General features: G+C 34.6%; 34 protein-coding genes and 1 riboswitch (1 of these 35 only partly in view). Of the genes, 16 read left to right on the top strand and 18 right to left on the bottom strand.

Translation table 11 applies throughout. The features are described 5' to 3' along the window. Positions 1-240: 240 nt before the first annotated feature. The 4 genes from IC221_RS07300 to IC221_RS07285 form a co-directional block, all read right to left on the bottom strand. Entirely contained in the window at positions 241-1,551 is a 1,311-nt protein-coding gene (locus IC221_RS07300) for a fasciclin domain-containing protein (protein ID WP_188168322.1), read from the bottom strand. Positions 1,552-1,858: 307 nt separating this feature from the next. Next, positions 1,859-3,436 (bottom strand): L-aspartate oxidase, encoded by a 1,578-nt coding sequence (nadB, locus tag IC221_RS07295; protein ID WP_188168321.1) that lies wholly within the window; start codon positions 3,434-3,436, stop codon positions 1,859-1,861. Positions 3,437-3,523: 87 nt separating this feature from the next. Continuing rightward, a complete protein-coding gene (nadA, locus tag IC221_RS07290) occupies positions 3,524-4,462 on the bottom strand; it encodes a quinolinate synthase NadA (protein ID WP_223241322.1) in 939 nt (312 codons plus the stop codon). Between the two features lie 146 nt (positions 4,463-4,608). Continuing rightward, entirely contained in the window at positions 4,609-4,776 is a 168-nt protein-coding gene (locus tag IC221_RS07285) for a hypothetical protein (RefSeq protein ID WP_188168326.1), read from the bottom strand. Positions 4,777-5,165: 389 nt separating this feature from the next. Between IC221_RS07285 and IC221_RS07280 the strand changes: the two genes are divergently transcribed. Continuing rightward, positions 5,166-7,754: a DNA gyrase/topoisomerase IV subunit A gene (locus tag IC221_RS07280; protein WP_188168319.1), complete on the top strand. Its 2,589-nt coding sequence runs from the start codon at positions 5,166-5,168 to the stop codon at positions 7,752-7,754. Positions 7,755-7,868: 114 nt separating this feature from the next. Here IC221_RS07280 and rmuC read toward each other — a convergent pair whose 3' ends face one another. After that, positions 7,869-9,386 carry a DNA recombination protein RmuC gene (gene rmuC, locus IC221_RS07275; RefSeq protein WP_188168318.1) on the bottom strand — a complete coding sequence of 506 codons (1,518 nt, stop codon included), beginning with the start codon at positions 9,384-9,386 and terminating at the stop codon, positions 7,869-7,871. 262 nt (positions 9,387-9,648) lie between these two features. On the opposite strand from rmuC, the gene IC221_RS07270 reads away from it, so the two are divergent. From IC221_RS07270 to IC221_RS07230, 9 genes are all read left to right on the top strand, one after another. Beyond that, on the top strand, positions 9,649-10,683 hold the full coding sequence (locus tag IC221_RS07270) for a DUF481 domain-containing protein (RefSeq protein WP_188168317.1): 1,035 nt from the start codon (positions 9,649-9,651) through the stop codon (positions 10,681-10,683). A 357-nt stretch (positions 10,684-11,040) separates the two neighbouring features. Continuing rightward, positions 11,041-11,694, top strand: a complete 654-nt coding sequence (locus tag IC221_RS07265; protein WP_188168316.1) for a hypothetical protein — start codon at positions 11,041-11,043, stop codon at positions 11,692-11,694. Positions 11,695-11,848: 154 nt separating this feature from the next. Then, a complete protein-coding gene (locus IC221_RS07260; protein WP_188168315.1) occupies positions 11,849-12,244 on the top strand; it encodes an FtsL-like putative cell division protein in 396 nt (131 codons plus the stop codon). Between the two features lie 12 nt (positions 12,245-12,256). Continuing rightward, complete coding sequence (locus IC221_RS07255) at positions 12,257-14,356, top strand: penicillin-binding protein (protein WP_188168314.1); 2,100 nt, start codon at positions 12,257-12,259, stop codon at positions 14,354-14,356. 12 nt (positions 14,357-14,368) lie between these two features. Then, entirely contained in the window at positions 14,369-15,832 is a 1,464-nt protein-coding gene (locus tag IC221_RS07250; RefSeq protein WP_223241316.1) for a UDP-N-acetylmuramoyl-L-alanyl-D-glutamate--2,6-diaminopimelate ligase, read from the top strand. A gap of 23 nt (positions 15,833-15,855) precedes the next feature. Beyond that, complete coding sequence (gene mraY / locus IC221_RS07245; RefSeq protein WP_188168313.1) at positions 15,856-17,070, top strand: phospho-N-acetylmuramoyl-pentapeptide-transferase; 1,215 nt, start codon at positions 15,856-15,858, stop codon at positions 17,068-17,070. A gap of 5 nt (positions 17,071-17,075) precedes the next feature. Next, complete coding sequence (gene murD, locus IC221_RS07240) at positions 17,076-18,383, top strand: UDP-N-acetylmuramoyl-L-alanine--D-glutamate ligase (RefSeq protein WP_188168312.1); 1,308 nt, start codon at positions 17,076-17,078, stop codon at positions 18,381-18,383. A 12-nt stretch (positions 18,384-18,395) separates the two neighbouring features. Further along, complete coding sequence (locus IC221_RS07235) at positions 18,396-19,592, top strand: FtsW/RodA/SpoVE family cell cycle protein (RefSeq protein WP_188168311.1); 1,197 nt, start codon at positions 18,396-18,398, stop codon at positions 19,590-19,592. 428 nt (positions 19,593-20,020) lie between these two features. Next, positions 20,021-21,610, top strand: a complete 1,590-nt coding sequence (locus tag IC221_RS07230; protein ID WP_188168310.1) for a HAMP domain-containing sensor histidine kinase — start codon at positions 20,021-20,023, stop codon at positions 21,608-21,610. On the opposite strand, the gene IC221_RS07225 is transcribed toward IC221_RS07230, so the two are convergent. Then, positions 21,602-21,814 carry a hypothetical protein gene (locus IC221_RS07225; protein ID WP_188168309.1) on the bottom strand — a complete coding sequence of 71 codons (213 nt, stop codon included), beginning with the start codon at positions 21,812-21,814 and terminating at the stop codon, positions 21,602-21,604. The genes IC221_RS07230 and IC221_RS07225 overlap by 9 nt on opposite strands. A 56-nt stretch (positions 21,815-21,870) precedes the next feature. Next, positions 21,871-21,977, bottom strand: a riboswitch (SAM-I-IV-variant riboswitch). A gap of 146 nt (positions 21,978-22,123) precedes the next feature. Here IC221_RS07225 and IC221_RS07220 point away from each other — a divergent pair. Beyond that, on the top strand, positions 22,124-23,227 hold the full coding sequence (locus IC221_RS07220; protein ID WP_188168308.1) for a cytochrome-c peroxidase: 1,104 nt from the start codon (positions 22,124-22,126) through the stop codon (positions 23,225-23,227). A 441-nt stretch (positions 23,228-23,668) separates the two neighbouring features. Here the strand turns inward: IC221_RS07220 and IC221_RS07215 are convergent, their stop codons facing one another. Then, entirely contained in the window at positions 23,669-24,991 is a 1,323-nt protein-coding gene (locus IC221_RS07215; RefSeq protein ID WP_188168307.1) for an MATE family efflux transporter, read from the bottom strand. 230 nt (positions 24,992-25,221) lie between these two features. Here IC221_RS07215 and IC221_RS07210 point away from each other — a divergent pair, with 230 nt between their 5' ends. Both IC221_RS07210 and IC221_RS07205 read left to right on the top strand, forming a co-directional pair. After that, the gene (locus IC221_RS07210; RefSeq protein WP_188168306.1) at positions 25,222-25,803 is read left to right on the top strand and encodes an alkylphosphonate utilization protein; all 582 of its coding nucleotides are present in this window, start codon (positions 25,222-25,224) and stop codon (positions 25,801-25,803) included. A 274-nt stretch (positions 25,804-26,077) separates the two neighbouring features. Continuing rightward, positions 26,078-26,416, top strand: a complete 339-nt coding sequence (locus IC221_RS07205) for a hypothetical protein (RefSeq protein ID WP_188168305.1) — start codon at positions 26,078-26,080, stop codon at positions 26,414-26,416. A gap of 8 nt (positions 26,417-26,424) precedes the next feature. Here the strand turns inward: IC221_RS07205 and IC221_RS07200 are convergent, their stop codons facing one another. The 4 genes from IC221_RS07200 to IC221_RS07185 all read right to left on the bottom strand — a co-directional run bounded on the left by IC221_RS07200 (position 26,425) and on the right by IC221_RS07185 (position 30,678). Continuing rightward, a complete protein-coding gene (locus IC221_RS07200; RefSeq protein ID WP_188168304.1) occupies positions 26,425-27,282 on the bottom strand; it encodes a sterol desaturase family protein in 858 nt (285 codons plus the stop codon). A 194-nt stretch (positions 27,283-27,476) separates the two neighbouring features. Then, positions 27,477-28,022, bottom strand: coding sequence for a hypothetical protein (locus tag IC221_RS07195; RefSeq protein WP_188168303.1), 546 nt, complete (start codon positions 28,020-28,022; stop codon positions 27,477-27,479). Positions 28,023-28,024: 2 nt separating this feature from the next. Then, on the bottom strand, positions 28,025-28,882 hold the full coding sequence (locus IC221_RS07190) for a hypothetical protein (protein ID WP_188168302.1): 858 nt from the start codon (positions 28,880-28,882) through the stop codon (positions 28,025-28,027). Between the two features lie 800 nt (positions 28,883-29,682). After that, positions 29,683-30,678: a C40 family peptidase gene (locus tag IC221_RS07185; RefSeq protein WP_188168301.1), complete on the bottom strand. Its 996-nt coding sequence runs from the start codon at positions 30,676-30,678 to the stop codon at positions 29,683-29,685. 277 nt (positions 30,679-30,955) lie between these two features. Between IC221_RS07185 and IC221_RS07180 the strand changes: the two genes are divergently transcribed. Next, complete coding sequence (locus IC221_RS07180) at positions 30,956-33,484, top strand: LysM peptidoglycan-binding domain-containing protein (protein ID WP_188168300.1); 2,529 nt, start codon at positions 30,956-30,958, stop codon at positions 33,482-33,484. 94 nt (positions 33,485-33,578) lie between these two features. On the opposite strand, the gene IC221_RS07175 is transcribed toward IC221_RS07180, so the two are convergent. The 3 genes from IC221_RS07175 to IC221_RS29875 all read right to left on the bottom strand — a co-directional run bounded on the left by IC221_RS07175 (position 33,579) and on the right by IC221_RS29875 (position 36,229). Then, positions 33,579-33,830: an acyl-CoA-binding protein gene (locus IC221_RS07175; protein ID WP_044202716.1), complete on the bottom strand. Its 252-nt coding sequence runs from the start codon at positions 33,828-33,830 to the stop codon at positions 33,579-33,581. A gap of 126 nt (positions 33,831-33,956) precedes the next feature. Further along, on the bottom strand, positions 33,957-34,349 hold the full coding sequence (locus IC221_RS07170; protein ID WP_044202719.1) for a DUF2147 domain-containing protein: 393 nt from the start codon (positions 34,347-34,349) through the stop codon (positions 33,957-33,959). Positions 34,350-34,543: 194 nt separating this feature from the next. Beyond that, a complete protein-coding gene (locus IC221_RS29875; protein ID WP_188168299.1) occupies positions 34,544-36,229 on the bottom strand; it encodes a caspase family protein in 1,686 nt (561 codons plus the stop codon). 90 nt (positions 36,230-36,319) lie between these two features. Here IC221_RS29875 and IC221_RS07160 point away from each other — a divergent pair, with 90 nt between their 5' ends. Then, positions 36,320-37,048: a VC0807 family protein gene (locus IC221_RS07160; RefSeq protein ID WP_188168298.1), complete on the top strand. Its 729-nt coding sequence runs from the start codon at positions 36,320-36,322 to the stop codon at positions 37,046-37,048. A 2-nt stretch (positions 37,049-37,050) separates the two neighbouring features. After that, on the top strand, positions 37,051-38,010 hold the full coding sequence (locus IC221_RS07155; RefSeq protein WP_188168297.1) for an L-threonylcarbamoyladenylate synthase: 960 nt from the start codon (positions 37,051-37,053) through the stop codon (positions 38,008-38,010). Here IC221_RS07155 and IC221_RS07150 read toward each other — a convergent pair. The 4 genes from IC221_RS07150 to IC221_RS07135 all read right to left on the bottom strand — a co-directional run. Beyond that, positions 38,002-39,855: a HAMP domain-containing sensor histidine kinase gene (locus IC221_RS07150; protein WP_188168296.1), complete on the bottom strand. Its 1,854-nt coding sequence runs from the start codon at positions 39,853-39,855 to the stop codon at positions 38,002-38,004. The two genes, IC221_RS07155 and IC221_RS07150, sit on opposite strands and share 9 nt — an antisense overlap. Positions 39,856-40,001: 146 nt before the next feature. Beyond that, complete coding sequence (locus IC221_RS07145; RefSeq protein WP_188168295.1) at positions 40,002-42,227, bottom strand: PP2C family protein-serine/threonine phosphatase; 2,226 nt, start codon at positions 42,225-42,227, stop codon at positions 40,002-40,004. A 175-nt stretch (positions 42,228-42,402) separates the two neighbouring features. Next, positions 42,403-43,089, bottom strand: a complete 687-nt coding sequence (locus IC221_RS07140; protein ID WP_188168294.1) for a hypothetical protein — start codon at positions 43,087-43,089, stop codon at positions 42,403-42,405. A gap of 70 nt (positions 43,090-43,159) precedes the next feature. Next, positions 43,160-43,839, bottom strand: the 3' portion of a protein-coding gene (locus IC221_RS07135) for a DUF1501 domain-containing protein (protein WP_188168293.1). 511 nt of this gene lie beyond the right edge of the window; 680 of the gene's 1,191 nt are visible here — the last part of the coding sequence; its start codon lies off the right edge, out of view — the gene reads right to left on this strand; the stop codon is at positions 43,160-43,162.

The raw sequence follows: 43,839 nt of genomic DNA, 5'->3' as shown, positions 1-43,839 counted from the left end.
GTTGATAATTATAAATCTTTAAATATAAGATATATGACTTCATCAAGAAATTGGACTCAATCACACTACATAGCATTTATGAGTATGTTTTTGAGAAACCGATTAAAAGTTAACTTTAATTTTTAAATGACTTCATTTAATGAATACTATCAATATACACTTTTTCATAAAAAAATGAACCACACCAGAATTGATGTGGTCCATAAAAAATAACTAATACTCTATTCAATTTAAATTTACCTAATCTGTAATTACTTCATTAATAATATGGATTATGCCGTTTGAGGCACCAACATTAGGCTGTGCAACTGTAGCACCACCAATAGTGATTACGCCATCCACAACGCTTACCGTCAACATTGCTCCACCAAGTGTTTCTACCATATCACCATCATTTAGGTCTGTTGATAATACTTTATTTGGTACCACGTGATTTGCAAGGATAGCTTTCAACTGATCATTTGTCAATGAAATATCACCTAATTTTGCGAAAGCAGCATCAGTTGGTGCTAATACTGTGTATTCTGCTAACTCACCGTCAACAAAATCTACATTAAAGTCAGATAATAACTCAGTAGTAGTTAACGCTCCAATTAATTCAGTGAATTCACCCGCTGTAATTGCCACATCCACGATTGTAGATGGAGTCAATACTTTATCAATCACATGTACAACACCATTGATTGCTTCAATATTAGCGATTTGTACCATTGCATCACCAATTTTCACCATTTCACCGTCTAACATTACGTCAAGACTTGTGTTGATTAGTGTTTCAACTTTGCCGTTTTCTAAGACACTTGAAAGTACTTTAGATGATACTACGTGATGCTGTAGGATTCTTTGTAATTCTTCCTCTGTAAAATCATCAAGATTGATACCTGCTTCTGTAAAAGCAGCATCCGTTGGTGCAAATACTGTAAGAGAATTTGTAGCCGTAGCGAAAGGTGCCACTAGTTTAGCTTTGTCTAAAGCCGCCACTAAAGATGTGAAGTTATTGCTGATTGCTACTTGTGCAATAGTCAATGCTTGAGAAGGTACGATTACACTTTCAATACCATGGATTACACCGTTGTCTGCTTCAATATTCGGTGATCCTACTTTTGCACCACCAACCATTACATTATCACCTGAAATTTCAACTTCAAGTTTTGTTCCTGCTAATGTTGTTAACATGTCTCCATTATTTAAATCTGTAGACATTAGCTTTCCTTCGACAACGTGATGCTTAAGTAAAATATCAAGTGCTTCTGCTGATAAATCATCGAAAGAAGAAATTCCGTTGTTAGCTGCTAAAAGTTGTGTAAAGGCCGCGTTTGTTGGTGCAAATACTGTGTATTCTTTCGTTGCATCTGCAAATGTACCTACTAAGTTTGCTGAACCTAATGCGGTTACAAGCGTAGAGTAATCACTTGCAGAAGAAGCTACATCTGCAATAGTGTTTGTTGGAAGGTTTGTGATTGGCGGAGTGTCATCATCTTCGTTACATGACGTGATTGAAAATAGAATTGAGAAGACGAATAAAAGTTTTGCTAAATCTAAAGTTTTCATCTCATTTAAGATTTTATGGTTGAAAATTCAGACTTATAAATTTTGTGTAACTATTTTTTGTTTAAACAAATTTGAAAATTATTAAACAAAACATCTTGAAATGTAAATCCAATACCTTCACTTTCGGGGTTTTTGGCACCAAAATAAGGGTATATAAGACATTTACTAACATAGAAAAAAATTAAAAAAAATAGAATGACACGAAATGTTAAAACAAAGTTTCGTTAAACAAAGTTCCTTGATTTGTTAATTTTTTAGCTTAAAAACAAAAAATCCACTCAACTTAATTGCGAGTGGATTTTTTATTTTATTCATAATCTATAGAATAATGAAGACCTATATTCTCATGCCTTCCTTTTGCTCCTGTTATAATGAGGTAAGTAATGGTAATCATATTTCTCAACTCACAAAGCGGTTGGGAAATGACCGTCTTCTTATAAAGAGTCTCTGTTTCTTCATAAATAAGACCTGTTCTTTTAAAGGCACGTTTCAAACGTTCATCAGACCTTACAATACCTACGTAATTTGACATTACCCTTTGCAAATCACTTCTGGATTGAGAAATCAAAACCATTTCCTCTGGAACCGTAGTACCATCTTTGTTCCATTCAGGTATACCTTTTTTCCAGTCTGTCTTATCAATCAGCTGAATTGCGGTTTCAAAGGCTTCATGGGCATAAACAGCTGCTTCCAGTAAAGAATTTGAAGCTAGACGATTTGCACCATGTAAACCTGTACAAGTACATTCGCCACAAGCTAACAAGTTATTGATGCTTGTTTCTGCTTTAGTATTAACTACAATTCCTCCACATAAATAATGTGATGCAGGCGCCACCGGGATAAAATCTTTTGTGATATCAATCCCCATATCCAAACAAGTCTTATATATAGAAGGAAAATGTCCTTTAAGTTCTTCTTCATCAATTAAGGTAGCATCCAACCAAACGTGATCTTTACCTTCCTTTTTCATTTCTGAGTCAATCGCTCTAGCCACCACATCCCTTGGGGCTAGAGAACCGCGCTCATCATATTTTTTGACAAAATCTTTCCCTTTGCTATTTCTAAGTATAGCACCTGCTCCCCTCATTGCTTCCGTAATTAAGAAAGCATTTCCTTCATGACCTCTCTGGTATAAAGCTGTAGGATGGAACTGTACAAACTCCATATGATTCACTTCACCTTTAGCTCTGTAGGTCATCGCAATACCATCTCCTGTTGCAACACTTGGGTTGGTTGTAGTATTATATACTTGTCCAATGCCTCCGGTCGCTAAAAGTGTTACTTTAGAAAGAATCGTCTCAACTTCACCAGATGTTTTATTGAGAGCATAAATTCCATAGCATTGTGTATCCTTTCTATACCTTGTTACATCTTCACCGAGATGATGTTGAGTGATCAGATCCACTGCATAATATTCCTGCAAAATCTCTACGTTATCGTAGCTCTTTATTGCGTTCAACAATGCTCTTTGAATCTCCTGCCCTGTTACATCTTTGAAATGTAGAATACGGTGATCCGAATGACCTCCTTCTTTTGCTAGATTGTATTCACCATCTTCAGACTTATCAAATTGAGTACCCCAATTAATAAGTTCTCTGATTCTGTCAGGACCATTTTCAACTACCAACTTCACTACCTCTTCATTATTGATATGTGAACCGGCTACTAATGTATCTTTGATGTGTTTCTCGTAAGAATCGTCTGCATCAATTACAGCAGCGATTCCTCCTTGTGCATATCTGGTATTACTTTCAAAAGGATCATCTTTTGTGATTAAGCAAATCTTTGGGTAATGATTTTTGCTTTGAAAGTGCTCACACAACTTCAAAGCGTAACTGAGACCTGCTATACCAGAACCCACGATTAGAAAATCAACTTTCTTCATGGACTGTATTAAAAAAATTAAAGCTGTTTATTAAAGTAGAAGTAAAAACTTACTTCACTACTTATAACAAACAGCTTTAATCAAGGTTTATGATAACTCAAACATTCTCTCGATTGAGCCTATTGCTTTAAGACGAATATCTTCAGGAACATCCACTTCTGGATATTCATATTGTAAACAATTGTATACTTTTTCCAAAGTATTCATTTTCATGAAATGACACTCTGAACAAGCACATGTATTATCTTCTTTTGAAGGTGCTGGAATTAAATTTTTGTGAGGAACAACCTCTCTCATTTTATGTAAAATTCCTGCTTCTGTAGCCACAATATAAGCATCTGCTTCGTCATTTTGGACATATTTTAACAGTGCCGCTGTAGAACCAACAAATTGAGCTACTTTTAATAAAGGCATTTCTGACTCTGGGTGAGCAATGATTTTTGCATGTGGGTACTCCTTGTGTAAATCTAGGATTTTTTCCAATGCAAATGCCTCGTGTACCACGCATGCTCCGTCCCATAATAACATATCACGACCTGTTTCTTTCATGATATATTTACCAAGGTTACGGTCTGGTGCGAAGATAATTTTTTCGTCTTCTGGAAGACTATTGATAATTTTTAGTGCATTTGTAGAAGTAACTGTAATGTCAGTATAAGCTTTTACTTCTGCTGAGGAGTTGATGTAAGTAACAACGGTATGATCAGGGTGTTTCTTTACAAAATCACCAAATTCTTCTGCTGGTGCAGCTTCCGCTAATGAACAACCTGCTTTAAAGTCAGGTAAAATCACCTTCTTGTTTGGGTTGATGATTTTTGCTGTTTCAGCCATAAAATGAACGCCAGCAAATAAAATAATATCAGCGTCTGTATCCGCCGCTTTTTGTGCTAGTGCTAAACTGTCCCCAACAAAATCTGCCAAATCTTGAATCTCAGCATCTTGATAATAATGTGCCAAAAAAACAGCGTTTTTTTCTTCTTTCAAACGTGTAATTTCAGCCTTAAGATCGGTGGGGTTATTATCCATCACATCGATAAAACCCAACTGATCTGCTCTATCTTTAAGCTCTTGTGTAAGCATTTTCATTAAATCTACGGTATTTTTAACGGCGTAAAGTTAATGAAACTTTGGGAATAGAGAGATTTTAATTGTGTAAAAATTAAACTAAGGAACTAAATTTTTGGACATTTCTTACAATGCTTCCCTTTTCGTTTATACTTTTTACAGCAGTTTTTTTTCTTACAAGTAATCTCTGAACTCAATTCGTCTCCTTCTACTGAAAGCATATCAAGTAACTGCTTACTTGTTGTAGATAAAAAAATAGGATCTTGTTGAATCATAGTTTAATTTATTTAGATTAATTCTACTTAACGATCGCAATATAAATGATTAATTAGATTAAATCTAAATTAAAAAGGATTTTTTTGTGAATACTTATGATCTTTTAAAGGGGAAGTAGAAAGTTTTAGCATAGGCACAACACTTTAAAAAGGGGAATTGATCAAAGAAAAAACACACCTTGCATTAAAATGTATTATTAATAAACAAAATATTCCACTATATTAAACAAGGGTGCTTATTTTATAATTAATGTTATTTTTTTACGCATCAAGAAAATATAGTCGTCAATTTCACACCTTTCGATAAAATTCATTTGTATGATTCTGACATTTCTATATTTTTGTGACATTCGCAATTTTTTTGACGGCAATTTACTTTAAGAAGGAACGTGGAAAACGAGCAATCAACAAATAGTTCAGATAATAATGGCAATAAAGTAGTTCACATTGATGGTATGTACCAAAACTGGTTCTTGGATTATGCATCTTATGTAATTCTGGAAAGAGCGGTACCTAGTATCTATGACGGACTCAAACCTGTACAGAGAAGAATTCTTCATGCTATGAAGGAATTGGATGATGGCAGGTTCAATAAGGTGGCTAATATCATTGGTTCTACCATGCAGTATCACCCTCACGGTGATGCTTCTATAGGTGATGCCATTGTTCATTTAGGACAAAAAGAACTCCTTATCGAAACACAAGGTAACTGGGGTGATATTAGAACGGGTGACAGTGCAGCAGCACCAAGATACATTGAGGCTAGACTTTCTAAGTTTGCATTAGAAGTAGTTTTCAATCCTAAAACTACGGATTGGCAACTTTCTTATGATGGTAGAAAGAAAGAACCAATTAACCTTCCAGTAAAATTTCCTTTATTATTGGCTCAGGGTGTTGAAGGTATTGCCGTTGGTTTGGCAACGAAGATCATGCCTCATAATGTCAAAGAACTTATCAAAGGTTCTATTGATATCTTAAAAGGTAAAAAAGTCAACCTTGTTCCTGACTTCCCTACAGGTGGTCTTGCAGATTGCAGCAACTATAATAATGGTCTGAAAGGTGGTAAAGTTCGTTTGAGAGCAAGAATTGAATCACCGGATAGTAAGACGTTATTGATCAAAGAAATTCCATTTACTTGTACGACTTCAAGTTTGATTGATTCCATCATTAAAGCTAATGATCAAGGAAAGATCAAAATCAAGAAGGTAATCGACAACACTGCTCAGGAAGTGGAAATCGAAGTACAATTGGCAAATGGTCAGTCTCCAGACGTTACAATTGCCGCACTGTATGCCTTTACAGATTGTGAAGTTTCTATTTCTCCCAACTCATGTGTGATTGTGGATGAGACTCCTGTATTTATGGGAGTGGAAGAAATTCTTAAAAACGATACTGATCATACTGTAAACCTTCTTGAAGCAGAATTGAAGATCAAGAAAGGTGAATTACAGGAGAAAATTCTATTCAGTTCATTAGAGAAAATCTTTATTGAAAATAGAATCTATAGAGATATTGAAGAGTGTGAAACTTGGGAAGCAGTATTAGAAACAATTGATACAGGTTTGAATCCTTATAAACCGAGTTTCTACAGAGAAATCACTCAAGATGATATTATCCGATTGACTGAGATCAAAATTAAGAGAATTTCTAAGTTTGATACTTTCAAAGCGGATGAGTTATTAAAGAACTTACTGGAAGAGCTAAAAGAAGTAGAATACAACCTTGAACACATTATTGAGTTTGCGATTGATTACTTCAACAATCTTCTTAAAAAATACGGAAAGGATCACGAGCGTTGCACTGAGTTGACAACTTTCGATACAATCCAAGCTTCAAAAGTAGCGGCAAACAACGCCAAACTTTATGTCAATAAAAAAGAAGGTTTCATCGGCTATAACCTAAAACGTCAAGACGGCGTGGAAGAAGTGATGGACTGTTCGGATATTGACGATATCATTGTATTTAGAAATACGGGTGAATATGTGATCACGAAAATTGGTGAAAAGAAATTCGTAGGCAAAAACATTCTTCATGCGGAAGTCTATGTAAAAGGTGACGAAAGAAAGGTTTACAATGCCATTTACCTTGATGGTGCAAGTGGTATTACAAGAGTAAAACGTTTCCAAGTTCCTAGTTTTACAAGAGACAAAGAATACAATGTTACAAAAGGTACTCCTAAGTCAAAAGTAACTTACTTCACTTCTAATCCTAATGGAGAGGCTGAAATCGTAGGCGTTTCATTATCACCTAACTGCTCGGCAAAAGTGAAATCATTCGAATATGATTTTGCCGATTTAGAGATTAAAGGCAGAACTTCTCAGGGTAACATTTTGACGAAATACCCAGTAAGAAGGGTGACCTTAAAACGTGAAGGCGTTTCTACGCTTCCTGCAATTGATCTTTGGTACGATGATGCCGTAGGTGTCTTGAATAAGGATGAAAACGGTAAGTACTTAGGTAAATTCAAAGACGAAGACCGTATTATTGTTTTCTATGAAGACGGTGAATATGAGTTGACGAACTTTGAAGCGACGAATCGTTATGAAGCGAAAAAGGTGGTATTGATTGAGAAATTCCTTCCTTACAAAGCGATTTCAGCTGTTCATTACGACACCAACAACAGACAATATTATATCAAGCGTTTCCATATCGAAACGTCTACTATGAACAAACGCTTTAAGTTTATCAACGAGGCTAATGCTTCAAGATTACTTTTAGTCACTACTCAACTTTCTCCGGATGTGGAACTGAAATACACTAACGGTAGAAAACGCGAGAAGACAAAAGTCAACTTGAAAGAGTTTGTTGAAGTGAAAGGCTGGAAAGCACTAGGTAATAAACTTCCTTACGACAAAGTAACGGATGCCAAATTACTCTCAGCAGATGATCCGGTTGATACTTCTGATCAAAACAGTAAGCCTTCTGAAAAGAAAGATGATAACAACGACGAGGGAAGAGATTCTTTGAAGTTGTTCTAAACATAAAAAACGACTGAACAGGTATTTGTTCAGTCGTTTTTGTTTTGAAGAATATCTAATATCGTAATAAGCTTTAAGCGTTACATCTTATTGAAAATTAAGAAAGGAAGAGTATTAATTACCCAAACCCTCCGGCAGACTCTTCTTAGGATTCAAGTTCCCTTTTTTCTTCATATCATTCACTAAAGAAATGAAGTTTCCTTTTCCTTCCGAAAGTTGACCAACAGCTTTATCTACATCCCCTTTTGTAGCATTGATTTTCTTTTGAAGGTCCAGCATCGTTTCCACAAAACCTCTTGCTTTATCGTAGATCCTCGTGGCATGCTTGATGATATCTTCAATATTTTTCTGTTGATGTTCATTTCTCCAAAGTTCCTCTATTACCTTCAAAGTGGCCATTAAAGTCGTCGGGCCGACAATCACTACCTTCTTATGATAAGCATAATCCCAAAGTGCGTCATCTTCTTGCAACGCCACCAAAAACGCAGGTTCGATTGGGATAAACATCATGACATAATCCAAAGTTTGGATCCCTTCTAATTGCTGATAATTACGTCTGGCTAATTCATCAATATGGCTTTTTAAAGCACGAATATGCAGTTGAATTTCGTGTTGTTGCTCTATTTTATCTTCAGCATTGATAAAACGTTCATAAGCATTTAAAGATACTTTTGAATCGACAATGATCTGCTTTCCTTCAGGATAGTTAATAATCACATCAGGTTTTTGTAAATCTCCTTCTTCTGTTCTGTAAGTTGGCTGTACGAGGTACTCATGACCTTCTCTTAGACCCGACTTTCGAAGCACAGAATCCAAAATCATCTCTCCCCAGTCGCCTTGTGTTTTCGTATCACCTTTTAAAGCTTTGGTCAAATTTTGGGCATCCTGAGAAATCTGATGATTCAACTCTCTCAACATCTTTAGTTCTGTTCTTAAAGAAGATCGGTCATTTGATTCTTTACCATAACTATCTTCAATCTTCTTACGGAAGTTTTCAATTTGATCTTTGAAGGGATTAAGTACTAAATCAAGGTTGTTTCTATTCTGTTGAGTAAATTTATTCGTGTTTTCTTCAAAAATACGCTGGGCTAGGTTTTCAAACTCTTTCTTAAAGTGTTGATTTAATTGTTGTACTTCATGACTTTGCTGCCCTAGTTTCTCTTCTAAAAAAGTCAACTTCTCTTGCAATACAGCTACATCATTTTTAAGGGATGAATTCTCCTCACTTAGGGTCAAGTTGAGATTTTCCAATTCTAATTTTCCTTGTTGAACAACTTCTAATGTTCCTTTATTCTTCGCTTCTGTACTTACTATTAATTCATAATTAGTACGCAGGCTGTTCAATTGATTTTGAACCTCAATTAATTTATTGGATTTCTCTTCTACTCTCACCTTTGAGGTATTGATTTCCACATCAAGCTTATTATTGGTGTTCTTTAATTGTTCAATTTCCGACTTCAATTGTTCTTGATTCTGATTGAGTTTCAAGCGTTCTTTCACCTCTAATCTAAATCGAGCTTCTTCATTGGCATATTTCTGACGGTAATAGAAATAAACGAAACAGGCTCCAATGAAAAGGCCTAAAAAAAATACTATAATGAGTAAAATGATAACGGAAGTCTCTAACTGCATAATCTCTCGAACAATCGTTTTGATAAAGTTTACACGAAGTTAGTAGAAATAGAGTATTACAGAAAACCAATTAAGATCAAGGAAGAGAGAATTACAGGGAATCCACTTATTCTCAACCTTCAAATAGTTTACATTTCTATTTTATTTCAGAAAAAATGTTTTTAAATTTTAATCAAGTAATCAAACATTACAATTAAACAGTTTGATCAACCCATTGACATTAACTTTTACAACCCTATAATTTAACTACTCAATACTAAAAATGAGAAAATTCATACTATTATTATTCTGCTTTGTCCCTCTGTTTTCTTTTGCACAAATGGACTCATTGGTCATGATCAATGGAGATATTATTGTTGGTGAAATTAAAAGCATGGATAAAGGGGTCATTGAAATTGAAACCGATTATTCAGATTCTAACTTCAAAATAGAATGGGAAGGTATTCAAAGCATGGTTTGTAATACAGATTTTATGGTTACTCTTTCGAATGGAAAAAGGATCAGTGGTAAAATAGTATCGAATGACCCCGAATCTTTCAAAATTGTTTCCGATGAAGAAGGCACTCTAGATGTTGACCCAGATGATATTGTTTATCTAAAGTCAGTAGAAAAGACATTCTTAAGTAAACTATCGGCTAGCATTGATCTTGGATATAGCTATGCAAAAGCGAATAACCTTTCACAACTTAATGGATCGGCTTTTATAGGTTACAACACTAAAAGGTGGGCACTCTCGCTCAGTTTAAATAGTCTTCGATCAACGCAAGACAATGTTGACGCCATCGAAAGAAATGATGGTACACTCACTGGTAATTATTTTCTGCCTTATGGTTTTTATGGAACAGCGGACTTTAGATACCTTACCAATACAGAGCAATCCATTAAACTACGTACCACTACTTCACTGGGTATTGGTAAATACATTATCCATACCAATGCTGCATACTGGGGTTTTTCTACCGGAGCCTCGTTCCTAAATGAATCCTTTAGCCAAACCACTGATGATGCAGGAGATCCTTTCACCAAGCCTTCTAACAATAGTGCTGAATGGTACATTGGTACAGAAATCAACTTATTTGATACAGGAGACCTTTCATTTAACACCAATGCCAGAGGTTCTAGAACATTAAGTGGTGGTGATCGTTGGCGTGCTGATGTTGGGGCAAATGTAAAATATGACCTACCTTATGACTTCTATGTAAAAGCGGGGTACAATATGAACTACGATAGTCAGCCAGCAGAAGCAGGTAAAGAAGTCGATTACCAATATTCTTTCGGATTTGGGTGGGAATTGTAAGATTTTATAGAAAAGTATCGTTTTTCGTTTTTAAAAAAAGCTTGAGATGTATTATTTTGTGGGACAACTTACAAATGCAGAATGACTGAAAAGATTTTTTTAAATAAAGTTAGCAAACGAAGGAAAATACTTGTAGGCTTAGTTATTACACTTTTACTACTGAATCTTTTGCAACTATACTTAAGGTCTGATAATACTTCACATCTTCAAGATCGAGTTCAAAGTAAAAATGTGGAGCTCGTTTTGACCTACACAAAATTGGATTCTATTTCCACAGAATTGAATAAGCAGATTCAAATCCTTGATCTTATGAATGAGGATATAGATTCTCTTACTCGCATAAAAAATTCTCTAGAAATGGAGAAGAAAGAGCTTAGATCCATACAATTAATCGAAGAAAATCGATACAATCAGATTAAAAGTAAGGTGAGTGTTTATGAAGGAATTTTGAAAAGAAGAGACTTACAAATCACATCACTTAAGGATGTCAATGATTCTCTAACTTCAGAAAACCAATACCTCGTTCAACAAAAATCAACTTTAACCACTCAAATCGATTCCTTACAAGAGCATCAAGGTGAACTTGAAAGATTAATTGATGATGCAAAAGCTTTAAGGGCTTATAATATCACTATTTGGGGAGGCAGTAAAAAGAATAAACTAAAAGAAGGTGTTTCTTTCAAGAGAAAAAGTACTTCACAAGTTGCTATCCGTTTTAAACTTTCTCCTAATAATTTGATCCAAGAAGAAAATAAAGATATATTCCTTTGTTTGATTGATGCAGAAGGTGCAACAATATATAATCCCGATAACCAAATCAAATTCTTTAGATTGAAGGGATCTGATGAAAACAGGTTCTACACTACCAAAAAGACGTTATCTTATGAAAATGACTTACAAAATGTAGAGTTACTGTACCAATCAGAAAACCTTCTTAATAAAGGAGAATACAGTGTAAATTTATACTGTGATGGAGAGCTTTTAGGAAAATCTTCTTTCTCTATTTTATAGTCCTTTTTTATTTCAGAACACATTTGATGGTTATTTTTTATACAAAGCCCTTTTTTTAGTACTTTTTTCCTATTTTTCTCACAATCGTTATCTAAAACAACAGATTTTTAGCAAATTTGAAACTTTAGATACTACATACATTTTTTATTATTCCATGAGAGCAAATACTTATAAAGAAATTCCTGAGAATAAGCCCCAGCATGCTCCAAAAGTTTCCGATTCAAAATGGGTAAAAAAACTGTCTAAACTAAAATTCATTTCCAATTCAAGCGAAGATGAAAATAGTAGGTATATTCAGAAAATCCTCTTTGTAACGATCTTGGGAATACTTTATATCGCCAATGGATTTCAAGCTGAGAAATCACATATCAGAATCAACAAACTGGAAAAATCAGTCGAAAAACTGAGAGTGGAATATAGTACGCTTAAATATGATTTTATCAATGAAAGTAAGCGTTCAAAAATTGAAGAAAGAGTAGCTCCTTTGGGATTAGTTCCTTTAGAAACAGCTCCAATCGTTATTTCTGTATCTAATTTAGAAGATCACTAATTTTTTATATAAATGGGAATTCGAAATTCCATACTGTTACGTGTAAGGTTTGCATTTTTATTAATTGTAGTCATGGCTGCTGCAATTCTTGTGCGTATTTCAGATTTACAATTTGTTGAAAAAGACAAATGGGAAAAAGCTGGTAAGGCAAATAGAGTAAAAGTAAGAAGAGTCGATGCAACAAGAGGTAATATTCTTGCTGATGACGGGAGCTTAATGGCTACTTCAATTCCTTTTTATAAACTCGCATTTGACCCTTGCGTCTCTAATGATAGTATTTTTAATAATGGTATCGATTCTTTGAGCTATTTACTGTCTAGGTACTTTAAAGAAAAAAGTGCAACGGAATATGATAGCTTACTGAGAAAAGCTAGAAGAAAGAAAAGAAGATACCTTATTCTTAGTCATAAACTAGTCAAGCATCAAGATAAAAAACATATCGACAACTGGCCTATTTTCCGACAAGGAAGACATACGGGCGGTTTGATATTTACTAAATATGAAAAAAGATTCAGGCCTTTTGAAGAGCTAGGTAGAAGAACGATTGGCTTTATCAGTAAAGACGAAAAAGCACAGTTTACGGGTAGAGGCCTTGAGTTCAGTTTCAATAAAGATTTAGCAGGTACAGACGGAGAAGCTTTATTCCAAAGAGTATCCGGAAATCAATGGAAACCATTGGATGATGGTGCTCAAGTGAGAGCTGAAAATGGTTTGGATATTCAGACCACAATCAATATGGATATCGAAGAACACGCTCACAATGTGCTTGAAAAAGCATTGGTTGAAAATGAAGCTAACTTCGGTACTGTATTACTAATGGAAGTAAAAACAGGTGAAATTAAGGCGATTGTCAACTTAGGTAAAAACTCGAAAGGAGAATACGTTGAAGATTTCAACTATGCTATCCAAGGTGTAATGGAACCTGGTTCAACTTTCAAAAGTGCTTCAATGTTGGCATTATTAGAGGAGTTTGACCTCAACTTGGAAGACTCCGTGAATACTGGTGATGGTAAATACATGTTCTATGATGAATGTATAATGACCGACGCACACTACAACGGGTTCGGAATGCTCTCGGTTGAAGAAGTAATTGAAAAATCATCCAATATTGGTATCTCCAAATTGGTCTTCAAATATTTCAGAGAAGATCCCGACCGTTTTATGCACTATTTGGACCGTTTCAATCTTACTTCTACGATTGGTTTCCAAATGGAGGGTGAAGGAAAACCTAATATCAACCGTCCTGGTGATCCGAGTTGGTCCGGTTGTTCTCTTCCGTGGATTTCAATTGGCTATGAAGTTGAAACCTCCCCTCTTCAAATGCTTACATTCTACAATGCTATTGCCAATGATGGTAAAATGGTTGCACCAAGAATTGTAAAACGAGTATTGAGAGGAAATGACGTTGTAGCGGAGTATGGAGTAAGGACCATCAATAAAAAAATCAGCTCCGAACGCTCTCTTAAAGCAATGCAAGGAATGTTGAAAAAAGTAGTGGAAAGCGGTACGGCAAGAAAAATCAACACGACTGAATTTGATATTGCAGGTAAAACAGGTACGACTCAGAAAGTAAAACAAGGTGCTTATACCAAAAACTACTTTACATCGTTTGTAGGGTACTTCCCTGCTGATGCTCCAAGATATTCAATGATTGTTGCCATTGATGAACCTAAAGGTGCAAAAAGATATGGTGGTGATGTTTGTGCCCCTGTATTCTTAGATATCGCCGAAGTGGTTTATGCTAGAACAACAGAAAGAGATATTCATTTTGTAGATAATGAAAATGTAAAAGCTTTTCCATACATAAAAGCAGGAAATTATAACGATTTATTACTACTGTCGGATGCTTTTGATATTCAACAAGTTTCAGAAAATACTTCGCAGTGGGTAAAAACAAAAGTAATGGGTGATACTATTGCTTGGGTTAACGCTAGAGTCAATAAAGGAAGAATGCCTGATGTAAGAGGAATGACATTGAGAGATGCCATGTACCTTATTGAAACGGAGGGCGCAACTGTACATTCTACCGGAAACGGCCGAGTGGTCCAACAATCCATCACGCCTGGAGGAAGAATAAATAGTAGAACGAACGTCTATCTCAAACTACAATAAATCAAACTTAAATTGAAGAGAATTAAAAAAATATCGGAATTACTAAAAGGGATAGAATATGACCTTGTTCAAGGTGATTTAAACCAAGAGGTAACGGGTATTGAGCTAGATTCAAGAAAATTGCAAGATGGAAATCTATTTGTTGCCATTAAAGGTAATGCAATGGATGCACATCAATTTATCCCCAAAGCAATTGATCTTGGAGCTACTACAGTGTTAATTGAAGACGCACCTGAAGAACTGCAAGAAGGTGTCAACTACATCAAAGTAAATAGTACTGCACAAAGTGTCGGCTTACTGGCCGCCAATTATTACGATAATCCATCAGAGAAAATAAAAGTAGTAGCCATTACAGGCACCAACGGTAAAACAACGGTGGTTACTTTACTTCAGAACTTATTTATGAAGTTAGGTTACAATACCGGTGCACTGACTACTATCGAAAATAAAATCAATGAGGAGGTCATCCCCACAAAATTGACCACTCCCGATCCTGTCACATTACAGTACTTACTGCATGAAATGGTAAAGAAAAACTGTTCTTACTGTTTTATGGAGGCAAGTTCACATGCTATCGTACAAGGGAGATTGAATGGTATTGATCTTACAGGTGCCATCTTTAGTAACATCAGTCATGATCACTTAGATTATCATGGCACAATGAAAGAGTACATTAATGCAAAGAAAAGGTTGTTTGATACACTCCCTAAAAGTGCTTTTGCATTGGTAAATATTGATGATAAAAGAGGCAATGTAATGCTACAGAACTGTAGAGGAAAACACTACACTTACGCATTGCATACCATGGCCAACTTTAAAGGAAAATTGATCGACAATACATTTGAAGGTATTCAGATGGAGGTCAATGGGCTTGAAGCTTGGTTTCAATTGATTGGTTCTTTCAATGCTTACAATGTACTTTCTGCCTTTGCTACGGCTTCATGTTTGGGTGAGGATGAAATGACTACACTACAGGCATTGTCTGAATTACGACCAGCAAGAGGTCGTTTTGAACAAATTGTTTCTAAAAATAATATCAGAGGTATCATTGATTACGCTCATACGCCTGATGCCTTGGAAAACGTTTTGGAAACCATTCGTGATATCAGAGAAGAAGGGGAAAGAATCATAACTGTTGTGGGTTGTGGAGGAGACCGTGATGCAACAAAACGTCCAATCATGGCCAAGACGGCTGCAATGTTAAGTGATGTGGTAATTCTTACTTCTGACAATCCTAGAACTGAAGATCCAGAAGAAATTTTAGAACAAATGGAGGAAGGTATATCCCCAACTCAAGCCAAAAGAACATCTGTAATTATAGATCGAAAAGAAGCTATTGTAAAAGCCGTTGAAATGGCCGAACCAAGGGATATCATTTTGGTAGCCGGAAAAGGGCATGAAACTTATCAAGAAGTCAATGGTGTTAGACATCATTTTGACGACAAAGAGGAATTATTCCTTGCTTTAAAAAAATAATTAGTGCGATAAAAAAATAGAACATGTTATATCACTTATTCGAATTTCTACATGATAAATACGATATGATGGGCGCCGGTCTCTTCAGGTACATTACCTTCAGAGCAATGGTGGCGACAATCTTATCGATGGCATATATTGGTATTTTTGGTAAACCAATCATACAAAAATTACAAAAGTTACAGATGGGCGAGATTGTTCGTAATCTGGGCTTAGCAGGACAAATGGAAAAGCAAGGAACACCTACTATGGGTGGTATCATCATTATCGGTGCTGTTGTTTTCCCAGTATTATTAGTTGCTGATTTAACCAACGTTTATATCCAATTGCTTTTAATTACCATTCTATGGACGGGTGCGATTGGTTTCTTGGACGATTATTTAAAAAGGGTAAAGAAGAACAAAGACGGTTTAAGTGGTAAATTCAAAATCATTGGTCAGATCGGTTTAGGACTGATTGTCGGTGTCACTTTGGTCACTAACTCTGATGTAAAAGTTCGTCAGTTTTCCGAAAATATTGACAGATCAAAACCTGTTGTAAAATTAAAAGAAGGCGTGGACTTCCAAGATGTAAAATCGTTGGAGACTACGGTTCCTTTCTTAAAACACAATACATTAAATTATTCTCAATTACTACATAGCGAAACCATTTCACACATCGCTTATGTATTATTGGTCATTTTTATCATCACGGCAGTGTCTAATGGTGCCAACATTACAGATGGTCTTGATGGTTTAGCCGCAGGTACCTCTGCTATTATTGCCACGGCCCTCGCTATATTCGCCTACCTCTCCGGTAACATTATCTTCTCCGACTACTTGAATATTATGTATATTCCTAACTCCGGTGAGATTTCAATCTTTGCCACGGCTTTGGTAGGTGCTTGTGTTGGTTTCTTATGGTACAATGCCTTCCCTGCCCAAGTATTCATGGGTGATACAGGTAGTTTAGCATTAGGTGGTGTTATTGCCTCTTTGGCCATTGTATTAAGAAAAGAATTGATGATTCCATTACTATGTGGTGTATTCTTAATTGAAAATTTATCAGTGATCATTCAGGTATTTTACTTTAAATACACCAAAAAGAAATATGGAGAAGGACGCCGAATATTTTTAATGGCTCCTTTACATCATCACTATCAAAAGAAAGATATCCCTGAGCCAAAAATTGTCACACGTTTCTGGATCATTAGTATCTTATTGGCCATTACTACAATTCTTACGCTTAAAATCAGATAATTATCATGGATACTTTATTAGTATTAGGTGCTGGAGAAAGTGGAATTGGAGCGGCTCGTTTAGCTAAAGCAAAAGGATATGATGTTTTTGTATCTGATTATGGTAAAATTCCTCAAGAACAAAAGGATGTTCTCACTGCTGAAGAAATCCCTTTTGAAGAAGGAAGCCATGATTTAGCGCCAAAAGATGCTTCCATCGTTGTAAAATCGCCAGGTATTCCTGATACAGTACCCATCATTCAACAACTGAGAAAAAACGGAAGTAAGATTTATTCTGAAATCGAATTTGCGTCTTTGTATACTGATGCTAAAATAATTGCAATCACTGGTACAAACGGTAAGACAACGACCACTAAACTGATCCACCACTTACTGTCAAAATCAGGTATCAATGCAGGTTTAGCGGGTAACATTGGCATCAGCTTCGCAAAAGAGGTTTTAGAAAAAAAATACGATTGGTATGTGTTGGAAATAAGTAGTTTCCAACTTGATGATATTGAAACTTTCCATCCCACTATTTCTTTGATTTTGAATATTACGCCAGATCACTTGGATCGTTATGAGTACAGCATTGATAAATATGCAGACTCAAAATTCAGAATCATTGAAAACTTGACTGATGACGATGTTTTTATCTACGGAAAAGATGATAAAGTCACAAACGAAGTAGTCACTACTAAAAATATTGTTCCAAAAGCAGTTCCTTTTACCAACGAATTTTTGAAAGGTGACACATTGGAAATTCCATTTAATGGTCAAGTACTTACTTTTGATAATTTACCATTGAAGGGACCTCACAATGCTTGGAACATGAGTGCAGCCATCTTGAGTGCTTTGAATGCTGGAGTAACAGCAGAAGACATTCAAAAGGCATTACCTTCTTTTGTCGGAGAACCTCATCGTTTGCAAGAAGTGGCTGAGATTAATCAGGTCACTTATGTCAATGACTCAAAAGCAACCAATGTTGAAGCGGCTTTATTTGCTTTGCAAAGCTTCAAGCAACCTATCGTTTGGATTGCTGGAGGTACGGATAAAGGCAACGACTATGCTCCATTGGTTGACATTGTAAAAGAAAATGTAAAAGCATTGATTTGTTTGGGTGTTGATAATGAGAAGTTGAAAAACGATTTTTCTGCCATTATTCCAACAGAAGAAACACAAAGCATGAAAGAGGCTATACAACTAGCGAAAAAACATGCTTCTGATAAAGATATTGTACTTCTTTCACCGGCTTGTGCTAGTTTTGATTTGTTCAAAAACTACATGGCTAGAGGTGATGAATTTATCAAGGAAGTAAAAGAACTTGAATTATAAGAAAATTAGAAGATGGAAAAGATCTTAAAGAAACTTGAAGGAGATAGCATTATTTGGGCAGTGATGATTACATTATCCATGTTTTCAGTACTTGTGGTTTATAGTGCTACAGGATCACTTGCTTATATGCAGGCTGGAGGAGATAATGAACATTACCTGCTTCGTCATTCCACTTTGGTTTTTATTGGATTAATAGGTGCGTTTATTTGTCATAGAATTGATTATGTCTATTATTCAAGACTATCGAGGTATGCCCTATTACTTTCCATTCCGCTTCTGATTTTCACATGGTTATTTGGTTCGGAAATCAACAGTGCTTCAAGATGGATCAATATCCCTTTGATCAATTTCACGTTCCAGCCTTCCGATTTAGCCCGTTTGGCACTAATTACCAACATGGCTGCCATGCTTTGGAAAAGACAAAGAGATATCGGTGAATTCAACAAAGCCATTGTACCACTGCTGATTTGGACAGGTATTATTTGTGGTCTGATTGGGGTCTCAGATATATCAACCGCCTCACTCCTTTTCCTTACGATCATGCTTCAATTATTTATTGGTAGAGTACCGATCAAATACCTTTTGATGCTTTTAGTGATTGGAGCTATGGCAGGTTTGTTTGTCTATCAATTTGGTCAAAGAGGAGGAACTGCGGTCAGTCGTCTTTCGTCTTTTATGAGTGAATCAGAACTACCTTATCAGGCAGAACAATCATATATTGCCATTTCAACAGGAGGTTTCCTAGGGAAAGGAATTGGTGATAGTACACAAAGAAACTTTTTACCACACTCCTACTCTGATTTTGTTTTCGCAATCATTGTAGAAGAATACGGTATGTTTGGTGCTATTATCATTATCGGCTTGTATCTGACTTTGCTCTACCGGGGTATCACTATTGTCGCCAATAGTCAGAAGGCCTTTGGAGGATTATTAGCTGCGGGGCTTACCTTCAGTCTCATTCTTCAAGCTTTCGTACATATGGGAGTTGTAGTTGGTTTATTGCCCCTTACTGGTCTACCTCTTCCTTTGATTAGTATGGGTGGTACCTCGTTACTTTTCACGGGTATGACGGTTGGAATAATTCTCAGTGTAAGTAAATCAGCACAAGAAGACTCTGAAGAAGTTCGCTTCAAAAGAGCTGAAAGAGCAAGTGAACGTCAAGGTCAAAAAGGAACCAATAGACCTCGAAACGTGAGAATTAGAAATTAATTGACATTTGATTACCTAGCAATAATTCAAAGGGGAATTGAGAATATCCACTAAAATAGATTAGTGCGTTTTCAATTCTCTTTTTCTTTTTTGAGGTTTCATTCATTATTTATTCTATTTTCTTACTTCTGTAAGCAAACGTGTTGAAGGCATTATTTCTCTTTTTAAGAATATAAAAAAAATACTAACCCATAGTACTCAGCACACTCAAAGAAGGATAATCAATCAAAATAGGTCAATTCAGAATTGTATGAATTTTTTCAAATGGTAATCATTCACCTTTTCTAAACCTACTACTCTCCTTCAAATATTACATTCAAAAAAAGTTCAAGATAAAGCAAAAACAACTTCTTCTTAATTTTTGATGTTCTATAAGCATCAACAATAAATTCGTTAATGTAATGCCCCAATATTCCCATTTGGATAGTATGATACTTCGGCTTATAGCTGATATCAATAATCATTTATTATCCAATAAAAAACCATTAAAAATACTCCAAGAAAGTATAGAAAATTTAACTAAAGCGTCCAATTGTAAATATGGATTTATAGGCTTACTTGACCATCAAGATGGTATAAAAAACTATAAGTATTTGATGGAAAAAAAGGTAAGATTTGATAGTTTAAATATCTTTAATAAGGCCATATTAGAAAATACACTACCGTTTGAAGAAGTATCGAAAGCACATTATTTTTTAAAATATACAGAACACCTAGTACACCCTATTTTACATTACGATGATGACCGAATTATAAGAGGTCTCCCTTGGTCATCTTATTTGTTGATACCCATACACATTGATAAAGAGCTTATTGGAGTTATTGGACTTTGCGATAAAAAAGAGAAGTTTGATGACGATTTTGCATTACATTTACAGCCCCTTGTTGATACTTATAAATTACTAATCAGACAAATTGAAGATACAACCGCTTCACAAAACCTTAATGAAGTCAGTTTTCAAGAATCCTTTGATTTAATGGTGAATCTAGATGGACTATGGAATATTCAGAAAGGTAATGTAGCATGGGAAGACAAGCTTGGACGATCCAAAGCACATATTATGGATTATGTTTTTGGGAATGATTATGAATTGCTTGAAAAATTAATTTTGAAAGCTAAATCTACCATGACTACTCAATCCGAAAAAATTAGATTTAAAAGAGATAAACATCGGATTTTTACTTTAATGATTAAAGTAATTTACCAATCCTCTACCAAAAGTTTTAAAATTATAGGAAAAGATATCTCCGACCGCTTTCGACAAGAATCAATCTTGAAGAAGCAACAGGACCGTCTTAGGCATACTCAACTTCTGCTACAAAAATCCAATAATGAACTTGATGCGTTAATTTATCATATCTCTCATGATTTAAGGGCTCCCCTAGCCTCCGCTCTAGGGCTCGTTTTTGTCAGCCAACAGGAGCATCAAATTGAAGAAGTCAAAAGCCAATTAGAACTTCAGCAAAAAAGCTTAGAAAAAATGGACAACTTTATCAGTGAGATCTTGGAATTTGCTAGAATTGCAAGAACACCCAATGATAATGTAACCATTGAAATTGAACAATTAATAAGAGATACAATCCAATCTACCTCAGATGCACTAGATCAAAAACTTGAGGTTACAATCAGTTCTAATCAAAATTTCTCTTTCATTAGTGACATTAAAAAAGTCACTTCTATAGTTCAAAATATCATTCATAATGCTTTCCAATTCAGAAGTAGAAACCGCTTCAATGAGAAAAACCTCTTAAACATTTCTATTAATGTGGAAGAAAATGACACCTGTATCATCTTTGAAGACAACGGGATCGGCATTCCACAAGAATACATCCACAGAGTAACAGAAATGTTTTTTAGAGCTCACACTGAATATGTAGGTTCAGGAATTGGACTTTATATTGTAGATCAAACTATTAAAAGATTAAGAGGTCACTTATCCATTATTTCTAGAGTAGATCAAGGAACTACCTTCATTGTTTGGCTTCCTAATCACTACTTTAGAAAAGCACTAGCCTAATCTTTCTTCTATCTTTACTAATAAATGATGTCCATATAATTTAGGACTTGAATGATCATTAGTATTTCTTAATCCTAAAAGTCTTTCTGCTTGTAGCATTGTCAAATTTCTATATTTCACCTCTGAAGGATTAGTTACAAACTTGTCCTTCAAAATGTCATAACACTCTTTTAAATTTAAATCGAAAGGTGATTTTTCTAGCATTTTTTTAATGTTTATAATGTTGAACAGTACAAACATCAAGCATAATTTAAGAAGGGGGGATTCTGTTTTTTTGTCGTGAATCAGACCACATCTATTTTACCACCGTGGCTTTTACATGCTCGGTTGGTACCTTTTCTTACAAAAAGGTGTCTTGATGTTTATATATAGTTGCAAGTTTACAACAGAGAATACAGCTTTCCAATATCTTTTCAATAATTAACAAAGATGCAACAAGGTTGTGATAACGCCTTCTACAAACAATTTTATTATTCATAAAAAAATTGTATTTTCATAACAAACCAAAGTAACATGCAATCTAGAAAATTCATCTTTTTACCGTTGCTTTTATCCTTATTATCCAGTTGTGAGGAGTCAGAACCGATCAACAACCCACCTTATGTTTTAGATATCCCAGCACATTTTGGTAAACAATACGTTTTACCGGAAGATAACCCAATGACTGTCAAAGGTGTTGAGTTGGGGAGAATGCTTTTCTACGACCCTCAATTATCAAGGGATTACTCTACATCTTGTGGCACCTGTCATCAACAACAATTGGCCTTTACGGATGGTAAAGCGAAAGCTGAGGGCATTCATGGCAGAACAGGCGACTTCAGTAGTATGTCTACTGTCAACTTGATGTGGACCGGCAAATTCTTCTGGGATGGTCGTGCACCAAGTATAGAAAGTCAAGCACTAGATCCAATTGAGAATCCTTTGGAAATGGATATGACATTAGCAGAAGTAGTTGAAAGACTATCACAAGACGAGAAATATCCTCCGATGTTTAACCTTGCATTTGGAAGTTCTGAAATTACTGCAGAGAAAGTAGGTAAAGCAATCGCTCAGTTCGAAAGAACCTTGATTTCATCGAATTCAAAGTACGATCAAATCGTCAAAGGAACCTATACTCCTACTGAACAAGAGAAGTTAGGAATGGACCTCTTCCTTACTCATCCTATTGCCGGTGAAATCCGTGGGGGTAATTGCGGCGATTGCCATCTTGGGGTACTTACATCAGGTGACCCAGTCAGTTTCAGAGGATTTCATAATAATGGACTAGACGATGACACCAATCTGAAAGAGGGTTTGATGAGTGTAACCGAAAATGAATTTGACAAAGGAAAATTCAAAGCTCCGACATTAAGGAATATAGCCTTAACGGCACCTTACATGCATGATGGAAGATTCAATACCTTAGATGAAGTATTGGAACATTATGATGAACATGTTAAGAAAAGTAGAACGCTTGATCCTTTGATCCAAGAGGCTAGCAATGAACCTATTTTCCCAGGTGATCCTATAAAACTACACCTTACTCAAAAGGAAAAAGAAGCCATTATTGCTTTTCTTCATTTATTAACAGATGAAGAATTTATCAATAATCCGAATCATTCTAACCCTTTTGAATAAGTACAAATGAAACATACTGTAAACTAAGTTTTCCTTAGCTTACAATCGGTGTTTCTACAAGCTTTGATAAGAACTACTCTCATGTTTCCTTCTTCTTCATTTTTGTCTTAACACAAAAACGAAGCAAAAAAGTCAAGGCTTTGAATGCAAAAGCTAAATTTCATTCCTTTCGCCTAAATGATTTTAAACTCGCTGCGCTCAAACAGCAAAATCATTTTTAACGGCTTAATTCATGAAATTCTTAACGCTTTTCCCTTCAAGGCCGGGGTTAGAACTACTAAACTAAAAGAGTAGAAAACCCACTGGGGGGAATTTTGAGTATTAGCAGCATTTATGCTCTGTAAATCAGAAGAAATCCAATGATTTCTAAATACCATAAATAATCGAAAACTTAGTTCACAATGTATGAAGTCTTCAACTTTAAGTTTGAAGACTTCATTTTTATAATTGTCTTAAATATTTCCAATATAAAAAACCTGAAACACATAATGTTAATACTTCTGACAATACTATCGCATTGATGATCCCTTCACCTCCATAAAAATGAGTTAGCAGGAGGATTAGTCCCACTGGTAAAACCAATGTTCTCAATAAAGAAATAATTAATGAAGGTTTGGGATGATGTAATGAAGTGAAAAATGCCGAAAGTAGAATATTAACACCTAAAATCACCACTATTGGTGCTGCTGATAGTATAAACTGACTTGTTAAAACCTTCGTTGATGGGCTATCATTTTCTAAGAACAAGTCTATAAATTGATCCACAAATAAGGTCGTTGTCAAAGCAAGTAATCCACCTAAAACAACAGCCGTCACTAATGCTATTTTTAAGAAGCTCTTTACCCTATCTATCAATTGTGCACCAAAGTTCACACTCACGATGGATTTCAATGCATCTGACATACCATAACAGAGCATTATCATAAAGTACATCAAGTAACCTACAATGGCATAAGCCGCTACACCTACATTGCCATAGTATTTTATCATTTGTAAATTGATAAGGTAAAATAAAAAGCCACCTGACAATTCACTTAAAAACTCAGAGGAACCATTATAGGAAATCGCACTAAAAATCTTCCATTCTAACTTTTTAAACCTAAACTTCAAGTTTCCATTTCCTTTTATAAATGGTGGAATTAATAATATTGGCAATACAAAATACGATAAAGATGTTCCCAAAGCAGCGCCTTTTACTCCCCAATTCAATTTTACGATAAATACATAATCCAAAATTGTATTAATCAAAGCCACTAGAAGTAAAGAGATAAAACTCAAATTAGGCTTTCCATCTACACGTGTAAAATACGTTAACGCATAACACGATAAAACAGGAGACATGCTGATAATAATTTGCAAATAGTTAACTACTAATGGTTTAATGGAATGATCCGCTCCTAAAAAATCAGCAATTTCTTCAATAAAAAACAATCCTAAAAAAGTCAATATAAAGCTGATTACCGCTATAATGGCAAAGATATTTGTGAAAATAATTTGAGCTTTCTCAATCTTCCCTTCACCAATATATTTACCACAAAATACCTCACCTCCTACCGAAAAAAGGATCGGAAGTCCAAATAGCAAAGAGTAGATAGGAGAACATAAAGAAATAGCAGCCAAAGCTTCTGCTCCAACATAATTTCCCACAAAAATTCCATCAATTATACCCGCTGACGTCACTGCCAACATTCCCAATACTGTTGGTATTGAAAACGACAAGAATACATTTAACACACTACCTTCAAGTACCTTGGTATTATTCATCCTCTAGATTATTTTATATCATACGAACCTAAAATTACTAACTCTTACTTCCTTGAAAGGGAATTTTTGATGAAATTTCACCTAAAATTGTGTTATTAAAATTGAATACTCAAAATAAAAAATAGTGGCATTCCATTAATATTCCTTTATGAATTATCATATCCCTTATTTTTTCAGCAATTTTGATATGTTTTATGAAGCTAAGCAAGATTTAAAATATATATCCTAAAATGAGTTTAGAAAAAGAACTTCAGAAAAGAAGCAATGGTGTTTGTGAACTATGTGGATCTACGGAACATGTATCTCCTTTTTTAGTTGAACCAAAAAATTCATCAGACAGCGTTGATCATGCCTATATTTGCTCTACATGCCAAGAGCAAATTAATGATAAAGAAAAAATGGATGCTAATCACTGGAGATGCTTGAATGACAGTATGTGGAATGAAAACCCTGCCGTTCAAGTATTAGCTTGGAGAATGCTTTCTCGTTTAAAAAGTGAAGGCTGGCCACAAGATTTACTTGACATGCTTTACCTTGATGAAGATACACAAGCATGGGCAGAAGCAACAGGAGAAGGAGTTGATGAAAGCGATAAGGTGATTCATAAAGACAGCAATGGTGCTATTCTTTCCAATGGAGATAGTGTAGTATTAACAAAAGACCTAAATGTGAAAGGTGCTAACTTCACTGCTAAAAGAGGAACTGCTGTTAGAAATATTACTTTAGTACATGACAACCCCGAACACATAGAAGGAAGGGTAAATGGTCAGCACATCGTCATTCTTAGTAAGTTTGTAAAGAAGAACTCATAACAAATTATACAATAGAGAGCCTTCATTGGCTCTTTTTTGTCTTCAATATGCAACCGATTGAAATTTACTTGATTATATATTTCACTTTATTTTCTAATTAAATACTTAAGGAATACAAAATGTAGATTGTTATTAAAATCTCTTCACTAAAAGATTGTTATTGTTTAGTCAACTTCATTGTTTCATATGCTATTCCTCTTGTATATTTGAGTTAAAGCAAAATCAGAACTATTCATGCCAAATTAAATAAAAGACCTTTTAACCCATTTTTAATATGACTTATGCCAATCATATTGAAAGTATACAGAAAATTATTTCAAAAGAGTATGACGCACAATTGACCATCTCTTTGAACGATATTATTTCAAGTTATACTGTTGGTTTTGACTTTCAAGATAAGAAAGACATTACCGAAAATATTCTATTGATCTATAACATTGATTATAGAAATCATGCAATGTATTTGAATGACTCTTCTTTTGTGTTGAAAAAAACAATTGAGGAGCACCTTATGTCCCTCAATGTTGATCTAGAAGAGAAAGAAGAACAATGGAAAGATTTCTTAGAAGCTGTAGAAATGGAATCTATGATTTATAAGAAAAATAATCGATAGTTATACCATCAAGCATTATCCCATTCATTATTTTCATTCCTCCTCGTATTGTCTCTATACGCCTGAAATGGTATTTTGAGAAGGTTAGCAATCCTGCTATTTTCTTCAGGTTTCATGTGCGTATCAACACCATAGACTAAAGAACTATTATCTGCTTCAGCGTAAGTACCAAAAACTCGATCCCAAATGGAGAAAATGTTACCATAATTTGTGTCCGTAAGTGGTTGTTGATAATGGTGATGAACATGATGCATATTGGGTGTCACTATCACCCAACTCAATACCCGGTCTAACTTTTTCGGTAACACAATATTGGCATGATTGAACTGAGAAAGCATCACTGAAAGCGACTGATACAAGAAAACCATCCAAATAGGTGCTCCAATGAATAAAACGCCTAAAATTGTCGCGAATAATCTTAATACACTCTCTCCTGGATGATGTCGGTTTGCAGTTGTAGTGTCTACATGTGTGTCAGTGTGATGAATCAAATGAAAAAGCCAAAACCACTTAATTTTATGATTCAAATAATGGATACTATAAGCACTGATTAGATCCATTAAAGCCAATCCCGTAATCAAAACAATAGGTAACGGAAAATCAGACATCCATTGCATATAACCAAAATGATGAGCTAAAGTCCAATCTGAAACTTTCACCATTACAAATGCTAATGATAAATTGATCACTGCTGTTGTGAGGGTAAAAAATATATTGGTTAATGCGTGCTTCCATTTGTTGTGGCCTGTAAATTGGAATAACGGCTGAAAACCTTCTATGACCCAAAAGAACATAATTCCACCTACCAATAATATAGATCGATGAGAAGAAGGCATCGTAGAAAAGTAATCGATTAAGGTTTGCATTAAAATAGTAAGTTAAATAAAAAATTGGCTTAAGATCGATGTTATACTTTGATCTCAATGTTGTGTTGTCTTTCAATGAATGTAATAAGAATCAACAAATTGACAAAATATTTTTACCGACCTTATTGAAAGCAAAACTCTCTATTGAATATATTACTCTATAAATTGGAGACCATAAATGAGTCTAATTTTTGTCATATCATTATTTTATAATTTCCATCTCCGTTGATTGTGATATTCTTAAGTTTATTCATTTTTTCAGCATCAGAAATTTTGAAATAAAAGGACATTTTGAATTTACAATCACAAGAGCAATCAATTCCATAACTCTGAGAAATTAAATCTAACGTTTGTTCATTTATAATCGTGTAATCGATAAGAAAGTATTGACAACAATTGGAAATCTTATCGATATCTACTTGAAAGGATTCTTCTGAAAAATTGAAGTTCGTAACTTTTTCAATGTAATAATCCTCTTCAGAATGATCACTTTTATTGCTTTCTGTATTGTCATCGCCAACTAAAACGACCACGGTTTGAGGTTCCTTACAAGAATGGATAGTCACACTATCAAGGTAAATCCCACAACCCCAAGCTATTTTTTGATTCCGAGTATTTTGTAAAATATAGTTCCCAGAAAGACGGTCATCAACCGTCACTTTTTTATTAAAATCAATATTTTGAGATTCTACCTTGTGGTAACTTATTACCATTAAGCTAAAAAGCAGAATCCACTTCATCTTTATATCGTGTCTAAAATCACAACTCCGTGTTTTGCAGATGTGCCATAAATAGCCTGTAAACCTGCATTCGATTTCATAATATCAAACTTCTTCACCTCTTCGAGAGAATACTGATTTAAATCTGCTATTTTAGACAGCTCTCCATTGATCATCACTAGTGGGTATTCCCATCTGTTTGTTGTACTACTAACACTCAACTGTTCTTTGATATCTCCTTCTACTTTATTGTAAAAGTCTGTTTTTTCGATATCATCACCTAAAAAACGATCGATTCGAAGAGTTGACATTCCCCATGTGTACCCCCCTGGCTCCAGTGAATTTAAAAAAGTATGCACTAGATCATCATAATTAACCTTAGAATATAAATTATCTAATAGGGCTACCACTGATTTACAGTCCTTATTTCTTGATGCTTTTGGAGACCAATAGCTCACTACTTTGTATTTTTCTTTTGTAGCGATTTCAATGTAAACAAAGCTTCCATCGATTCCTCTAGTATTATCATTTTGTAATTGCATCACCTCTGAAGATTTAAAAAAGGCTATGAGATCTGCAGTTAATTCATTTGAAAAAGCCGTCGTAGTATATACAGGGCTATGACTAGTCGTATGTAATTTGTATTCAGAAGATGATGTTTGAGCATCATTAAGAGTAAAAATGCTATGTTGTTGCCAAATTCTAACATTAAAGGCATCACCTGATGATCGAAGATCTTTTAAATTAAACGCTTCTAGCTTTGAAGGTAATTTATCCATAAAAACCTCGACAACCTTCGTTTGAGGAATATCAACGCTTTTTTGACCATATACAGGGCTCAATAATAAAAATAGTAAAGCTGTTTTTAGTAGTTGTTTCATTTTTGTATAGTTTGATCTTGAAAGATATAATTAAAGATAACAATAAATTCTTTTTTTGATTCCTAGCTTAATTCGTTTTCATTGATAATTCATATTAAATACAACTCGAATAATTTTTCATTATTAGTGTTTCAACACATAGTTTTCAAAAAAATCCATTTTCTTTAAAAATTTATACAACTCATGTAAAAAGTACAAATTATTGGAATATTCAAATATTTATCTTGAAATAATCATACGAAAATAGGGTAAATTGACCTCCAAAAAACGCTTTTAGACATGGTTAAGGCTATCGAAAAACATAAATTTGAAAATATTTACAACCTTTTTCAAACCACTCCGTTCATTAAACCACAACACATCAATTAACAGTTATTATCACTAGAGATTTCACACTGATTAGCACCTAGAATAACTGATTTTATAAATCCCAACCCATATACAAGAAATTTACATCGGATAGACAGATGTCTAATGGTGACTCATTTTTTACCCCAATTTTACTATTATCTTATTATTGTATACTATCACTTTTACTGCTTGCAATGGGAGGGTGTAAAACACACCTTCTCCATTGCCTAAAAGAAGATTTTACGACCTATTAATCAATTAATTTGTATTAGTATTACAAATAAAAATTTAATACTCTTATTTTTTCGTTACTTGATAATACTTTAATTATTGATTGGTTAGATCTTATGATATTATTTTCGTAAGCACTTTGAATGAGGGTTAGTCCTCAAAAGAAAACACACAGTAATTTTATTAAAAGCTCATCATTAAATGGTGGGCTTTTGTTTTTATTTCAATAATCGCTCTTGCTCTAAAGTTAAAAGTCTTTTGATAAAATAAGGTCTCGATTCCCAATACCCATCTGTTAAAGGAGCTACAATAACACCCGTACTCGTACCACAATGTATCATTTTCACTTGATCCTTCTCAATTTTATAAATCATTCCTAAATGAGATATAGAAGCATAATCATTAGAATCATTTGAGCCGAAACACACAATATCACCTTCCTGTACGTTCTCTAAAGTGATTGTTTTACCCAGCATTGCTATTCTCTTTGTATTGTGTGGAAACTCAACTCCAAATTGCTTATAAACATATAAGACAAATCCTGAGCAATCAAATCCATCATATGGGTTTTCCTTTGCATATTTATAAGGCACTCCTATATAATCATCCGCTTTTTTTGCTATTAAGTAAGGAGGTATATTAATATTCTCGGCCTTAAAAAAAGTCTCATAACTACCTTCTTTGTAAGTAAACGAGAATGGTGAAAATAATTCTTTATCCTCTTTCACTGATACTATTTTTACCGCAGTGGCAGTTTCATCAATCTCCAAAACAAAAACATTTTCACTGAGCTGATTGATCTCTTCCAAACGCTCATCATTCTGCTCCTCTAATGCTTTTTTACCGAATTCTGTTAGAAATAAGGTGAGTTTACTTTCTAAAGTAGCTAACGGTTTATCAGAGGAAGATTTTAGTTTCTCATACCTCACATAATGTTCCACTGATCGTTTTAGATATTTCCATTGGGTGTCAGAAAATTTTGGAAAAGCTTGAGCCTTAAACCAGCATGCCCAACTCATATATTTAGATGGATAGGCTTCATTATACTGTTTTTGATGCGCTTTCATCCCCTGCGTCATCACTTTATCATACTTCCCTTTGTTTAAAAGTTTTTGGAGTTTTTTGTCGCTTTGGGCGTGAGAAGTTAAAACGAAACCTAATAAAAAATAAAAAATGAAAATGTATTTCATAATTACCGTATTAAACTGTTCCATTTTCTACCGAATCAAAATTATGTTGATTAAATTGAGTAAAAAATGGATATTATAAGTGTTTGTTTAAACAATGTATGAATTTTTAATGGAAGAATAATACTTATGTAAGTTTTTTAATCAGGGCATTTTGGAAACATAGTTTTTAATGTCTTGATGATAGGCTTAAATTCAACAAAAAACCTTAAGTATAAGATTTCTAAAACATTACATTACATCTTATCGTATCAATGTGCCTTATCAAGCAAAGCAAAAAAATACGCCAAAACATATTGTTTTTATGAAATATACTGTAGTTGCAGGAGATACTTTATATGGTATTTCAAGAAAGAATAATATATCAACCCAAGAAATATTAGCTTTAAATGGATGGTCAAGTGCACCTCCTTTACAAATTGGTCAAGAAATCATTGTGGCCAAATCGAATAGTAACACACCCCCTCCTTCCAATTCGAGTACAACGAATACAAGTACCTATACTGTAGCAAAAGGAGATTCATTGTATGCCATTGGAAGAAAATACGGCGTAACTCCTTCTGAAATTTTGGCGCTCAACGGATTGAGTCCTTCAGATGGTTTATATATTGGACAGGTATTAAAGATTCCATCAAAAGATAGTTCTAATACGAGTAGTAGCACTATTACTCCTACCCCGACGACATCTACTCCAAGCAGTCAACCTGATCAAAAAACGCATACGGTTTCAGCCGGAGAATCGTTGTACGCTATTTCAAGAAAATACAGTACAACACCTCAAGCTATTTTAGAAGAAAACGGATTAGGAAATAATGCTCCTATTTATATTGGGCAAACACTAAAAATACCTAGTGCTGCCCCGAAAACTACACCTATTACATCAACCACTACTGTAAAAAGCACTCCAACTACACAAGATAAAATTGTATACACAGTACAACAAGGTGATACGTTATATCAGATTTCTAGAAAAGTAGGCCTAAGTCCTCAGCAAATATTGGCTTTAAATGGACTAGACGGGAGTACCCCTATTTATATTGGACAAGAATTAAAAGTCAAAGGTGTTCCGAAAGTAGCTCCTGAGGTAACAACTCCTTCTCCAAATGAAAGTAGTAAAACACATACCGTTCAAAGAGGTGAATCATTATATGCTATTGGACGAAAATATGGGTGTAGCCCTGCTGAGATTTTAGCGGCAAATAATATGGCCATTGATGCTACAATTTACATTGGCCAACCCTTAAAGATACCTGCAAAATCTACTGCCAAGCCTGTTAATCCAATAACACCTCCACCGCCGGTTCATCCTACACCGACTCCCCCTGCCCCTACCAACAACCTTAGGGTATATACTGTTCAATCCGGTGATTACATCTCTAAAATTGCGAAGAAGTTTAATATTACTCCTCAAGCTTTAGTAGCGGCAAATAAACTACCTCAAGGTAGAATTTATGTTGGGCAGCAATTGATGATTCCATCTTCTACAACTCAAGCACCTTCTCAAGGTTCAAATAATATCAAAAACCAACAAGGACGAAGTATTTATCAACTGAATAAAGTGGACGGAAAAGGAGTGTTCACAAGTGGATTAAGAGGACCTATTGGTAGCAACTATAGAATGTCACCAGACGATGTTCAGAAAATTCAGCAACGTTTGGTACAATTAGGCAGTTTGTCAAGTATTCATAACGAAAATGCTCATGCTATTGCTCAAAGGTCTGAAGGTGTAGTACCTGGCAATGGTATTCCAAAAACGCTTGCAGCTATCAAAAATCTGCAAAATAAATATCGATTGAATTGGTGGGTAGAATCTCCAACAAGGGCTCAAATGATGGGGACCAATGTATTTAAATATGGTGAAATTCAACCGAACGATATTACGTTTAAATTCTTAAGAGAGTTTACGAAATTCAGATTACAATTCCCTCATCCGATTACAGGAAAAACAGAAGTAGCTGAATTTACCAATTTTGTAAGAAGTGGTTATAATCAGTATTATGATGGAGTAGGTTATGTTGGTAAATCGTTACCTTCAAATGTACCTTTAAAAGTTTATACAGATGTGGGTCTTTCTACGACTTTAGCACAAGCCATGCAAGTCGTTTCAAGTCATGAAGGTAACTTTGACGCAATCAACAGTTATGATAAAGCCTTTTTCTCTTATGGTTTTATTCAATTTGCTGGAGGAGGAAGAGGTTTAGCCCCTGTCATTGCCCGAATGAAAGTAAGTCAGCCTGCACTTTTTAAATCCATTTTCCAAGCAGCAGGAATTGATGTAACTTATACTACCAGAAACAACGATATTCATCAAGGAGAATTAATTATTCAATTCCCTAACCGTGGTACTCTAAAAGGAATTGAGGCTGAAAAAGCACTTCGTGGTGACCATCAACTTTATGGACCGTTTATCAGAGCGGCTTTCCACCCTGATTTGATCAAAGCACAAATTGAGCAATCAGTCAAAGCCTACGCTAAACCTGCTTTAGGTATCAAGCTCAATATTCAAACGAGTGGCTTTAGATCAAGTACAGTGCCATTGACCGATTTTATCAATTCTGCAATGGGATTGGGTTTTGCTATTGACATGACGGTGAATAAATGGATTGTAAAAACTGGACAAATGTTCTCTGACGCCATCAATTCAATAGCACGAAAAAGAGGTTATGCTTCTTATGAACAATTGGCTTTGATTGATGAAAGAGAGGTCATTCAAGAAATAGTAAATAAAGAAGGTCCAGCAGATAAAAGAGTTGCTGACCGTGGAAATAGCATGATGAAATCTGGATTAAGCTTTGCCAAAAGTCCTTCAAAAGGTAGCGGTATGATTGCTTAATTGTTGATTTTTCTTTGACAAGTACTAAGACAAAAAAGTGAAGTTTTAAGGCTTCACTTTTTTTTTCACTTATTTTTAGTTAAGCACTAAGCGCTTAACCTTCCAATTGATTAACCAATGTGATGTATTTCGATTCAGCGTCCTCTGCTGAAGTCCCTTCAATTTTTTTCCATGCATCCCATTTCGCATTTCCTTTAAAATCGAAACCTCCAGGTCTTTCTGTATTCACATCTCCTTCTGTTGCCTGCTTAAAAAAAGCATACAACTTCAATAGATCATCATTTGATGGTCTTTCTGATAATTGATTGACTCTTACTTGCGCGTCTTTAAAAGCATCTGATGCCATAGTGTATAAAGTGTTGTTTATGTTGATAAAATGAAAATATTAGCAGATCAATAGATCTATTATTAAAACAAAATAAATCTGAAGAATGCTCCTGATTTCTTCACTTCATCGGTTTATATAAAAAAATTAATCGTTGACTCTTGTCCAAAGTTCTGTTCTACCAAAAAGTTTGATACCAACATAACCTCTCATTTTTAATACGTTTGGCCCAGTACTCTGAATACTTCCACTATACGTTTTTCCTGAATCAGGGTCATAAACTGACCCATTTTCCCAGGTTCCATTGCCTTTGTATTCAAAATCAATTAAGATATACATATCTTCCAATAATCGTTCTCTCAAAGAAGAATCTGGGTTTAGCTTATCAATTCTTGGACCTCCATCTTCTTCCTTATCTCTTTCCATCCAAACAATTCTACCTTGTGCTTTTCCGTTGTCATCTACTTCAATAGCAACATGTGCATCTTTAAGGCCAGTTAACCAAACGCCTTCAATAAAATTTTGTTGAGAATCAGTCATAAGTTAAGTTTTAATTAGTGTATTAAAAGAGTGATTATTCATTTTTAAATGTAATAAAAAAAAAGAACCGATACTAAATGAATTTAAATTTTCATTCAGATCGGTTCTTTTTTAGTTTTCTTTGCTCAAGAATTTATGCTCAAAGTGATGTTTTATAAAAATCAACAATGGTATGTTACTTCTATGGCACTTGATTATTTTCTGATAAAGATAAATCCACCTCCTTCATCGCCCGTTTGATTGATTACACCAAACTGAGGCACATTTTCACTGTTGTTCATTACTGCAACTCTAAAGCTATCAAATAATGATCTTGCACTGATAAATTTTTCTTGATTGCTGACCAAACGTTTCTGTAAATATTTCACAAATACACTTTCATCAGGCACTTCCTTTAGTGTACCCGATGTCATCGCTTTTCTAGACGGCAGGTCCTCTAAAGCTTTGATTGATTTATCTGCTCCATCAAAAGCCGCTCTTGTTTTGAAAATAGAGCCAGAAAAACAAGCATCAGAAATTAACAACACGTGCTTTGCTTTAAAAGAGGCTACATATTCTTTTATGGTAGAATTTCTCACCCAGTTGGCAGTACTTTTTGCTTTTGCATCTGAAGGCAACCAATACCCTGCCTTACGTCTTTGATCCCAATGTCCATGTCCTGCATAAAAAATCAAGATATGATCATTCTCTGAAGACTCCTCCATCATGGCATCAAATGTTTCAATAAGGTTTTCCCTTGTAGGGCTAAGCAATAGTTTTACATCCTCTTTCCCAAATGAGTAATATGTCGTCAAAATTTCTTGTAAGGATGAAGCATCTTTTTCAGGATTATCCAAACTGGCAATTTTACCATCATTATAAGTATTGATACCTATGATAATTGCTTTGTATTTAGGTTCTGGTACATAATCTTTAATATCAAAACCTAAGTCAGAAAAAGAAGATACAGTAGAAGGCTTTTTTGCAGGTGATGTTTCTTTTTTCTCAGATTGATCACTTTGTGTTGAAGTATCTGTATTTCTGCTTAAAGCAACTTCCTTTTTCACTTCTGTCGTAGTTTCTATTACTTTATTCAAAGGAATTTCCATCAACTTCCCTTCCTTAGAAAAATAAGCTTTCTGACTCACTCCATCAATACAAGGAGGGTGATTCAGTTTACTTTGATTGATGGATAAAACTGGTTCAGGATCTGACCAAGTACCATCTTCATTTTTTCTAGCCATCATTACATCATAATCAAAACTCTCGTCACTAATCTTAGAAGTGAACATTAAAGTTTTACTATCAGGAAGGATTTTTGGCTCTTTCTCACTATACAAATTCACTCCTTCCGGTAACTTAACAGGTTCTCCCCATTTTCCATCACTGTCCAACTCAGAATAGTAAATAGCATATTTCAAATCCATGGGATCAGAAACATCATCCAAACGAGAAAAATAAAGTCCTTTTCCATCTTTTGTTAATGATGGATACATTTCATAACCGCTTGTATTTACTTTCCCTTCAATTTTCTCCGGTTTTCCTAGTCGGCGTCCCCATCTCTTCATACGATAAATATCACTACCCGATGTTTGTCCTTTCGCTGAAAAGTAAATCCAACGTCCATCATAACTAATCATCGGACCGGTTGGATAAGGCAGATCTTTTGGAAGCATCAAAGTAGTTGGAGGCATAAACTTACCATCAATCTTATTGGACAAATGAAAAGTAAATCCTTCTTCGCTTTCTCGTGCAAAAAGGAGCACTTTCCCATCTGAAGTTATGCTTGGAAAACGCTCATCTCCTGCCAAATCAAAAGATGGAGGGAATTGTGATTGAGCTTGGACACCTATTGAACTAAAAAATAGGATGAAAAAAAATAAAATTTGACGTCTATTCACAATGCGTATTTTCAATGGTTTTTTTATTCTGTATCTTTGTGAGATTTTATTACAATATAAAGAAGTGAACAAACTTCATACCTCAAAAAAATGCAATTAGAAAAAAAACAAAAGAAAAAGGAATCCCCTGTAGTAAGTTTATTACTCAATATCGTTATTCCTTCATTTGTGATGAGCAAATTGAGTGATCCTGAATACTTGGGCGATTTATACTCAGTGCTTATTGCTATCGCTTTTCCTCTTGTATATGGTATTTATGACTTTATTGTTCGTAAAGATATTAGTATCATAGCTGTATTAGGTTTAATCAATGTGGCCCTAACGGGAGGAATTAAATTGCTGCATTTACCAGCTGACTATATTGCAATTAAAGAGGCAATGATTCCAGGTGTTATCGGTGTGATCGTTTTCATCTCTACTTTTACAAAGTACCCTTTGGTGGAGAAATTACTTTACAATGAAAACTTCTTGGATGTCAAAAAAATTGAAACCCAATTAAAATTTAGAAATACTCGAGAGCTTTTCGAAAAACGTTTAAAAAATACATCTTTCATGCTGGCGGGGTCCTTCTTTTTATCATCTGCATTGAACTATATTTTAGCAAAAGTGATTGTAAAAAGCGATTCCAATACAGTTGAGTTTACAAAAGAACTTGGACAAATGACCGCATGGAGTTGGGTAGTCATTGCTATTCCTTCTACCATTGTGATGATGGGAGCATTGATGTACCTTATCAAAGGGGTTAAAGAATATACTGGATTTGAAATGCAGGAAGTTCTTGTAGGGTTTGAAGAAGTTGAAAAAGAGAAAGAAAAATAAAAATGGCTTTAATTGATCATTCCATAGAGAAGGCAAAAGAGGTATTAGACAGTGGTCAACTGATTGGGTTGCCTACAGAAACGGTGTATGGACTTGCAGGAAATGCTTTAGATCAGAAGGCCGCTTCTATGATTTTTGAAGCAAAAGAACGTCCTAGTTTTGATCCACTCATTGTACATAGTAATTCATTAGAACGTCTAAAACCTTATATTTCAGAATTGCCTCCCCAAGCTGAAAAACTAGCCGCAGCTTTTTGGCCTGGCTCTTTGACAATGGTTTTACCGAAGTCAGATCAAATTCACGATCTTATTACAAGTGGATTGGATACCGTAGCCGTTCGTGTTCCAAATCATGAACTTACTTTGTCACTTCTAGCCTCATTAGATTTTCCTGTTGCTGCACCAAGTGCCAACAAGTTTGGATATATTAGCCCCACTACTGCACAACATGTGCAAGATGGTTTGGGGGATTTGATTCCTTATATTTTAGATGGAGGAGCTTGCAATGTAGGGGTAGAGTCTACTATCGTTGGTTTTCCAAATGGTGAGCCTACAATTTACAGAAAAGGTGGTATTCCGGTTGAAGAAATAGAAAAGGTAATTGGCACTGTAAAGGTAAATGCTCAATCCTCTTCTCAACCTAAAGCACCAGGAATGCTCCACAGACACTATGCTCCAAATGCAACTCTTTTACTAGGTGATATCAAAACACTATTAAAAGAGCATGAAGGGCAAGACGTTGTCACGCTTTCTTTAAAAACAAAGTTTGATGAACTTCCTGAAGAAAAACAATTTGTGCTTTCAGAGGAAGGTGATTTGAAAGAAGCTGCACAAAACTTGTTTAAGTATTTAAGAGAAATCGATCAACTCGGCCCTCAATATATTCTTGGCGAATGGATGCCAGAAGAAAGTTTGGGTAGAGCGATTAATGATAGAATCAAAAGAGCAGCATCCTTAGGATAGCTGCTCTTGCTTTATAGTTGTATTTTCTTCTTCGGCTATTAGATCAAATAAAACGGTACACCTTGTTCCTACTCCCTCTTGGGAATCAATAAAGAGTTTCGCATTATTCCTTTTTACAAAATCTTGTACTAAGATCATCCCCAATCCTACACCTTTCTCTCTTGCGGTCCCTTTCTTTGAGAACTGTACCATTGGATCAATCAGCTTTTTCAACTCTACCTCAGACATACCAATTCCATTGTCAGTAATCGTTACTTCTAACTTCCCTCCTCTTTCCATCGCTGAGATACTTATAATCCCTTTCCCATTGGCTGATGTAAACTTCAGGGCATTAGACAGTAAGTTTCTAATCACACAATCAATACTATTTTTATCAATCTCCACGTGAAAATCTCTTTCTACTTCTGAAAGTAATGTAATCTTCTTTTCAATGGCATTAGGTTGTAATAAACTGAGATTTCGATTGATGACCTGTGTGATGTTGTGTCTTTGGATATCAAATTTAATGGCGTCAGAAGCAGACCTAGACCAAGACAGTAAGTTTTCCATCAAAGCCATCATGTTTTTCATAGAGTTCAACATGTCTTTGGAAAGACTTTGAATCTCATCAGGAGAAAAGGCATTAGATCTTTCCATCAATAACTTTAAGAAACCAATCTGAGTGTTGATGGGACCTTTTAAGTCATGAGAAATAATAGAGAAGAATTGATCCTTCACTCTATTGCTCTCCATTAACTTTTTCTTAGAACTTTTTAATTTTCGATTACCCTGTTCAAGTTCCGCAAACTGATTTTGGATCATCTCATACATTTCCTGAAACGAATCTGCCAATGCTGCCACTTCTCTGGTCGGTTTTCTTAATTCTTTAAAATCAACATCATCTCCCTTTGCCACATAACCGTTTTCAATAATTCTTCTTGTCTTATCTTGTAATACAGTAATTGGCATTGAAACGCGTGAAGCGGTATAATATCCAATGATAACTGTAAATAAAACAGCCGCTAAAGAAACCAGTAAATAAGAAAGTTTTACTTTCCACATTAAAGAGATAAATCGTCGAGACACCTCTGTCCCTAAAGAATCAAATTCTGACTCTATATAAGAAGCCGTACTATTTAACTTTCCTTTTAGACCTTCATTATTACTTTTCCCTAACTTATAATAGATCAATACAATCTCATTGTAGGCCGAGAGATAATCATCTACAGCCTCTATCAGAAACTTATTTTTAGCAGGGTACATTTCAAGTTCTTGCTGTAACTGCCCGGCGGACTTATTGATCTCTAAAACAAAAGAGGTCTTTGGATCCAGCAAGTATTTCATTCCATTCAGCTGCATTTGATCGAACAATCTCATGTGCTCTATGTTATTAAGCTGACTTAAGATCGTAGCATTCTGATACATTTGACCGTACAAACCAGTTGTATCCGAGCCTAAATCTTTTTTAGCTTGCATAAGATTAACTACTTGATCATTATAGCGATCAATTAGGCTGTCAATAAACATTAAATGTGGTTCTAATTCCCAATCTTTTATTTGTTCATGATTGAGCAACTTATCAATACTTACCGATACAAGATGTACTCTATTACTCCTTTTATTGATAAAATCATTTAATGATGTTTCATTGTAATAGTTTGAAGAAAGGTCGTTTGAGATATCAGTAGCATCTCTTTTTATTAAATCCAAAACACTAACCTCCAAGTGCATTAACCATGCTTTCACTTGATCGAGTTCTTCACTTCTATGAATATATTTATAAGTAATAAATGATATGCAGCTAAATAATACTGAAAAGGAGATAAACACAGTAAGAATTCGGCCTCTTAAACTTCCATTATTCATAATCTTAAGTTAGTCTACTTTATTCCAAGATAATTAATATTCTTACCATTACCAATTTCAAGGCTTTACAAAAGAAAATAGAAGATATAGATCATGTTTGGCGTTTATCAACAGACCTATACCTTCTATTTATCACTCGGGAAAATTTAAATTAGTTTGATCCCTAAAATTGAAGCGTCATCATTTTGTGGATGATCGCCCTTCCATTCTATAAATGTCTTTTCTATATATTCTTTCTGAACGTTTAATTCTTCTGAATGAACATCAATCAATAACTCTTTAAGTCTCTTCTGGGTAAAAGGAGCTTGCTCGCTGTTATTTTGATAAATTACTCCATCTGAGAATAAGTAAAGCTCAACATTCTTGACTCTGTTTAATGGAATATAATGTGTATTTGCTATAAACTGACTTTCGGAATTACTAGCATTAGTCGTCAACTCATCTCCAATTAATTCTTCAAAGTTTTCATCGCGGATCACAAATACAGATTGATTCAACCCAGAGAATTCTACCATTTGTTTTTGTCGATCCCAAACACAAACCGAAAGCTTTAATCCATCATTGAAAATTAGATCTTCTGATTTTGTAAGCTCGAATACATTCTTATTAATGGTTTCAAGAATACGGCTCGCTGAAGCCAATCGTTTTACGTTCACAACTTCATTGATGATTGAAGTAATGACCATTCTACTCAAGGCTGCTTTTATACTGTCTTTACCCGTATCTCCTAAGAAAAAGAAAACTCTGCTGTCTCTTTCGTAAGTACAGATAAAGTCACCTGAAATCTCTTCTTTTGCTTTATGGATATGAAAATGATTCTCTAGCGATAAATGATAAAGACTGCTATCATACATTCCTAGTTTCAGGATCTTCTTTACTGCTTTATAATGAGCATCTATTTCCTGTTCTAAGTCTTTTATTTGAAGCGAGAGCTTTTGATTGTCAGCAATCAGACTCTGCTCTTTTGAAGAAAGTGATTCATTCTTCTTATGCTGTTGGGTTACAATATTTGAACTTTCTGAGAGTTTCTTTTCCATTTCTCTTTGTAACTCATGAAGCCTCTTCACCTCACTCCCAACAACATCCATCTTTTGAAGCATATCATTGGAAATTCCCTTCTCAGAAAAGTTCATATAATTAAAGGTCAACGGTTGATCTGCTAATTCATCCAATGCATTTTTTAAAGCATAAATAGGTTTCGCTAATCTTCTACCACCGTAAATCACACCGAGTAAAAAGAAAATTCCGATGACAAAAAGTAAAGCATTAATGTAAAATCTCACTTTGTACCATTGAGCAAAAGCCTCATCTTTTCCCCATTCAACTACCACTCTCCAATCAATTCCCTCACTTTTCAGCCAATGTGTCATAAATATCGCATTCATTCCATTGACAGAAACACCCTCGGATAAACTTATAATATTATTATTACTCGCTGCTGTAATTTCTTCAGGCACTTGTAATAGACCAATGATTGAATTGTTTTTCTTTGCCTTTCCCAATTCACTTTCAGCAACCCCTTGTTGTGAAAGTCTTAGAAGCACTTCGCTAGGATTTTGATTAAATGACCTAATAGAAGTTCTTAATTTACCGTCTTTTCCAATAAGATAAATATCTACTGTTTCCGACGCTTCAACGTTACTTAATTGAGCATTAAGGTTCCATTGATTGGCATCATAAACATAAAGCAGGTAATAACTTTCTGAAGTTGTGTTAGGAATTTTAGAAAGCAAAAATATTCTTTTCCCTATATTCAGGTAATTTACCAAATCAATCCATTGATAGTTCTGCTGATCTAACAGCTTGATATTACGCTTTAAATTCAATGCTTCTAAACCTTCTCCATTCGTTGGTTTACCTATCAATTCTTTTCTGTTAGAGGACGCAATTATTCTCTCTTTATTTAATAAAATAACCTCTTCTACAGCTGCGATTTTTTGAAAATGATGTAGTTGTATTACTAATTCATTAACATCCTTTTTCTTATGATCTGAAGTTTTATTCAGCTCATACTGAATGATCGATTGTAATGAATCATTATTGGATTGTTGATAGAACGAAGATGATTTGATTTTCTCCCATTCTTTTTTTGATCGCTTTTTATCAGTATAGCTTGAAAAACGTTGTTCTATTTCATCAATATGATCAGCAGATAGTGTCTCAGAAAGTAAATACGCCGTTTTCACTTCACTACTGACTGTTTTATCAAGGTAATCAGCGATAGCAAGTGTTACATCTTCCAACCTCTCCTCTACGGCTTTGTTCTCAAAACGAGTTAAAATACTATTTACAACAACAACTAATACAAAAAGGGCTAGAACTACTATTGTAAAAAAATAAGAAAATATACTTGATTGTATCTTTCTAAACATAGGGTTTCTTTAATCTGTTAATTCTTTTTTTTATAAAAGTAGTCAATTCTACGGCACAATTAAACTTATTAGGGGGATAAAAGTTTATTGTGTTTCATTATTCAAAAATTCTCACAAAAAAAGGTAGCCTTCAATTGTCATGAAAACCACCTCTTTGTTTTTATATTTTAAATGTTTATTTCTCTTCGATTTCAATCATTTTAATTTTGATTTCATTGTTCCCCTCTTGCATCTTAAACTCATCATCAGAATTTCTTTCGATCACTTGCTTTATGGTTTCCCCATTCTCGAGCGTAACGTCTGCTTCTATATACGTCTTATCGTCATCGATTGAAACATTCATCGAATTAATATTTCGCACCTTTCTGTTGTGTTCATCTGCAACTGCTTTTTCTATCTCAGATTTAAAAAGTTGATCATGTTTTTCCTCTGCCGTTTCACCCGTTTTTTTAATTTTAATGACCTTATTACGTGATGAATCAGATTGTGTAATATTAATATCAACTTCCTCTTCAATATCCAAGTTGAAGTCTAATGTTACTTCTTTGGTAAAGCTTTTTACAATTTTCTCCATTTCTTTATTAGAAAGCGTCACTGTTCTGACTTCTGTTTTTCCAGTTTCAAGTTTTACTTTTCCTTCTAGAAGAATACCGTCTGCATCACTATTGATTTTGATCTCATCAACAGATACAACGTCATTACCAAATCGTTTTTTAACGTCCGGTACAAAAGTGGATTCATTGAATTCAATTGCTGTTGATAAATCTTTCTCTACATTCACATTTGTGACATCATCACAACCAAAAATGGAAAGAAATACCAAAACTAAAAGCGATATGTAATATTGTTTTTTGAAATTCATATTTTGAATCATAGCTGTTAGCAAATGTTTTACAAATAACTAATATTTTCATAAATGAACAATAAATCACTTAAACCAATCTCAAAGTATTAATCTTTTTTGACAAAATTTCTGAACTACTAACATTCAACCAATTATCTAAAAGGTCAGCATAAATACTTCTAAAATCAACAGAATAAATTAGATCACCTTGATGTAAATTAAATAGATCAGGATTTTCATTTACAATGCCTTTTGATTTCAAATTTTTGCCAATTAAAAATACATTATTAGCGGCTCCATGATCAGTTCCTTGTGAAGCATTTTGTGCTACTCGTCGTCCAAATTCTGAAAAAGTCATGATGATTGTATCATCAAAATTTCCACTTTTTTCAAGTTCCTTTACGAAAGCTGCTACTGAATCAGAGTAATCCTTTAGAAGTCGATTTTGAGAATTTTTTTGATTAACATGTGTATCAAAACCTCCCATTGTAGCATAAAAGACTTTCGTATGAATACCTGATTTAATGAGTTCAGAAATACTCTTTAAGCTTTTACCCAAATAAGAATTAGGAAAATGTACATCTGATTTGTAAATCCTACTTTTTTCATAGATATATTCAGCAGACTGACTTGCTTCTGCAAGGGTTTTATAGAGGTAACCTTTATTATTTTCATCCAGAGTCTCTTTGCTTGCTCCTTTCGCTAGTTTATCAAATTGATCTACTTTCAGACTATTATAAAAAGTATAAGGTTGATCCACTGCTACAC

Origin of the sequence: Flammeovirga sp. EKP202 (assembly GCF_014534745.1) — a bacterium.
Lineage (GTDB): Bacteria > Bacteroidota > Bacteroidia > Cytophagales > Flammeovirgaceae > Flammeovirga.
Note: the sequence above shows the minus strand (reverse complement) of the source record. Positions and strands in the feature narration are given on the sequence as shown.

What these genes read in the sequence shown, in the direction of transcription:
- IC221_RS07300 (WP_188168322.1), bottom strand. Translation starts at nt 1,551, where the DNA reads ATGAAAACTTTAGATTTAGCAAAACTTTTATTCGTCTTCTCAATTCTA.
- nadB (WP_188168321.1), bottom strand. Translation starts at nt 3,436, where the DNA reads ATGAAGAAAGTTGATTTTCTAATCGTGGGTTCTGGTATAGCAGGTCTC.
- nadA (WP_223241322.1), bottom strand. Translation starts at nt 4,462, where the DNA reads ATGGATAATAACCCCACCGATCTTAAGGCTGAAATTACACGTTTGAAA.
- IC221_RS07285 (WP_188168326.1), bottom strand. Translation starts at nt 4,776, where the DNA reads ATGATTCAACAAGATCCTATTTTTTTATCTACAACAAGTAAGCAGTTA.
- rmuC (WP_188168318.1), bottom strand. Translation starts at nt 9,386, where the DNA reads ATGCAGTTAGAGACTTCCGTTATCATTTTACTCATTATAGTATTTTTT.
- IC221_RS07270 (WP_188168317.1), top strand. Translation starts at nt 9,649, where the DNA reads ATGAGAAAATTCATACTATTATTATTCTGCTTTGTCCCTCTGTTTTCT.
- IC221_RS07265 (WP_188168316.1), top strand. Translation starts at nt 11,041, where the DNA reads ATGGAGAAGAAAGAGCTTAGATCCATACAATTAATCGAAGAAAATCGA.
- IC221_RS07260 (WP_188168315.1), top strand. Translation starts at nt 11,849, where the DNA reads ATGAGAGCAAATACTTATAAAGAAATTCCTGAGAATAAGCCCCAGCAT.
- IC221_RS07255 (WP_188168314.1), top strand. Translation starts at nt 12,257, where the DNA reads ATGGGAATTCGAAATTCCATACTGTTACGTGTAAGGTTTGCATTTTTA.
- mraY (WP_188168313.1), top strand. Translation starts at nt 15,856, where the DNA reads ATGTTATATCACTTATTCGAATTTCTACATGATAAATACGATATGATG.
- murD (WP_188168312.1), top strand. Translation starts at nt 17,076, where the DNA reads ATGGATACTTTATTAGTATTAGGTGCTGGAGAAAGTGGAATTGGAGCG.
- IC221_RS07235 (WP_188168311.1), top strand. Translation starts at nt 18,396, where the DNA reads ATGGAAAAGATCTTAAAGAAACTTGAAGGAGATAGCATTATTTGGGCA.
- IC221_RS07230 (WP_188168310.1), top strand. Translation starts at nt 20,021, where the DNA reads ATGATACTTCGGCTTATAGCTGATATCAATAATCATTTATTATCCAAT.
- IC221_RS07225 (WP_188168309.1), bottom strand. Translation starts at nt 21,814, where the DNA reads ATGCTAGAAAAATCACCTTTCGATTTAAATTTAAAAGAGTGTTATGAC.
- IC221_RS07220 (WP_188168308.1), top strand. Translation starts at nt 22,124, where the DNA reads ATGCAATCTAGAAAATTCATCTTTTTACCGTTGCTTTTATCCTTATTA.
- IC221_RS07215 (WP_188168307.1), bottom strand. Translation starts at nt 24,991, where the DNA reads ATGAATAATACCAAGGTACTTGAAGGTAGTGTGTTAAATGTATTCTTG.
- IC221_RS07210 (WP_188168306.1), top strand. Translation starts at nt 25,222, where the DNA reads ATGAGTTTAGAAAAAGAACTTCAGAAAAGAAGCAATGGTGTTTGTGAA.
- IC221_RS07205 (WP_188168305.1), top strand. Translation starts at nt 26,078, where the DNA reads ATGACTTATGCCAATCATATTGAAAGTATACAGAAAATTATTTCAAAA.
- IC221_RS07200 (WP_188168304.1), bottom strand. Translation starts at nt 27,282, where the DNA reads ATGCAAACCTTAATCGATTACTTTTCTACGATGCCTTCTTCTCATCGA.
- IC221_RS07195 (WP_188168303.1), bottom strand. Translation starts at nt 28,022, where the DNA reads ATGAAGTGGATTCTGCTTTTTAGCTTAATGGTAATAAGTTACCACAAG.
- IC221_RS07190 (WP_188168302.1), bottom strand. Translation starts at nt 28,882, where the DNA reads ATGAAACAACTACTAAAAACAGCTTTACTATTTTTATTATTGAGCCCT.
- IC221_RS07185 (WP_188168301.1), bottom strand. Translation starts at nt 30,678, where the DNA reads ATGGAACAGTTTAATACGGTAATTATGAAATACATTTTCATTTTTTAT.
- IC221_RS07180 (WP_188168300.1), top strand. Translation starts at nt 30,956, where the DNA reads ATGAAATATACTGTAGTTGCAGGAGATACTTTATATGGTATTTCAAGA.
- IC221_RS07175 (WP_044202716.1), bottom strand. Translation starts at nt 33,830, where the DNA reads ATGGCATCAGATGCTTTTAAAGACGCGCAAGTAAGAGTCAATCAATTA.
- IC221_RS07170 (WP_044202719.1), bottom strand. Translation starts at nt 34,349, where the DNA reads ATGACTGATTCTCAACAAAATTTTATTGAAGGCGTTTGGTTAACTGGC.
- IC221_RS07160 (WP_188168298.1), top strand. Translation starts at nt 36,320, where the DNA reads ATGCAATTAGAAAAAAAACAAAAGAAAAAGGAATCCCCTGTAGTAAGT.
- IC221_RS07155 (WP_188168297.1), top strand. Translation starts at nt 37,051, where the DNA reads ATGGCTTTAATTGATCATTCCATAGAGAAGGCAAAAGAGGTATTAGAC.
- IC221_RS07150 (WP_188168296.1), bottom strand. Translation starts at nt 39,855, where the DNA reads ATGAATAATGGAAGTTTAAGAGGCCGAATTCTTACTGTGTTTATCTCC.
- IC221_RS07145 (WP_188168295.1), bottom strand. Translation starts at nt 42,227, where the DNA reads ATGTTTAGAAAGATACAATCAAGTATATTTTCTTATTTTTTTACAATA.
- IC221_RS07140 (WP_188168294.1), bottom strand. Translation starts at nt 43,089, where the DNA reads ATGAATTTCAAAAAACAATATTACATATCGCTTTTAGTTTTGGTATTT.